This window comes from Streptomyces sp. NPDC048275 (genome assembly GCF_040652275.1).
Lineage (GTDB): Bacteria > Actinomycetota > Actinomycetes > Streptomycetales > Streptomycetaceae > Streptomyces.
The window spans coordinates 115,344-161,025 of record NZ_JBEZLR010000008.1 but is presented as its reverse complement, the minus strand read 5'-3'; the positions used below and the strand labels follow the sequence as shown (position 1 = coordinate 161,025).

Genomic DNA, 45,682 nt, shown 5'->3' with positions numbered 1-45,682 from the left:
ACCCGGGGGCGCCCCTGGCCCGGCCCCCCCCGGGCCCCCCCGGCTCGACCCGGTGCGCGGCCGGTGCAAGCGTTGCATCCGGCCCGCGCACCGGGCCGGATCGCCACGCCCCCTGCTGCCCTGGCGGCGTGCTCGACGGCGCTGTGTTCGTTGTCTCGGGCGTGCACGGAACAGTGGGCAACCCCTTCGAGGCATCGACATCGGTTCACCCCCTGCGACCGCACGACACAGCAGCGGCTCGCAAGGACCATCCGGTCAACACGCAGATCCCTAGAGGGAGATGAGCAAGAGAGTCCCCCTGTTATGGTGCGCCGATGTCATCGATCAAGCAGTTCCAAGTCACCTTCGACTGCGCAGAACCTGAGCGCGTCGCTCGCTTTTGGTGCGAGGTGTTGGGGTACGTCGTATCGCCGCCACCGGCGGGGTTCGCCTCGTGGGACGATTTCGACCGCTCCCGGTCTCCTGAGGATCAGGGTTCATGGTTCGCATGCAGTGATCCCTCAGGTGCCGGCCCGCGACTGTTCTTTCAGCGCGTTCCCGAAGGCAAGGTCGTCAAGAATCGGGTGCATCTTTGCGTGCGGGTCGGCACCGGGCTCGTGGGTGAAGAGCGCCTGGCCACGCTCGAAGCCGAGTGCGCACGACTGGTCCCGCTCGGCGCGGTACGCGTGCGACTACTGTACGACGGCAACGATTCGTGCATCGTGATGCAGGACATCGAGGGCAACGAGTTCTGTCTCGACTGAGCATCCTCCGAGCCGGCGAGGTGGGGAGCCGTCTCTCTAGGTAGGAAGAGGACCGCCCAGAATGACGCCCTACTCCATGGCACTGCATGTACGCAGTGCCATCAACGTGCACATCGTGTGAGCAGTGTGTTCCCCGCCGACGTGGGGGCGATCCGGCATGGCGGGGCGCCCGTGTTGCATGGTTGTGCGACTTTCGGTCACCAGGCCGCTACCGTGAGTGGTCTGACGGCAGGGGGTGAGCCATGTCGGAGTCCGGGGGGACACCGTTCGTCGGGCGGGGTGGGGAGCGGGCCGCGTTGCGGGAGCGGCTGGTGCGGGTGGGGCGAGGTGATCCGCAGCTGGTTCTTGTCGCCGGGGAGGCGGGCATCGGGAAGACCGCCCTCGTGCGGGATTTCGTACAGGATGGGGGTGGCTGTGGCACGGTGCTGTGGGCCAGCGGCGAGGAGAACGAGCAGTCGCTGACGTACGGGGTTCTCGATCAGCTGCTGGGTGACGGTCAACGGGACGGCGATCCGCTGGCCGCTGGAGCGGTGCTCCTCGACGCACTGGGGCACCACCAGGAGGGAAGTCCGGTGGTGACCGTGGTGGTCGACGACGCGCACTGGGCGGACACCCCGTCGCTGCACGCTCTGACCTTCACGCTGCGGCGGCTGCGGGTGGACCGGGTCCTTGCGGTGGTGGTCGTACGGGAGGAGGCAGATCCTCGGCTGCCGGACGGGCTGCGGCGGCTGTTCGGAGACGACCGGACGCTGCGGCTTCTCCTTGACGGTCTCGCCCCGGCACAGATCAGGGATCTGAGCGGGGCGCTCGGCAGTGGGCCGATGGCGGAGCGGACGGCGTCCCGGCTGCATGCGCACACCGGCGGGAACCCGCTGCATCTACGGGCGCTGCTGCGGCAGTTCCCGGCCGAGGTCCTGGCGTCCTGGGCACCTCTGCCCGTACCGCGCGGGCATGAGCTGCTCGTCGGCGGGCTCCTGGAAGGGTGCGGGGCACAGGCGCGGGGACTGGTGGAGGCCGGGAGTGTTCTCGGGCCGGTGTTCTCGGTGCACGACGCGGCACAGGTGGCGGGTCGGGTAAGGCCAGAGGCGGCACTTCACGAGGCGGTGCGGGCAGGGCTGCTCACCGAGCGGACGGTGGGCGGGAATCCGCAGGCCGGCTTCGCGCACCCGTTGCTGCGGGCCGCCGTGTACCAGCGGCTGGGGCCACGGCTGCGGGCGGCGCTGCATCGGCGAGCCGCCGGACAGGTGTCGGGAAGGGCGGCCGTACTCCATCACCGTGCCTGTGCGGCGACCGGACCGGACAGAGAGCTGACCGATGAACTGGCTGTGTTCGCAGGTGAGTTGTCGCGGCGCGGTGCCTGGGCGGCGGCCTCTGAGCAGTTACGGACCGCGGCGCGGCTCTCGCCGGGCATTGCGGACCGGGAGCGCCGACTGCTCGAGTGCGCGGAGTGTCTGCTGCTCGCCGGGGACGTGGCGCAGGCGCAGGCGATGGAGGAGGAGCTGCGGGAGTTGTCGCGGACCGCGACCCAGAGTTACGTACTGGGCAGGCTCGCGCTGGTCGCGGGGCGGCAGCAGGAGGCGACCCGGCTGCTTTCGGCCGCCTGGTACCGGCGGGCCCCGGACGATCCGCCGCAGATCGCGGCGCGGGCCGCGGAGCAGCTGGCGTGGCTCAGCCTGGTCCAGGGGGACGGCAGGGAGGCGGTGGTTTGGGCGCGGCGCGGTGCGGGCACCGGGACGGCGGGCGGACGAGACGCGCTCGCTCTGGGGCTCGGCCTGTCGGGGCGGCCGGCGGAAGGGCTGCGGTGCACGGCGGCCGCGCACCGTGGCGACGGGCTCGACGGCTTGCTCGCCCACGGGGTGCTCCTGATGTGGAGCGGGGCGCTCGGGGCGGCGCGGCGGGAGCTGGACGCGGCACGGGAGGCGCATCTGCGGGGCGGGCTGCCGGGGCTCGGGCTTCTCGCGCTGGCGTTTCTCGCGGAGGCGGAGTTCCGGGCGGGCGACTGGGACGCGTCGCTGGCCCATGCCGATCAGGCGGTGTCACTGGCGGCCGACACCGATCAGCGGTGGCTGCTCGTCCTGGTGCACGCGATGGCCGCCGGGCCGCTGGCCGGACGGGGTGAGGAGCGTGCCGCGCTGGAGCATGCGACGGCCGCGGGGGAACACGCGGCGCTGCTCGGTGACGCGAGCGACGCGGCGTACGCGGCGATTGCGCTGGCGCAGGTGCGGCAGGCGGCCGGCGACCACGAGGGTGTGGTCGCGGCACTGTCGCCGCTGGCCGCGCCCGGTGTGCGGTACCGGGACAGCGTCGATGAGCCCGGAGTCTTTCCATGGCCGGGGATGCTCGCGGAGGCACTGGCGAGGACCGGCCGAGTGGCGGAGGCGGCCCCTTTGCTCGCCGCGCACGAGAAACTCGCGGTGAGTCGCGGGCATGTGCCCGTGCTTGCCGCGCTGGCACGGGTGCGGGGGACGGTGGAGACGGTGCGCGGGGATTCCGCGGCGGCAGGGCGGGCGTATGCGACGGCGGTGGAGCTGTTGACAGGGGCGGCGGAGGGCCGGAGCGCGGGCGGAGACTCCGCGGCCGGTGCGGGGGATGTGGCCGGTGGCGACGACCCCTCCCTCGGCATGGACGACGTGCCCTCAGGCAGGGACTTCACCTCGCCCACGGCTGACGGAAGCAGTGGTGGCGACTTCGCCCCGGCCATCGGTGCGAGCAACGGCGGCGCGTTCTGGGAGACCGCGCATGCGCACTGGGCGTACGGCGTGTGGTTGCGCCGTATGGGGCGGCGGGCAGCTGCGGTGAGGCAGTTGGAGGCGGCGCGTGTGTTGTTCGCGGGGATGGGGGCGGTGCCGTATCTGGCGCGCTGCGAGGCGGAGTTGGCGGCCTGCGGGAAGCGGGTGGAGGGCAGTTCGGGGCAGCGTTCGGCGGCGGGGCTGACGCCGCAGGAGTTGGCGGCGGCGCGGCTCGCGGCGGCGGGGCTGACGAACCGGCTGATCGCGCGTGAGCTGCTGCTGAGTACGAAGACGGTGGAGTACCACCTCAGTCATGCGTATGTGAAGCTCGGGATCGCCTCGCGGGTGGGCCTTGCGGGCGCACTTGCCCTGGGTGCGGACGGCGGGGACGCCGCTCAGAGGCGGAAGAGTTCGTAGGCGTGGAGCCGGTGGGTCGGCAACCGCGCGTCGTACAGGATGTATGGGTCGGAAGTTCGCCAGGTCGACCTGTTCGCACGGTGTGGCGCGTTCCAGGACGCCGACCATGAGGGCGCGATTCGCGGCCTTTGACCACGAAGAGGCGGTCGGGGAGTTCGAAGAGCCGGCTGGGGTCGAGTGCTTGGGTCTGGCGGGCTGTCCGAGGACGGCGGTGGGCGCGGGTCGAGCTCCGGAGGCGCCGGAGCGGCACGTACGGCAGGGGTTGCCCGGTCCGGGGCTGCTTGCGCTGACGTTCCTGGCCGAGTCGGCGTGCTGGGACGGGGACTGGGAAGCGGCGATGGCGCACGCCGGTCAGGAGGTGTCGCTCGCCGAGGACACCGACCAGCGCTGGTTGCAGGCCTTCGTCCATGCGATGGCGGCCGCGCCGCCGGCCGGCCGGGGCGAGACGCGAGCCGCGCAGACGCACGCGGATGCGGCGCGCGCCCATGCCGCGTTGCTCGGGGATGCCGGCGATCTCGGCTACACGGCGGTCACCCACGCGCGGATCCGGCACACCGCCGCAGATCCCGCGGCCGTGACGGCCACGCTGGTCCCGCTGACCGCGCCCGGTCTCGCGCACCGGGACTCGATCGACGAGCCGGGCATCTTCCTTTGGCCGGGCCTGCTCGCCGAGCCGTTGGCTCGTACCGTCGACGGCCGCCCGGGAGAAGTCCAGGACGTTTCGCGCCGTGGAGCTTGGCGAGGAGGATCTCGTGCAGCCGGGGCCACACCCCGGCCTCGGTCCACTCGGCCAGAACGTCGCCAGCAGGTCATGCCCGACCCGAAGCCGAGTTCCTGCGGCAGGTGTTCCAGGCGATCCCGGTGCGCAGCACGAACAGGATCCCCTGGAACACCAGCCGGTCCGGATACCGCTTGCGGCCCGGATGCCGGGTCCGATGCTCCACCTTCGGCAGCAGCGGCTCGATCACCGCCCACAGCTCGTCATCGACATCCCACGGCTTCGGCCGAGCCACCCCGCACCCCCGGATCAACGGTCGCGAAGTGATCCGAGCACCTCGAAGATCATTTCGTTGGGATTTCTCAGGGCGTCTTCCGCTGCCAGCTGCGGTCCTTCAGGACCCTGGCCAGTGCCTGGCGGATCGGGTCGGTGCCAAGGGCGACGATGATGCGGACGAACTCCTCACCGTGGGCGTCCTTGGCGAGGTAGGCCTTGAAGCCCGATCCGGCCTGGATGCTCACCTTGCTGTACCGGGCGGCGACCTTGTCACCGGGCCGGAGCAGTAGTTTGGAGACCTCCATGGAGCCTGGTTCGGTGCGGCCGTCCGGATGCACGATCGTGTACGTGATCACGGTGCCGGGGATGTGTGCGACCTCCTGGAGCCTGCTGTCGCGGGACGCGATCTGGTCCGGGATCTCGTCGGCGGCGCCACGGGTCTTGCACTCGACGGTGGCGAACAGGTGCTGGTCATCGGCGTTTGCGAACAGCCGGGCGTGGTCGACGTACTTGACGCCGACCTTCTGGTTCGGCGTCTTGATGCGCAGGTCGCGGATGATGAGGGTGCGGTGGAACTCCTTGGTGACCTTGACCGGCTCGAAGAGGCCGTTGACGAAGCCTTTGCCGCCTTTCCGTACGGCCTCGTTGGCGTAGGCGCGGTAGAGCTGTGTGACGGCGCGGATGACGGCGCGTACCTCCTTCAGGTCGACCCCGATGAGCTCGGTGAACTGGCCGATCCAGGCGGAGACGGTGACTTTCTCGCCCTTCAGGAGGCGGGCGGCCTCGATGACCTTCGCCCGGAAGTCCTTGATCTTGGTGTGGCCGAGCTGCCAGGCCTCGGGTACCTCGCGGGCGATCGCGTCGGCGAGGCTGGCGGCGAAGGCGCGGGTGGCGAGCAGGGGGAGCGGGATCAGGCGGCCTTTGACGCCCTTCCGCGCCGGCTTCGGGGCGCCCGGTGCTGCTGCGGACGCCTTGCCCAGCGTCACGTTCGCGCTCTTGAGGACCTTGGAGGTCTGGCCGAGCGCGGCCGTGACGGGATGCGGTGCGGGGCCGGACGGCGACTTCACCTTGGGGGGCATGACCGCCTCACCCGCTGACGGTGTCGAGAGGTGCGAACGCGGTCCGTACGTCGTCCAGGAAGTCGTCGAGTTCGAGGGCGAAGGCGATGATCCTGACGCGGGCCAGGCCCATCCGTACGAGCATGGTGGCGAGCCCTTCGGCGAACATCCGGCGGATCGCGTGGCTGCGCCCGAGCAGTCTGCTGATGTCCCGGAAGGCTTCGGGGTCCTCCTGGGCGAGCCGGAAGAGCTGGTCGCGGGCGTCCTTGTCGGCCTTCCCCATCGCGACGAGCGTGCCGTAGATCCCGTCGACCAGGAGGACGACGATGCTGAGGACGGCGGCAGTGTGCCCGGCGAAGGCGAGGACCGCGGCGAGTGCGGATCCGGCCGCGGCGGTCCCGAAGGGAAAGACCGCCATCAGTTTGATCAGGGCGAGGACGGCGGCGATCCGTCCGACCCAGCCCCAGAAGGTCCGCCAGGCCTCGTCGCTCTTCTCCCGCCGCTCGATCTCCAGGGACAGGGTGTGCAGGTAGCGGGTGAGGACGATCTGCTCCCAGCTGCCTTCGGGGAAGTGTTCCTTGTCCTCGGTGAGTTCGCTGAGGAGGTACGGGTTGGCGAGCACCCGCTGCTCCTTCTCGCCACGACCGAGGACGTACAGGCAGATCTCCTGCTCGAAGCCGCCCTGTTGAAGTTCGAGTGGGGGGACGCGGGGCTGGTCGAGCCGGGCGAGGCGGTCCGTTCCGGCCGGTGCGCCGAGGGAGGCGAGGAGCGTCCTGAGGTCGGCGATCATGCCGTTGAGGCCGAAGGCGACGGCCTTGGCGAGGGCGGGCCGGGCCTTCCACGGGGCGTAGGCCTTGCGGAATTCGCCGGGCAGGGAGTCGAGGAAGAGTGCGGCGGCCGGGAATTCCTTGATGACTTCGGTGAGCAGGCAGCTCATCTTCTCCAGTTGGACGCGCTGCGGAGCGGCGTAGAGCTCGACCCACTGGTCCCAGCCGCTGCCCCTCTCCCCACGGTGCTGGTACGGGGTCTTGCTCTGCCAGTCGGCGACCTGCTGTCCGAGCCGCGAGGCCTCGTCGGCGGCAAGCGCGTACTGGCGGCAGAGCACGACGACGCGGTCGCCCTTCTTCTGGTCCTTGAACTCCGGGCGGGTGACGGCGACTCCGGCGTCCAGGAACTCGTCGCGGTATCCGGCGAGCTCCTCCGCGCCTTTCTCCCAGGAGGCGCGTGGCCGGCCGATCGCGATCCCTTCGACGAGGATCAGCCCGTACGCCACCATCACCGCGATCGTGTCGCGCGTGCCGGCGAAGAACTCCCGCATCGCGGACAGGTTCTTGGGCTGCTGGTCCATGCGGGCTTCGACGACTTCCAGGGCGTCCCAGCCGAAGGCGGCGTACGCGGCAAGCAGGTCCTCGAGCGTCTCGGCCCCGAACCGCACGGTGAATTGGACCGGTTCCCCGAGGAGTTCGACCGTGTAGGAGTCGGATTCGTACCGCTGGGCGTTCTTCTTCGCCAGATACGGCTCCAGGACCTGCTCGGCCCACCAGCCGGTGAGTTCGGTGAGCCGGGTGCTGCTCGCGCTCGGGGGATCCGGGGCGCGGTGGTCCGTGGTGTCGGAGGCCCCGGGCTCCTGCGTCTCCCCCGTGTCCAGCTCGACGAGGACTTTCATGGCCTGTTCTCCGCACTCAGGTCGGGCAGCGGGTCGCCGCTGTGGTCGAGGTGGACCAGGGCCGTCGGCACGGTGTACGACCACGGCTCACCGTCCGCCACGCCGCCGAGCCGGTCGTCGGTCTGCTTGCGGACCTCCTCGTGCAGCGGCAGGAAGAGCGGGTCACCGATGACCGGGGAGGGTCCGCCGTACCAGGGTTCGCGGGTGGCGAGGTAGTGCAGTACGGCGTCCTCGTAGGCGGGGGAGACCGCGACCAGGACGCGCGCCATGCCCGCTCGTACGAAGGCGGTGAAGTCGGGGTCGGCGTCGTCGGAGCGGTTCATCAGCTCGACCCAGCGGGGCATCTCGGCCCAGAAGTACGGATAGAAGAGGTACGAGATCCGGTGCCATTCGAAGGCCTGCTCCAGGAACTGGACGAGCCTGCCCTTGGTGCGGGACACGTCGATGTCGATCGACGGGTACTTGGCGTCCTTGATGGTCTCCACGACGAATCCGGCGACCAGATGGGGTTCGGGTTCGGTGACCGGCTTGATCTCGAAGCGGGTGCGGTCCACATCGGTGGTGCGGGGTTCGATGCCCTTGCCCGTGGTCAGCAGGTCGTCCGTGGTGTCCTTGTCGAACTCGCGGCTGATCAGGGTGAGGCAGTGCTTCTTGATCTCCTCGTCCATGACCTCCTTGTTGGCGGCGCTGGAGGCACCCTGGAGGACCTCGGCGACACTGGTGGCCTTCAACTGGTCGACCCGGTCCTCGTAGGCGGCGACCCTGGAGCGGTGCGCGGCCCGTTCCTGCTCGTTGAGGGCGTCGACGCGTTTCTGCTCGGCAGCGTGCACCACGTCGTACACGGAGTGCTGCCACAGCTGGTGGAGTTCGGTGGAGCGCTCGAGCTGCAGCTCGATCCGCAGGTGGTACTTCCACACCTCGAGCCGGAAGCGGAACTGCAGCGAGGTGTCGTCCGAGGCGAGGACGATCTCCTCGGCGGGCGCGCGGTCCCATATCTCGCCCTGCCAGAACTTCTCCCTCTTCGGGACGTGGAGCAGGAGCCGCTGGTCGAGCAAAAGGGAGAGTTCGTTGGGCTTCGCGTCGGAGGCCTCGTCGTGGAAGTCGATCTCGGCGGAGATCACATGGCGGGTGACGCGGTAGCCCTTCGCGCCTTCGAGGGTGCAGTTGTACGCGAAGAACGGGTGCTTGGGATCCCTCGGAATGTCCTTCCTGGTGAACTCGGTGGCCCGCGTCTCGGCATCCCGCAGCACGTACTTGCGGACCGGTTCGGGATACGGCAGATGGTCCAGGTCGTAGCGGGTGCGCAGCTCGGCGTAACGCACCGCGTCGATGTCGGACCAGCCGAAGCCGAGATCCACCGTGTGTGCCGGAGGTTCCTTGCCGGGCGGCAGCGGCAGGACGAGACCGTCCCCGTGGGCGCGCAGCCGGGACCGTACCCAGAACTCCGCGGGCTGCGGCACCAGGAACTCGAACATCAGGCGCTTGCCGTACGTGAAGACCTGCGCCGTGTACTCCTTGTCGACCCAGCGGTACATCCCGGAGACGTGCTTTTGCCCGGTGACGTTGCTGAAGACCTGGAGGTTCTTCTCCTCGGTCTCGGACTGGCGGGCGGAGGCCCGCTGCGCGACGGTCTGCTCCTGGACACGTTCGACGGCCTTGGAGATGGTTTCGCGGGCGAAGGTGAGGGCCGATTTGGTGGTGTCGTCGGCGGAGCGGCTGTAGCTGAAACCGGCGCCGAGGGAGGCGACGACGGTGCCGCCGTTGTAGCTGAGGTTCGCGTTGGCGGTGACACCGAGGGCGGTCTTGACGACCTGTTCGGCCTCCTGTTTGACCTCGTTGCGCAGCGTGGTCTGGGTGTCCTTGGTGGTCTCGGTGGAGCCGGTGGTGGAAAAGGAGTACGTCTCCTCGGTCTTCTCCAGGCGGCGGTGGACGCGGGTCTTGCGTTCGCCCTTGAGGATGTTGTGGATATGGGAGATCTCGCCGGGACGGTAGGCGGTGAGCCATTGCCGTACGACCTTCAGGTCGCCGACACCGATCGGCCGGATGTCGTTGAACGGCCGGGTGTAGCGGAAGAGCCGGGCGAAGAGCAGGTGGACGACGGGCGAGGCGGACAGGTAGGCAGCCAGTTCGTTGGCGTCGTCGAGGAGCGGGAAGCCGGACAGGACGGCGGTGAGGTCCCAGCCACGCAGGGCGGGATGGAGGTCGGCGAGCGCGGTGAGCAGGGCCCGCTCCCCTGCGGTGGGCCCTGATGCGCCGCGGGCGCGGTGGATGAGCTGGTCGATGGCGAGCGCTTCGAGGAGGTGAAGGATACGCAGGCCGGTGATGAGGTGTTCGAGGCTGAGTGCGGGGTTGAGGCGGCGCAGGATGTAGCAGCGGTACAGGGCGTCGAACAGGCCGCGCTTGGTCTGGCGGTAGCGGCCGGTGTGGGCGCCTTCGGGGGTGAAGACGGCGGTCAGGAGACTGCTGCCGAGGAGCGTCTCGAGCTCACGGACGAGCCTGCTGAGCTGGAACTTCGGGCGGGTGCGCTCGCGTTCGAGGAGGGCGGGGGCCGCGCGGAGGACGGCGGCGAGCGGCAGGTCGGGGATCAGCCAGGGCCGGTCGGGGACGATGTACTGCCTGCCGCCGTGGATGACCCGGCCCAGGTCCTCGATGTCCTCGAAGGGGTACGGGACGAGGTACGGACCGTTGGTCGACATGCCGCCGGGGGCGCAGGGCGGGGCGTATTTCGGTACGGACTCGAGGAGTTCGGAGTAGAGGTCACGGAGGCGTTCGAGCTCGCCGCGGGTGTCGTCCGAGCCGGCGGTCTCTGCGGTGTCGGCATCGGCAGCGGCCTCTACGGAGCCGGTTTCGACGAGACCCGTCTCGCCGGTACGGGCTTCGACGGGGCCCGATCCCTCGGTGGGCCCGGACCCTTCGGTGCCGGCTTCGGCAGGGCAGCAGTACACCGACCGGTAGACGAGCCGGCCGACGCACGACACCGCCTTGGCGGTGTGCAGATCGCACAGGACACGGCGGACGGTGTAGCCCCCGTTCTCGCCGAGGGCGGTGGAAACGAAGGTGTCGTCGTGGACGTACCGCCGGTGCAGGACATCTGGCGGGACGGTGGCGGGCGGGCGGACCACCACGAAGTCGAGTACGGGTTCCTGGCCGCTGGTCATGTGTGCCTCACCGCTCGGGGGACAGCGGCAACGGCGCACGGCTGGCGGTGCCGGTGGCCGGGGCGAGGGCTCCGAGCGCCGCGCCCCACGTGTAAGAGCGGGTGATCAGCGCCGTGAGCTGCTCCTCCGAGCCGTCGTCGGTGAAGTCCAGGACGGCGATGAGGGCTTCGGCTCCCCGCAGGGCGGCGCGCTGGCGGTTGCTGATGGCCTCGCGGGTGAGGACGGGGTGGGCGGTGGGGCCGGTGCCGGCGAGCTGTTTGGTGATCTCCTCGACGAGTTTGTCGGCGTTGGAGTCCGGGAGGTAGGGCCAGTCGGCGACGGGCGGGGTGGAGATGCCGAAAACGGCGCAGATGCCGGGGTTGCGGAGGATCGGGTAGGCGCGGTCGCGGGCGATGGAGGCGAGGGCTTCGCCGGCCGCCCAGTCCAGGGAGTCCCCAGAAAGGCCGGTGAGGTAGTCGCGCAACGGGCGGTGAGAGGTGCGGACACGCTCACGGAGCATGGCCTCGCCGCTGTCGAAGACGCGCTCGGCGTAGGCACTCACGGCGGCGATCAGGTCGGTGGACAGACGCTGGAAGTCGCCCTGTACGGGTGCGGCGTCAGCCTCCTCGGCGGCCGAACGGCCGAAGACGGCCCGGTAGATGGCGTCACGCTGGGCCTGGGAGGGGATCCGCTCGTCGCTGCCGGCTCGGGCGTGCAGCTCGGCGAGGCGGGGCGCGAGGCGCTGTTCGCCGAGGTCGGTGTAGAGCTGGGGGCGGGCGAAGAAGTCGGCGGCCACTTGGTGGGCGCAGCAGACCAGTGAGTCGAGTTGCAGGTAGAAGTAGACGGCGGCGACCTGGCGGGCGTCCCCGACCACCTTGTCGAAGGAGGCGGCGTCGGCCAGGCGGCGATGGGGGGCCACGGAGGCCCGCGGGGCGGGATCGGCCGGGGAAGAGGCCATGCGGGCTGCGTTCATGGAAGGCTCCTTGCCGGTGGACAGGGACCGGTCGGTCCGGTGGCCGGAGCCTAGGGAGAGCGGAGGCGGGGCGCCTCGGGGTGCGGCACGGGGATTTCCCTGGGGTGACCCGGATCCCGCGCGGCAGGGCGGCGTGGCAGGAGTAGCTGCTGAACGTGACACGACGGGTCGGCGCGTAAAGGCAGGGGCCCAAGGGCGCAAAAGCTGAAACTTACTCTGGAGTCAGAGGTGTTGACGCCTCCTGGTGCAGCCGCGACTGTTGTGAACATGTCGAAGTTGCGTGCGCGTCTGCTCGGCGTCCTCGTACTCCTCACCGGTTTCCTCTCGGCGGCGGGCACACAGCCCGCCGCCGCGGACGGACTCCTCGACTCCCTGTGGTTCGACGCACAGGCGGCGGCCACCCTCACGGTCGACGGCGGCCGCTTCACCGACGGCCTCGGCCGCGAGGTCGTCCTGCGCGGCTACAACGTCTCAGGCGAAACGAAGCTGGCGGAGAACAAGGGACTGCCCTTCGCCTCGGTCGCCGACGCCAAGAAGTCCGCGTCGGCCCTGCGCGCCCTCGGCGGGGGCAACTCCGTACGCTTCCTGCTTTCGTGGGCCTACGCCGAACCCGTACGCGGACAGGTCGACACCACCTACCTCGCCGCGGCCACCGACCAGATGCGCGCCTTCCTCGACGTAGGAATCCGCGTGTACCCCGACTTCCACCAGGACCTCTACTCCCGCTACCTCTTCAACACGGGCAGCTGGTACACCGGCGACGGCGCCCCCAAATGGGCCGTGGACGCCGGTAATTACCCCAGCGAGTCCTGCGGGATCTGCATCTTCTGGGGCCAGAACATCACCCAGAACGGGGCCGTGACAAAGGCGTCGTACGACTTCTGGCACAACGCGTACGGCCTCCAGGACGCCTTCCTCACCACCGCCCAGGCCACCATGACCTACGTCAGACAGCACCTCACCACCGCCCAGTTCGCGGGTCTTGTCGGCTTCGACCCGTTCAACGAGCCGCACGCGGGCACCTACTCCTCCGGGCAGACCAGCCGCACGTGGGAACGGGACGTGCTCTGGCCGTTCTATGTGAAGTTCCGGGCCCGGATGGACGCGGCCGGCTGGCAGGACAAGCCCGCCTTCGTCGAACCGAACCTCTTCTGGAACGCCAACATCGACACCCAGAAGCAGGAGGGCGGCCTGCTGGACGCGGGCACACTGGGCCCGCGCTATGTGTTCAACACGCACTTCTACGACCAGAAGGCCATCTCAGGCATCCTGATGTGGGGCAACGCGCAGGACGGCCAGTACGCCACCGACTTCGGGACGGTGCGCGACCGCGCCTCGGCCGCCGGTACGACAGCGATCGTGAGCGAGTTCGGCCATCCGCTGGCGGGAACGGTCGCGGGCAAGGCCCCGACCGTCCTGAAGGCGATGTACCAGGCTCTCGACTCCCGGGTACCGGGCGCGAGTTGGTGGTCCAAGTCGGCGTCCTCCGGCCCGGTGCTCTCCGGCACCCAGTGGCAGTGGGACATCTACAACGGCCGTCACCACGAGCTGATGAACAACAACCCCGACAAGGTCCTGACCTCCGGAGACGCCTGGAACGACGAAGACCTGTCCGCCGTACGCCTCGACGACTCCGGTACGGCCGTACTGCGCCAGGACGCCCGCCTCCTGGACCGCGTCTACCCGAGCGCGACCTCGGGCAGCACCGTCGCCTTCACCTACGAGGACCGCTCCCGTGACGGCTCCACCACTCTGACCTGGAACCCGGTTCCGTCGTCCCTGCCGCGCGTCTCCCAGCTCGTCGGATCGGGCCAGTACAGCCTGCTGCTCTGGCGCTCCGACGGCACCAGCGCGCCCACCGAACTCCATCTGCCGGCGTCCTTCCCGACCTCGGCCACGACCGTGGTGTCCGACCTCGGGACCACGTTCTCCCCGCCCGCCTACACCACGACCACACCGATCGCCGTGGCCCCCGAGCCGGGCGGCACCGGCAGCCGCCGCCTCCTGCTCACCGCACCGGACTCGGGAACCCTGCACTACGCGCTGGTCACGAACGGGGCGAGCGCTCCGTCCGCCGAACTGCTGAGCGCGGCCCGGTCCGAACTGACCTCGTGGGCCGCGACGGCGGCCGACTAGGCCGCCCTGTCGTCACCGCTGACGGTCGCTCTCCGTCCGGTCCGGAGCTCGACCGTCCTGTTCGGTGTCGAGGAATCCCGTGACAGCCCTGCGGTAGAGCTCGGGCTGCTCGGCGTCGATGATGTGACCGGCGTCGGCGATGGTGCGGAGCGTGGAGTTCGGCAGTACCTCGTCGTACTCCCGGGCGATGCCGGGGTTCTTGTAGTCGCAGGCCCCGCGCAGGACCAGGACCGGGACCCGCGTGCGGCGCAGGGCGGGGCGCGGGTCGGGGACCGTGAGCTGGTCCTCAGTGGTGAACTGGTTGGAGTAGAAGCCGGGCAGCGAGGCTGGGAGGTTCTTCAGCGGGCGCTCGGGATGACAGGTCGCGGCCGGGGCGGCGATGGCCAGGAGCTTGGCGAAGACCGGGTCGAACTCGGAGTCGGGCACCAGCGCGTGGGCGGCCTTCGGATTCGCGTCCATCAGCAGCGACCAGGCCGCCAGCCGCGGGCTCGCCTCGAGCGCGTCGATCCGGCGCTCCTGCGCCGGCGTGAGCCGGTCCCAGATGTCGCCCTCGTCGCGGCCCTGCCAGGCGGGGGCCCACAGCACACCGGGCGAGGTGAGCACCATCCGGGCCACCCGGCCGGGGTGGGCGGCCAGATACTCGGCCGCCAGCGTCGCGCCCCAGGACGCGCCGAGGAGTACAACACGGTCGGCGCCGATCCGTCGGCGTACGGCTTCCAGGTCGGCGACCTGCCGGGCCACCGTGTACCCGGTGGGATCGGCCAGCCGGTTCGAGCGGCCGGAACCGAGCTGGTCGTAGGAGTACACGTCGTAGCCGCGCGCGGCGAGGGCGCGCTCGACCGGATCGGGCCCGTCACCGGGCGTGCCGGGGCCGCCGTGCAGCACGATCACCGGCGTGGCACGCGGTGTGCCGTGTGCGCGCTGGAGGCTGTAGGCCAGGCGCGAGCCCGTCGGGAGGTTCCAGTACCCGGTCGGTCGGGAGTGCGGCTGCGGGACGGTTTCGTCAACGGGCTGAAAGACCGTCAAGAAGGCTGCCGACGAGGCGAGAAGTGTCACGACGGCGGTCACCAGCACGGTGACACTCCGGCGGCGCACCCCCGCGTACACCGGCAGCGCGCAGCCCACGATCAGTGCCGCCAGCGCGGCCGCGACGAGCAGCGGGATGCGGTCGGTGACCGTGGCGGTGGCGAGGAAGGCCGCGATGGCCGAAACCGGTCCCAGTGCGATGCCGAGCGGGGTCAGGAGGATCGCGCGCAGCAGGTGCCGCCCGGGAGCCACCTGTTCGGTCGTGGAGGGGAGCTGAGTTGTCGCCATACGGCGATGCTCGGCTCCGAGCGGTGGTCGCGGCGTCCGCCGGGGCGGGTGGACCGATCCCCGTCCGGGTGGACTCGATGTCCACCGTCAGGGGGACGGCCACGGACGGCCGTGCCCCGTAGCGTGACACCCGTGGGGGACGGACCTGTGGTGGAGATACGTACGAGATGGCGGCCCGACCGCGGTGTCGAGCGCGGCCCGTTGTGGGTGCTGCTCGACGTGGTGGTCGCGTACCTCTCGGCGGCCATCGCCGTCGGGCCGTCCGATCACACCGCCTCGGTGTGGAGCGGCTCCGTCGTCGAACGCGGTTCGGCGGTGGTGTGGTTCATGGCCATTGCCGGGCGCCGGTACGCCCCCGGCTGCGCCCTGTGGGCCGGCGCCGCGGCCACCGTCGCGGCGAGCGCCTCGGGCGCCCCGATCACCAACGTCTCACTGGCCACCGCCCTCGCGCTTACTTCGGTCGTGCAGAGCCGCCCACCCCGACGCGCCCTGGAAATAGCCGCGTTGCCGCTGGTGGCGGTGGCGGCGGTGCTGGTCGGCGAGTCGGACGCCTTCGTCCCGGCGGTCGCCCTGCACACCATGGCGTGGCTCGTCGGCCGCGCCGGACGCTCGCGCCGGGAGACGGAGGAGGCGCTGCGCGCCCGCGACAGCGAGCGGGCCGTGGCCGCCGAACGGACGTGGATGGCAAGGGAGTTGCACGACGCGGTCGGTCACGCGGTGACCGTGATGGTGACCCACGCCGGAGCGGCCCGTCTCACCCTCGGCGACGACCGGTCGCCGGTACGGGAGGCGCTGTCCCGGATCGAGGAGGTCGGCCGGGGTGCCATGACCGACCTCGACAGGGTGCTGGGGCTGCTCACCGACACCTACAACTGCGAGGCAGCCCTGCGCGCTCTGGTCGCCCAGTTGCCCCCGGGGGTGACGGCCGAGCTGCGGCTGCCGGCCCCGGCCGTGCTGGGGGACCTGGCTCCGGCCGTCGCGGAGGCGGTGCGGCGGGTGGTCCAGGAGTCGTTGACCAATGTCGTACGGCATGCGCGGCCGGCTCACGCGGTGGTGCGGGTCGAAGTCGTCGCTGGTGACGTACGGGTGACCGTGACCGACGACGGTACGGGCACCGAGCCCGCGCCGTTTTCCGGCGGGCGTGGCCTGACCGGCATGCGGGAGCGCGTCGGCCGCCTCGGCGGGACCCTCGAGGCCGGTCCCGCCGAGGACGGCGGCTGGTGTGTGAGAGCCCTCATTCCCCTGAAGGAGCTGGTGTGATCCGCGTTCTGCTGGCCGACGACGAAGACCTCATGCGGGCCGGGCTGCGGATGATGCTGGGTACCCAGCCCGACACCACGGTGGTCGGCGAGGCGACCGACGGGCGGGAGGCGGTGCGGCTGGCGGGCGCCACCGCACCCGACGTCGTCCTCATGGACATCCGTATGCCGCTCCTGGACGGAGTCTCCGCCACCCGGGCCATCGTCGACGCGTCGGTGAACGGCATGCCCAAGGTGCTGGTCCTGACGACGTTCGAGCTGGACGAGTACGTCTTCGCGGCCGTCCGCGCGGGCGCCGGCGGCTTTCTGCTCAAGCGCAGCGCGCCCGAGACCCTGATCGAGGGCATCCGCACCCTCGCCGCGGGCGAGGCCCTGCTCGGCCCCTCGGTCACCCGCCGCCTGCTCGCCGAGTTCGCCCGCACCACGCCCGCCGCACCCCCACCCGAGGTCACTCGCCGTCTGTCCCGTCTGACCGACCGCGAACGCGAGGTGCTGCTCCTGCTGGGCCGCGGACTGTCGAACGCGGAGATCGCCGCCCGACTCCACGTCGGCGAAGCCACCGTGAAGACCCACGTGGGCCGTGTCCTCGACAAGCTGAGCCTGCGCGACCGTGTGCACGCGGTCGTGTTCGCCTTCGACCACGGTCTGGTGCGGCCAGGAGGGTAGTCGTCGGGAATCGCCACCGCCACTGGCCAGCCCTGGCCGAAAGTCGCTCTGGCTGCCCGGCATCCGGAGTGATCGAATCGGTGCTCGATCCAATCTCGGTGGTGGGGAGTCGGCACGTGCGTTCCATGTCGTACCTGGATCTACATCGGCAGTTCTCGGCGGCCATCGACGCGGAGATGCGGGCCACGCTCGAGGGACTCACCCCGGAGGCCGACGCGGTGCGGGACGCGGTCGCGGAACTTGTGCGGAATCGGGAGTTCAAGTACCCCCTGTCCGTGCTGCCGATGATTGTGCACGCCGTCGAGACCGGCGCGCCCGAACCCGCTGTTCCGCTGGCTGTCGTGCATGAGCTGTGGTGGACTTCCGCGTGCTATCTCGACGACCTGGCCGACGGACAGGGCGCCTTCCTCGCCGGTGAACTCAGCGAGAGCGAGGCACTGCTCGCGACGTTCGTCAGTGGAATTCCCCTCCCACATCTCGTCGTTCAGTCGCCGCGCATTCCGGCATCGGCGTGCCGCGCCCTGTCGGACGAGATCACGCGGTGCTGGATCGTCGCGACCCAGGGGCAGCTGAGAGACCTTCGCGGAGATACGCGCGCCGCCACGCGAGACTCGGTGACCACGGCGTACAGAGGAAAGTCCGGAGCCCCCTTCAGCATGGTCACGGCGATGGCAGCACAACTGGCGGGCGTCGAGAAGGAGAGGGTGGAGCTCTGGCGCGAGTTCGGCAATGTCTTCGGCATCCTGTGGCAGATATTCAACGACCAGGAAGACATCCTGTCCGGCCGTGACGAAGACCTCCTGAACGGCACGGCGACGTATCTCCTGGCCTGCGCCCTTGAGGAGCCGGAGCCCCATTCCACGGAACGTGTCCTGGGGCTGAGCGCCGCCGCGAGGAGCTCCTCGCACGCCCGGGCGGAACTCACCGACATACTTCTCTCGCCCGTGGTTCTTCGTCGGTACGAGGACGACATCAACGAGTTCCGGGCCGCATGCCACCGCATTCTGGATGAACTGGGCGGCGACGAAACCTACGTGTCCGTCCTGCGACACCTGGTGGACGAGTCGTCCAGGATGCTGCTGCGCGCCGAACTCGCCCCAAGGGTCAACGTCGGCTGACCGCAAAGAGCGTCACCAGGGTGAGGGCCAGGACGAGCAGGAACCCGGTGCACAGATGTCGCCGCAGCGCCCGGTACGTCGCCTCGTATTCGGCCCGCAGTTCCCGGCTGCGCCGTGCCGTCCGCTCCCAGGAACGGCGGGTGAGTGCCAGGTAGTCCTCCGTATAGAGTTCCTCCACCTCGACCCGCTGGGTCTCCGTCAGCCAGGCCAGGGAGTGGGCGAAACGAGCGGCCTCGGCCCGCCCCTCGGCGCGCGCGGCCTCGATGAGCAGATGGCCTTCCAGTTCGTTGATGAGTGACCGCGGGTCCAGTGGGCGGTCGTCCATGGCCGTCATCGCAGTTCCTTCCTGGACATCTCCAACTGCGCTTCCGCGGCGACGATTTCGGGGTGGTGCAGGTCGAAGGCGGGCGATTCGCTGCGGATGCGCGGCAGGGCGAGGAAGTTGTGGCGCGGCGGCGGGCACGACGTCGCCCATTCCAGCGAGCGGCCGTAACCCCAGGGGTCGTCGACCTCGATCTTCTTCCCGTATGTGGCGGTCTTCCAGATGTTGTAGAAGAACGGCAGAAGCGAACCGCCGAGGAGGAAGGAGAAGACGGTCGACACGGTATTGAGGGTGGTGAGGCCTTCCACCGCCAGATAGTCGGGGATGCGACGCTGCATGCCGTTCGCGCCCAGCCAGTGCTGGACGAGGAAGGTGCCGTGGAAGCCGATGAACAGCGTCCAGAAGGTGATCTTTCCGAGGCGCTCGTCGAGCATTTTGCCGGTGAACTTCGGCCACCAGAAGTGGAATCCGGAGAACATCGCGAACACGACCGTCCCGAAGATCACGTAATGGAAGTGCGCCACCACGAAGTAGGTGTCCGAGACGGGGAAGTCCATCGGCGGCGAGGCGAGTATCACGCCGGTCAGACCGCCGAAGACGAAGGTGACCAGGAATCCGGTGGCCCACAGCATCGGAGTCTCGAAGCTCAGTGAGCCCTTCCACATCGTGCCGATCCAGTTGAAGAACTTCACCCCTGTCGGCACCGCGATCAGGAACGTCATGAAGGAGAAGAACGGGAGCAGTACACCGCCCGTGACATACATGTGGTGCGCCCACACGGTCACGGACAGCCCCGCGATCGCGATCGTCGCGCCGATCAGGCCCATGTAACCGAACATGGGCTTGCGCGAGAAGACCGGGATCACCTCACTGATGATTCCGAAGAACGGCAGCGCGATGATGTACACCTCCGGATGGCCGAAGAACCAGAAGAGGTGTTGCCAGAGCAATGCTCCGCCATTTGCGGCGTCGAAGACATGGGCACCGAATTTACGGTCCGCCTCCAGCGCGAACAGCGCGGCGGCCAGCACCGGGAACGCCAGCAGCGCCAGCACCGCGGTCAGCAGCACGTTCCACACGAAGATCGGCATGCGGAACATCGTCATCCCGGGGGCGCGCATACAGATGATGGTGGTGATGAAGTTGACCGCGCCGAGGATCGTGCCGAAGCCGGAGAGGGCCAGCCCCATGATCCACATATCGGCGCCGACACCTGGTGAGTGAACCGCGTCCGACAGCGGGCTGTAGGCGAACCAGCCGAAATCGGCTGCGCCTTGCGGGGTCAGGAACCCGCCGACGGCAATCAGTGAGCCGAAGAGATAGAGCCAGTAGGCGAACATGTTCAGCCGGGGGAACGCCACGTCGGGCGCGCCGATCTGCAACGGCATGATCCAGTTGGCGAAACCGGCGAACAGCGGTGTCGCGAACATCAGCAGCATGATCGTGCCGTGCATCGTGAACGCCTGGTTGAACTGCTCGTTCGACATGATCTGCAGACCCGGCCGGGCCAGTTCGGCACGCATGAACAGCGCCATGACCCCACCGACGCAGAAGAACGCGAACGACGTGACCAGATACAGCGTGCCGATCGTCTTGTGGTCGGTGGTGGTCAGCCACTTCACCGTGGCGAATCCAGGACGCCGCGCACGCACTTCAAGGGGTACGGGCGGCATCGTCACAGAGGTGCTTTCCATGACCCGCCTGTGTCCGGCGCCGGGCCCGCCGTCACACTGGAGCGAAGCGACGAGCGTCACATCGACAGGTGTATCGGCAGGTGTGACGATCGCGGATCTGCCGGACACCTACGGATCATGAGCGACGACGAGACCTTCGCCGCTGCCTATCGCACGCACTACTGGGCGGTCAGCCGCTACGTTGCGCGGCGACTGGACGGCCGGAGCAGCGACGTGGAGGAGGTGGTGGCTGACGTCTTCACCGTCGCCTGGCGGCGCCGGTCCGACCTCCCGCCGTCCCCGCTCCCTTGGCTGTACGGGGTGGCACGGCTCTGTCTGGCCAACGCCGTACGCGGCTACGGGCGCCGCCGCAGGCTCGTCGACCGGCTCGGCAACGACGAGAGTGCGCACGGCAGACAGGTCGTCGACAGCCCCGACTCCGCGTCGCCGGGCGACTGGGTGCATGAGGCTCTGGCCCGGCTCTCCCCGGCCGACCAGGAGGTACTGCGCCTCACGGCCTGGGAGGAACTCGGCGTCGACGAGGTCGCCGTCGCCCTCGGCTGCGGCAGCCGCGCCGCGGCGATGCGCCTGCACCGAGCGCGCCGCAGGCTCAAGGCCGAGATCGACCGTATGCAGATCACCGTGGGCAGCGGGACGCACCACCCGAAGGAGCACGGCCATGGCTGACGAACTCGAACTCCTGCGCCGCGCCAACCCGGTGCCGTCCGACGACCACCGCTTCCAGGACCGTCCGCTGGACCAGCACGCGGAGCGCCGCCTCAACCAACTGCTGCACCGTGGGCGTTCCCGCCATCTGCGCCGCTGGACCTGGACCCTCGGGACCGCGGCGGCCGTCGGCGTGATCGTCCTCACCCTCATGCTGTCGGGATCGACCACCACCCCCGCCGTGGCCGCACCCCGCCCGCTGCTCATCGAGGCCGGCTCCACCCCCGTACCCCTGGACCGTCTCGCCGACCGGGCGGCGGCATCCGACAACGTGCCGCGGTTGCGCCAGGGCACCCATGTCCAGACCTGGAGCCTGAGCCTGACCTCGGGGCCAGGAGCCCGGCCGCCGATCACCCTCCCCGAGGAACGCGTGGTCCGCTGGGAGGCCGACGGCAGCCACACGGAACTCGTCGTGGCGACCGACCCGCGCCGTCCGGGCAGGCCGGTCATCACCGACGCCGACCCCGTCCCGCGCACGGTCGAGGACGGCCATGTCCTCAGCAGGCTGACATATCCGCCGAGTTGGAGCGACGCCCCACCGCAGGCACAACCGCCGCACGACGCCAAGCGGCTGCGCGCCTACCTCGAGGAGATCGACCCCGTCGAAACGCTGAACACCTCCCGACTCCTGGACGCCGCAGCTCAGTTGCTGGACAACTGGACCCTCGGTCCCCGCGAGAACGCCGCGCTGGCCCGCATCCTCGCCGACGCGCAGGGACTGCGCCCGGCCGGAGCCGTCACCGACCGGCTGGGCCGCCAGGGGCAGGCGTACGTGTACGACGACAAGGCCCACTTCCAGCGCCGGATGCTGATCCTGGATCCGGCGACCGGCGCCGTACTCGGCCTCGAGGACACCGTCACGAAAGACGATCCCGAGTACGGCCTCAAGGCCGGCGACGTGATGTCGTACCGCGCGTGGATGCGCTGATCAGGCCCCGGCCTGGCGCTCGGCCCCGGTCACCGTCTGCTCCAGCAGGACCGCGATCGTCATCGGGCCGACACCACCCGGCACCGGCGTGATCAGTCCGGCCCGCTCGCGGGCGGTGTCGAAGTCGACGTCACCGACGTTCCCCGCGTTGTAGCCCGCGTCGATCACGACGGCTCCCGGCTTGATGTCCGCACCGCGGATCAGCCGGGGCCGTCCCACCGCGGCCACCACGATGTCCGCCTCGCGGACGACCGAGGACAGATCGGTCGTCCGCGAGTGGCAGTACGTCACCGTCGCGTCGCGGCCGAGCAGCAGCATGCCGACCGGCTTGCCGAGAATCGCGCTGCGCCCCACCACGACGGCGCGCTTGCCCGCCGGGTCCACGTCGTACTCGTCGAGCAGCCGCATGATGCCGCCGGGAGTGCAGGACACGAAGCCCGGCAGCCCGAAGCTCATCGCCGAGTACGAGCTCAGCGTCACCCCGTCCACGTCCTTCTCCGGCGCGATGGCCTCGAACGCCGCCCGCTCGTCGATGTGCGGCCCGACCGGGTGCTGCAGCAGGATGCCGTGCACGGTGGGGTCGCCGGACAGCGCCGTCAGCGTCTCGACCAGCGCGGCCGTCGTGGTGTCGGCGGGCAGGGCCACGTGCCGCGACTCGATACCGGCCTTGCGGCTGCGGTTCTGCTTCATCCGGACGTAGGTGACCGAGGCGGGATCCTCGCCGACCAGCACCGTCGCGAGACACGGCGCCACCCCTGTGCGCCCGGTGAGATCCGCCGCACGCTTGGCGGTCTCCTCGACGATGCGGCGCGCGAGACCCGCGCCGTCCATGAGCTGGGCCTGGGACATGGGCTACTCCTGAGCGTCGTTGACACAATCGCCCAGGCGCGCGGCAAAGACCCTTTCGTCGGACCGCTCCCCGGTGGTACTCCACCTCAGCGCCAGTCACGGCCCGCGACCAGAGTATCTCGTACGATCAACGGCTCAGGCGTCGGAAGCGCCGCGTTCGAACGGCACGTGGTGTCGGAGGATGACGGTGAGAACGCGCTGCTCTGAGTGCCGACCGCACAAGAGAGAGGGAGACGAGCCTGCCCGCCGCGGAAACCGGTCGTGGCCGCCGGGCCCGGCGCGACCGCCCCATCGCGGCCTTCGCCGAGAAGGTCCAGGTCAGACGAGACGTGATCTGGACCTTCGGCCAGTTCCTCTCTACTCGTCCCATGCCTGGAGCAACGTATGGTCGACGATCTTGCCGTCGCGCAGCGAGACCATCGAGCTGGCCAGCACCCGCACGCCGTCGGGATACTCGCAGGACTCGGTGAAAGCGACGTGGTTGCCCTCGATGACACACTGTTCCAGTTTGTGTGTCATGTCCCGGCTGTAGACCTCGTTGAGCATGTCGGCGATCTCGCCGCGACCGTGTTTGACCATCGGATGGCTCGGCTGGGTGTTGCGGTCGACGATGCGCATCTCCGCGTCGTCCGCGTAGAGCGACAGCAGAGCTGCCGCACTGTGTCCTTCAATGCCCCGGCGAAGCGCTTCGGTGTCGAAGGCGGGGCCTAGCGCGGTGCCCATGATGACCTCCTCGGAAGGCCGCGGCCCGCTAAGGAGCGGGCCGCGAAGGGCCTCTCCTTCGAGACTCCTCCCGCGCAGGGCCCGCGGCAAGCGCAGCCGGCACGACGCGCCTCTCGGGTGAGGAGCGTGGCCGGGGCCGGTGCTGACAGCACGGTCGCGCTTCGTGTGGTGGACGGGCCTCCACCACACGAAGTCACCGGTCGTCAGCCGGCGGTGGCGAGGAACTGCGTGGCGGCCAGTTCCGCGTAGAGCGGGTCCCCGGCCACGAGTTCCCGGTGGGTGCCCACGGCGCGTACCCGGCCCGCGTCCATGACGACGATGCGGTCGGCCATGGTGACGGTGGACAGCCGGTGCGCGACGACGAGGACCGTGGTCGTACGGGCCACATCGGCGACCGTGTCGCGCAGCGCGGCCTCGTTGACCGCGTCGAGCTGCGACGTCGCCTCGTCCAGGAGCAGCAGCCGCGGACGGCGCAGCAGGGCGCGGGCGATCGCGACGCGCTGGCGCTCACCGCCGGACAGCTTGGTGCCGCGATGTCCGACCAGCGTGTCGAGACCGCGCGGCAGCCGCGCGACCAGTCCGTCGAGCCGCGTCGTCTTCAGCACGTGGGTGATGTCGGTGTCGTCGGCCTCCGGGTTGCCGAGCAGCAGATTGTCGCGCAGGGAACCCGACAGGACCGGGGCGTCCTGCTCCACATAGCCGATGGACGACCGGAGCCGGGGCAGATCCCAGTCCTCCAGCGGACGCCCGTCGAGTGTGATGACGCCCGCTTCGGGCTCGTAGAACCGCTCGATCAGCGAGAAGACGGTGGTCTTGCCCGCCCCGGAGGGACCGACGAACGCGGTCATGCCGCGGGCCGGGACGGCGAAGGTCACACCGTGATGGACGTACGCCAGATCGTCGGCGTACCGGAAGCGGACGTCGTCGAAGGTGAGCGCCGCCGGTTCGGCGCCCGGCGTGGGCAACGGCGCGGGCAGGGCGGCCGGTTCCGCGGGCAGCCGCAGCGCCTCCTGGATGCGGGCGAGCGCCGCGGCGCCGGTCTGGTACTGCGTGATCGCGCCGACGACCTGCTGGATGGGCGACATCAGATAGAAGACGTAGAGAAGGAAGGCGACCAGCGTGCCCACGTCGATGGCGCCGGTAGCGACCCGCGCGCCGCCCACCGCGAGGACCGTGATGAAGGCGATCTGCATCGCCAGACCGGCCGTATTGCCCGCGGCCGCCGACCACTTGGCGGCCCGCACGCTCTGCCGCCAGGACTCCTCGGCCGCGGCGTGGATGGTCTGCTCCTCGCGGTGCTCGGCACCGGACGCCTTGATCGTGCGCAGGGCGCCGAGGATCCGCTCCAGCGAGGCGCCCATCACGCCGACGGCGTCCTGCGCCCGCTTGCTGGCCCGGTTGATACGCGGGACGATCACGCCGAGCACCGTACCCGCGCACAGGATCACTCCCAGGGTGACGCCGAGCAGCACCACGTCGACCAGGCCCATCATCACCACCGTCGCGGCGAGCGTGAGGCCGCCGGTGCCGAGGCCCACCAGCGAGTCGGTCGTGACCTCGCGCAGCAGTGTCGTGTCGGAGGTGATGCGGGCCATCAGGTCGCCCGGCTCGCTGCGGTCCACCGCCGGTATGCGCAGCCGCAGCAGATACGACGACAGGGCACGCCGCGCACCGAGCACCACCGACTCGGCGGTGCGCCGCAGCACGTACGAACCGAGCGCCCCCACCGCCGCGTTGGTGACGACCAGCGCCGCCATGCCGAGCAGCGCCCGCCCGATGGGCCGGTCGTGCGACAGGTCGTCGATGAGCCCCCGCGCCACGAGCGGCAGCACCAGGCCGGTGGCGCCGGTCGTCAGGGCCAGCAAGGCGCCCACCAGCAGCGCCCATCGATGCGGTCGTACATAGCCGAGAAGCAGCCGCCAGGCGGGCGGTCCGGCTTGCTTACCTGCGATGCTCACGGCGCTCCTAGAGGGAATGGACGCGGAACGCTCAGGCTACGTCGGCGCGGACGCGGGCCGAAAACTCGCCGACGGGTGGGACTCGAGACGGTCGTCATTCCCCACGACGCGGCCCACGTGCGGGCCGGGCGGCACACCTGGACCGAGGTGGCTGGACGGCACCTGGCCTGCTACCGGTCGGTCACGCCGTAGGGTCGTTCGACGGAACGTCGATCTACGGAAGGGTTCACCACCATGGCGCAGGAAGTACGTGGCGTGATCGCCCCGGGCAAGAACCAGCCCGTGCGCGTCGAGACCATTGTCGTGCCGGATCCGGGGCCGGGAGAGGCCGTGGTGAAGATTCAGGCATGCGGGGTCTGCCACACCGACCTGCACTACAAGCAGGGCGGCATCAACGACGAATTCCCGTTCCTGCTCGGCCACGAGGCCTCCGGGATCGTGGAGTCGGTCGGTGACGGGGTCACCGACGTCGCGCCCGGCGACTTCGTGATCCTCAACTGGCGTGCGGTGTGCGGGCAGTGCCGGGCCTGTCTGCGCGGGCGGCCCTGGTACTGCTTCAACACGCACAACGCGAAGCAGAAGATGACCCTCAAGGACGGCACCGAGCTGTCCCCGGCGCTGGGCATCGGCGCCTTCGCCGAAAAGACCCTCGTCGCCGCCGGGCAGTGCACCAAGGTCGACCCGGCGGTCGCACCGGCGGTGGCAGGGCTGCTCGGCTGCGGTGTGATGGCGGGCATCGGCGCCGCCATCAACACCGGGAACGTGGGCCGGGGCGACTCCGTCGCCGTCATCGGATGCGGCGGCGTGGGCAACGCGGCGATCGCCGGGGCCCGGCTCGCGGGCGCGGCGAAGATCATCGCCGTCGACATCGACGACCGGAAGCTGACCACCGCGTCGAAGATCGGCGCGACACACACCGTCAACTCCGCCTCGACCGACCCCGTCGAGGCGATTCAGCAGCTCACCGGCGGCTTCGGCGCCGACGTCGTCATCGAGGCGGTCGGCCGCCCGGAAACGTACAAGCAGGCCTTCTACGCCCGCGACCTGGCGGGCACGGTCGTCCTCGTCGGCGTACCGACCCCGGAGATGAAGCTCGAACTGCCACTGCTCGACGTGTTCGGGCGCGGTGGAGCCCTCAAGTCGTCCTGGTACGGCGACTGCCTGCCGTCCCGCGACTTCCCGATGCTGATCGACCTGCACCTCCAGGGACGACTTGACCTGGATGCGTTCGTGACCGAGACGATCGCCCTGGACGAGATCGAGCCCGCCTTCGAGCGGATGCACCACGGCGACGTGCTGCGCTCGGTGGTGGTGCTGTGATGAGCGCGCGCGTCGAGCACATCGTCACCTCGGGCACCTTCTCCCTCGACGGCGGCACCTGGGAAGTCGAGAACAACGTGTGGATCGTCGGCGACGACCACGAGGCGATCGTCATCGACGCCGCCCACGACGCCGACGCCATCGCCGAGGCGGTGGGCGACCGGCGGCTGCGGGCCATCGTGTGCACCCACGCCCACAACGACCACATCGACGCCGCGCCCGCCCTCGCGGAGCGCACCGGCGCCACGATCTGGCTGCACCCCGACGATCTGCCGCTGTGGAAGCAGACCCACCCGGACCGCCTGCCCGACGCCTGGCTCCAGGACGGCCAGGTCATCGAGGCCGCCGGCGCCGACCTCACCGTCCTGCACACCCCGGGCCACGCCCCGGGCGCGGTCTGCCTCTACGACCCGGGCCTGGGCACCGTCTTCACCGGCGACACGCTCTTCCAGGGCGGCCCGGGAGCCACCGGCCGCTCCTTCTCCCACTTCCCGACGATCGTCGAGTCGATCCGCGAACGGCTGCTCGGCCTTCCCGCCGACACGGTCGTCCGTACGGGACACGGGGAGTCGACCACGATCGGCGCGGAGGCCCCGCACCTGGAGGAGTGGATCGCGCGCGGCCACTGACGTGACACGACGGCCGGAAGAAACCTGACAGGAGATGTCCGGCTTCCGCGGCACCCTCGTAGGGACACAGGCGCGAAGGCAGCCCGTGAGCACTACGAGCACGGAGGTCGGACATGTCGGGACCGCTGCAAGGGTCGCTGGAAGGCAAGGTCGCGCTGGTCGCCGGAGCGACGCGGGGTGCGGGGCGCGGGATCGCCGTGGAACTCGGCGCGGCCGGGGCCACCGTCTATGTGACCGGGCGCAGTACGCGCGAAAGACGTTCGGAGTACGACCGCCCCGAGACCCTCGAGGACACCGCGGACCTGGTCACCGCGGCGGGCGGCGTCGGCCTCGCGGTGCCCACCGACCACCTGGTCCCCGCCGAGGTCGAGGCCCTGATCGCACGCGTCGCCGACGAACAAGGGCGCCTCGACATCCTGGTGAACGACATCTGGGGCGGCGAAAAACTCTTCGCGTGGGACACCCCGGTCTGGGAACACGACCTCGACAACGGTCTGCGGCTGCTGCGCCTCGCCGTCGAGACGCACGCGATCACCAACCACCACGCGCTGCCCCTGCTGCTGCGCCACCCCGGCGGCCTCGTCGTCGAGATGACCGACGGCACCGCGGAATACAACCGGGACACCTACCGGGTCTCCTTCTTCTACGACCTCGCCAAGTCGTCCGTCCTGCGCATGGCGTTCGCGCTGGGACACGAACTCGGCCCGCGCGGCGCCACCGCCGTCGCGCTCACCCCCGGCTGGCTGCGCTCGGAGATGATGCTCGACAACTTCGGCGTGAGGGAGGAGAACTGGCGCGACGCTCTGGAGCGCGTCCCGCACTTCGCCATCTCCGAGACGCCTTCCTACGTCGGTCGCGCCGTCGTCGCACTGGCCGCCGACCCGGACGTCGCCCGCTGGAACGGCGACTCGCTCTCCAGCGGCCGGCTCGCCCAGGTGTACGGCTTCACCGACCGCGACGGCAGCCGGCCGGACGCCTGGCGCTACCTCGTCGAGGTCCAGGACGCGGGCAGGCCGGCGGATGTGACGGGGTATCGCTGAGGTCAGACGCGCAGGTGGGGCTCCCAGCGGGCGCCATGACCGGGCGGGAGCGCCAGATCGCCGCGGACGGCCGTGTAGTACGCCTCGCGGCGGGCGCGTTGCCGTTCGAGCAGAGCCTGCCATGCCTCCGACGAGAGGGCCGGCTCCTGCACGACACGCTCCATGTCGATGGCCACCACGACCCAGGCGCGGGCCGCTTCCACCACCTCCGGAGCACCCAGGAGCAGCAGCGCCTCCCAGGCCGGATCCCGGGCGTCGAGGGCCTCCGCCATCTGGGGCGCCGCCTCCTGGGGCGTCAGTGGGTGCGGATGCGGATCGATTTCCAGATGGGCGGCCACCCGGTAGGTCAGCGTGACGGTCTTCTTCAGACACCGGGCATAGTCGGAGTACGCCGCGAGCCGCCGCTCCTCCCAGCGGACCGCCTGCTCCCGACGGAAGCGGGCCCGATCGCCCCGAACGATCGCCAGATACGAACCGAGGGCGCCGATGACCACGCCGATCAGCGCCGGGAGTTGTTGTATGAACGCGGACATGGGCGCACGGTATCTGTACCCGTGACGATCATGGCAGTACCTTCCGTGCCATGACTGAGATGAGGCGCTTCGAGGGACATGGAGTTCTGATCAGCGGCGCCGCCCGCGGCATCGGCGCGGCCACCGCCCGTCGGCTGGCGGAGGAGGGTGCCCAGGTACTCGTCACCGATGTGGACCTGGCCGAGGCGGAGCGGACGGCGGCCTCGATCCGCGAACGCATCGGCGCGTGTGCCGAGGCGTTCGTGTGCGACGTGGGGGACCGGGCGAGCGTGGAGGCGGCCGTCGCGTACGCCGTGGACGCCTTTGGTTCGCTGGACGTCCTGGTCAACAACGCGTGCGGGTGTACGCCCGACGCCCCGCTCTTCGAGGACGAGCCGGACGAGGTGTGGGCCCGCGATCTCGACCTCACCCTGACCGGCGCGTACCGCTGCTGCCGCGCGGCACTCCCGCACCTGGTGGCCTCCGGCCGCGGCGCCATCGTCAGCATCGGCTCCGTCAACGGCATCCAGGACTTCGGCAACCACGCCTACAGCGCGGCCAAGGCGGGTCTCACCTCACTGACGCGCACCCTCGCGGGGCATGCCGCCGCACGTGGTGTGCGCGTCAATTTGGTCGCGCCGGGCACGGTCCGTACCTCGGCGTGGGAGGGACGCGACGCCGATCTCGCGGCGGTGAGGGAGGTGTATCCGCTGGGCCGGGTCGGCGAGCCGGAGGACATCGCGGCCGCCGTCGCCTTCCTGGCTTCCCGGGACGCGGCCTGGATCACCGGGACGACGTTGTGCGTGGACGGGGGCCTGCTGGCGGTCAACACCGGTTTCCGGCAGGCGGTTCGGGGCCACGGGGACGCGTGAGGGTGTGGCGCTCGGAGTCGCCCCCCGTTACGGCTCCGCCGCGCGCAATGTCACTGTTTGGTCGCAGCCCGATCGGCCGTACAACGCATACCCCGAAACGAGGGTCTAGCAGGCGGAAACCGCGAAAAGAACACGAAGGAAAGGCCTGACCATGGGAGACATACGCAGACGGGGAGCCGTCGCACTGGGGATCACCGGACTCGTCGCGCCGCTCACGCTCGCGCTGGGAACGGCGCCCGCGCAGGCCGCGAGCTGCACGACACAGACCGGCCCCTATCAGAAGCAGGTGGAGAAGTTCCTCGGCCGACCGGTCGACGGCAGGCAGTCCGCCGCCGACTGCAAGGCGATCCAGGCCTTCCAGACCAAGCACGGCATCGCCCCGAACGCCGGCTACGCGGGATCCATCACCTGGGGCGTGATGGATCTGATGAACAAGCAGAAGGCCGTCGGAAGCAACCCCAACAAGGACGGCAAGTGCCCCGTCAACAAGGGGCGTATCGCCTGCGTCAACCTGACGCTCCAGCTCAGCTGGATCCAGGACGGCAGCAAGCTTGTGTACGGGCCGGTGCCGGTCCGTACCGGACGCGACGGCTACGAGACCCGCACCGGGCTGAAGAAGATCTACTGGCGGCACATCGACCACGTCTCCAGCATCTACGACGTCCCCATGCCCTACAGCCAGTTCTTCGACGGCGGCCAGGCCTTCCACTCGGTCGGCGTCAGCATGTGGAACCCGCCCGGCTCACACGGCTGCGTCAACATGACCACGGCCACCGCCAAGAAGTACTGGTCGCTGTTGAAAACCGGCGACGACGTCTTTGTGTACGGCCGCAAGCCGGGCACCTGACGGGGCCGGGTGTTGCGGCGATCGAGGTGATCAGGTTCACGGTCCGCTATGTCGTGAGGCGCACCTTTACTCACATTGCCTTCACGTCAAGCCTCGTATGCTTCACACCATGTCCACCACCACTCCTGAAGCCGACTCCGAGCGTTCCGCAGCCGAGGTCAACGAGGAGATCCGGGCCCTCTGGTTCCGGGCCGGCGGGACGCTGAGTATGGAGGAGCGGCGGGAGTACCAGCGGCTCGTCCTGGAGTGGGCGGAAGCCGCCCCGCAGTCTCCCACGCGAGCGGCCTGACGAGCCGGGGACTTGGCCCCGGCTCCGCGAGCGTGACCGCGACCTCAGCCCCAACTCTGTGAGTACTGCCTGCGATAGCGGTTGCGGTCCTGTTCCGTGCGGATGAAGCGGGTGGCGACCAGGGCGATGATGCTTCCGGCGATGACCAGCAGACCCGGGCCGATGTTCTTGGTGTCGGTGAGCCGGGAGAGGATCGTGTCGGACTCGCCGACCGCCTGGACCGAGCCCGGCGTCGTGGAACCCGGCGCGATGGCCGCTCCCTGCGAGGCCGCCGACGAAGGCGCGGGGGAGGCCTGCGCGGCCGCACCGGCCGCACCCTGGCCCTGCGCGCCCGGGCCGGTCAGCTTCACGTTGAGCGCGGTCATCGCCTTGGTGATCGGCTGGAAGAACGTCGTACCGCCCGTCTTGCAGTCCCCGTTGCCCCCCGACGTCACACCGAGCGCGATGCCCTCCGAGAACATGGGTCCGCCGCTGTCGCCCGGCTCGGCGCACACGGTGGTCTCGATGAGGCCGGTGACGGTGCCCTCGGGATAGTTGACCGTCGCGTTGAGCGCGGTCACCTTCCCGTCGCGCAGCCCGCTGGTGCTGCCGCTGCGGAAGATCCGCTGGCCGACGGTCGGATCGGCGGACCCGATGATCTCCACGCCCTTGCCGCCGCCGATCGAGACGACGTTGTTCGTGGTGTCGTTCTGGCCGTTGGTGTACTGGATGAGGGAGAAGTCGCCGCCGGGGAACGATTTGCTGACGGTCTGTCCCAGCTGCTGGGCGCCCTGGTTGTCGCCGAACCAGACCGAGCCGGCCGGCCCGCAGTGCCCGGCCGTCAGGATGAACTCGTTGCGCCCGTTGGTCACGTTGAAGCCCGCCGAACAGCGCCCCGCCGTCGAGAACATGGGCTGGGCGGCGTTCAGCCGGGTGGTGAACGTGCCCTCGGTGCGCTCCATCCGCACCGAGCCCCCGAGGCTGTCGGCCAACTTCGTCAAACGGGACCAGTCGGAGGCGGAGACGGTGCTGTCGGCCTGCACCACCACCTCGTTGTTCGTGTAGTCCATCGCCCAGGCGGTACCGGCCACCCGAGGCGCCGAACTGAGGCTCTTCGTCGCGGACTTGAGCTCCTGCATGCTGTGGTCCACGACCTTGGGGCGGGCCCCCGCATCCTTCACCTCGGCCGCCGCGTCCGAGTCGGTCACCGCGACGACGGGGCTGCCGTCGGCGGCGATCCAACTGCCCGCCGTACGGGAGGCGCCGAGGGTCGACACCAAGCCGGCCCCCTTCTTGGCGGCGGCCTGCACGGCACTCTCCGGGGCACGCGACGCGGCGGACGGCTCACTCGCCATGGCCTGCGTGACCATCAGCCCTCCGCAGAGGAGTCCGCCGACGGCCGCGATCCGCGCCCCCCGTTGGACGATCCGTCGTCGTGCGTGCCTCATGCATGGGCTCCCGAAGCCGAACGGCGCGGCGTCACCGCCGCCGGGGCCCCGGTCGTGAGCCCTCCTTCCATACGTGCGCCCGCGCCACCGCGTTCACCGTGTGCCCGGGCTCGGCCTGACGACTCGCGTTCGAGCGGTATGCACCGCTGCTTTCCTTCACCGTGATCGCCAGGGCCTGTCGTTTGGATCACGCCGCGGACGCGGGGTCCGGCACGCGCGTCTGCGGCGTTGTCGTCGGTTGCCGATGCTCCGTATCGACGCCCTCCTCCGTCTTGCAGCCGCACGCACCAGACCCCGCTCACCGGCGCCGACAAGGCATCGTCGATTCCCCGCGACCTGATCCGAACGACAGGCCCTAGCCGCGAGTGCGGAGGGTGACCTGCTCCGGTGTCAGGTAGGCGTCGGTGTGCTCGAAGTCCCGCAGGGTTCCCTTGCGGCCGGCGAGGAAGCCGGTGCGCACGAAGTCGTCGCCCGCGACGGCGTTGAGGAACCAGTTGGCGCCGGTACGGAAACGGGCCGTACCCGTGCGCAGCGCGAGCAGGTGGTATCCACGGGCGACGACCTGCGCGGGCACCCCCTTGAGGCTGATGCCGAGCGGTTTGGAGACCGCGTCATGACCCCCGAGGTCGACGACCAGGCCGAGATCCTTGTGCCGGTACGGCGTGGTGGGCTGCCCGTTCAGCAGCGCGGCCAGGTTCTTCGCCGCGTGCCGGCCCTGCCGGGCGGCGTGCTGGGCGGTCGGCACACAGTACGAACCGTCCGCCTTGGCCAGGTCGGGCACGGCGGCCGCGTCGCCCAGCGCGAACACCCCGTCCAGGCCCGGCACCTTGAAGTCCGGGTCGGCGGCGATCCGGCCGCGTACGGTCTCGGCGCCCAGCGAATCGACCAGCGGGCTCGCCGCGACTCCGGCCGTCCATACCAGCGTTCGTGACGGCAGCGTCCGGCCGTCCGTGAGGGTGACCTTGTCCTCGGTGACGGAGGCGACGGACGTCTTGAGGGAGATCTGCACTCCGCGCGCGCTCAGCAGGCGCATCGCGCTCGCCCCCAGTTTGTCGCCGAGCTCCGGCAGCAGTTTGGGGGCCACGTCCACGAGGTGCCACTTGATGAGGCGGGGATCGAGGCGTGGGTGATAGCGCTTCGTCGCGGCCGTGGTGAGGCGCTGCAGACAGGCCGCGGTCTCGGTGCCCGCGTAACCGCCGCCCACCACCACGAACTGCAGCCGTGCCTCCCGCTCTTCCTCGTCCATGGTGGCTGCGGCCAGGTCGAGTTGGGCGATCACATGGTCGCGCAGATACACGGCCTGGGCGAGCGTCTTCATACCGCGTGCCTCGTCGGCGAGGCCGGGGATGTCGAAGGTGCGGGTCACGCTGCCCGGGGTGAGGACCAGGTAGTCGTACGACAGATTGACGACCTCCCCGGTGATCTTGCGTACGACGCACATCTTGGCCCCGGGATCGACACCGATCACTCCGCCCGGCACCAGTGCCGTGCGGTGCAGGAGCCGGCGCAGCGAGGGTGCCACGGACTGCGGAGTGAGGACACCGGAGGCGACGTGCGGCAGCAGCGGCAGATAGAGCTGGTAGACGGTGGGGCTGATCAGGGTGATCCGGGCTTCGCCCGGCTCGAGCGCGCGCTCGAGCCCCCGCGCGCACTCGACGCCGGCGAAACCGCCGCCGACGATCACGATGCTCGGTGCGTTCATCCCCACTGCCTCTCTTCCTGTGCCGACACCGCGGCTCGCCGACCGCGAGCCCAGGCTCACACGGGAAGTCCCCGCCTGCCACCCCGCGATGGGGCCGGAGCGGCGGCCGCGAGACTTTCTACTAAGCGGTAACTTAATCTTCCTCCTTCGTACATCCTCAAGCCCGATCATGTGTGCAGCGGCGATGGTCGAGGCACCCTCGCCGCTCCGACGTGAGAAGGGGAAAGGCATGACAGGACGCGGTATGGGGCGCCGGATTGGCGCGGTCTCGGTGGTCGTGGCGCTGGGCATCGGGGGGACGGTCACCGCCGCGGGGTCCGCCGCCGCGGCTCCGGCCCAGGCGGCGGTGAGCGCGACGACGGCGACGGCCGACGTCGACTACGTCACTTGGCAGACTGACGTGAAGGCCGTCATCGCCCAGGCGACGCCCTATGTCGAGCAGCGCACCGCGAACGCCGCCGGGCAGAAGCTGGCCATCGTCTTCGACATCGACAACACCACGCTGGAGACGGACTTCCACCCCTGGTACGCGCTGCCCACCCCGGCGCTCAAGCCCTCGCTGGCACTCGCGAAGTACGCGAAGTCGCGCGGTGTCGACATCTTCTTCGTCACCGCACGCCCGGGCATCATCTACAGCCTGACGGAGTGGAACCTGACGTCCGTGGGCTACCCGGTCGACGGCCTCTACGTACGCGACCTCCCGGACCTGTTCGGCGAGGTCAGCGCCTACAAGACCGCCCAGCGTGCGGAGATCGAGTCGAAGGGCTACACGATCATCGCCAATGTCGGCAACAACGACACCGACCTCGTCGGGGGCCACGCCGAGCGCACCTTCAAGCTGCCGGACTACGACGGTCAGCTTTCCTGAGCACTACTAGACTGCCGGCATGGATGAGGCCACGCTGGACAGGCTCGGTTCGGGCAAGTACCTGCTGATCACCAGCTACCGCAAGAACGGGACGGGAGTCGCGACGCCGGTGTGGGTGGTCCGGGACGGTGCCGCGCTCGGCGCATGGACCTTTGCCGACAGTTGGAAGGTGAAGCGGATCCGCAACCGGGCCGATGTCCTGGTGGGCTCCTGCGACATGCGCGGCAATCCGACCGGTGACCAGGTCCCCGCCACGGCGGAGATCCTCGACCCGGCCGCGACCGAGCAGTACCGCCGACTGATCGCCCGCAAGTACGGCGTCGTCGGCCGCCTCACCCTTTTGGGCAGCCGCCTGCGCCGCGGCAAGCAGGGCACGGTCGGGATCCGCATCTCCCCGACCTCCTGACAGGCGTACGAGGGCCCGGCGTCGGCCGGACCCTCGTACGCACTCGGCGCCGCCGCTATCCGTAGAACGGACCCGGAGTGCTCCAGGTCGTCGTGCCGAAAACGTTCGGGTCGTCGATGCTGATGTTGATGTCGGAGACCTTGAGGCCGTACTGGGTCGGCGTCATGCCCTCGGGGCAACTCACCTGCACGGCGGGGAAGTTCATGTAGAACGCCGGGCCCGCGTCCGAGGGGTAGTGCTGGTTCCAGTACAGGACCCAGTTGCTGTCCGGATAGTAATAGTTGTCCAGGAGTTGCTGCTGCTCGGTGCGGACGACGAAACTCGTGTCGTGGTCGAAGGTTCCGTCCGCGCGCAGACAACCGAAGGTGCGCGCGGTGTCGGCATACGCGGCGAATCTGCCGCCCAGGCTGCTGAGTCCGGCCAGATAGCCGGGCTGGTTGCGCACGTTGTGCAGGGTCACGTCGAGCTTGAAGCCGCCGCAGCCCGGGGTCGGCTCGTAGTCGTGGTAGACGACCAGGCACTTGCGGTCGCCGAAGTGGGCGGTGGGGTCCGGGTTGTAGGGCTGTGGCACCGTCTGCTTGTACAACCTGACGGTCGCCGAGACGCCGCCGTCGGTCGGTGCCGGGATCTCGACGGTGGTCGTGGCCTGGGCGGCCCCCGAACCGGCCAGGACCAGCGCGACCCCCGCGAGTAACGCGAGGGCCGACCGTCCCAGCACTCTGGGCATGCGCATCTTCCCCATGAGCAATTTCCCCCCTCGTGCATCTGGTGCACACACATATGAACAGTGGCAGGTGCACGCTAACGCCGCTCGGGTCACTCTTCCGGCAAACGCCCCAATCCTCACAAGCGGAACGTGCAACTGTCCCGCCGCGTAAGACCGACCGGCAATTGGAGGGTGGCGTCGTGACCAAGAGTCGTCGGGTCCATCGGCCCGGCCGGGCGCAGCAGTTGACCGGATGTGTTCTGCGCGAAGCGTTGACTAGAAAGCGCTTGCCCCCTACGTTTCCCGTTCAGAAGCGTGACCCGCGCGTGGCATCTCGTATACGAGACATCAGATCTCCGGGCCGCACCACCTGGGAGACCCCCCGTCCCGGAGTCGATGAGGCGTCCAAGATATGTCATGCACGCCTCATGCCGTTCAGCATGGCGATCGTCGTTTGCGAACATGACCCACGGGCATTCTCGAAGGGACACACCCGCATGCGTACAGGCCCCCCACCGACGCGTCCTCGCAGACTGGCCTTGGCGACCGCCACGGCGGCTGCCCTGGCCGTCACCACCGCTCTCGTTCTCCCGCAGTCCGCCGCAGGTGCCGAAACCTCAGCGATCGGCTACGGCGCCGGAACCACCGGCGGCGGGAGCGCCGCCGCCGTCACCGTCTCGACTCTCGACGCCTTCAAGACGGCCGTCACGGGCAACACGGCCAAGGTGGTGCGCGTCAGCGGCCTGATCTCACTCAGCGGGCAGGTCGACATCGGCTCCAACACCACGGTCCTGGGCGTGGGTTCGGCGTCCGGGTTCACCGGCGGCGGGCTGCGCCTGAAGAAGGTGACCAACGTGGTCGTCCGCAACCTGAACATCAGCAAGCCGCTCAAGCCCTCCGACGGCATCACGGTCCAGGCGTCGACGAAGGTGTGGATCGACCACAACTCCTTCTCGGCGGACCGCGACCACGACAAGGACTACTACGACGGTCTGCTCGACATCAATCACGCCTCCGACTCGGTCACCGTGTCCTGGAACACCTTCAAGGATCACTTCAAGGGCTCCCTCGTCGGCCACAGCGACAACAACGCCTCCGAGGACACCGGGCACCTGCATGTGACGTACCACCACAACTACTTCAGCAACATCTACTCGCGCATCCCCAGCCTGCGCTTCGGCACCGGTCACTTCTACGACAACTACGTCGTCGGGGCCGAGACCGCCGTGCACTCCAGGATGGGCGCCCAGATGCTCGTCGAGAACAACGTCTTCCGTTCCACACCGGTCGCCGTCACCACGAACCGCGACAGTGACGTGGACGGTTTCGCCAACCTGCGCGGCAACGACCTCGGCGGAGCCGCTACCGAGATCTCGCAGGTGGGCACCTTCACCACCCCGCCCTACAGCTACACCGCCGAGCCCGCCTCGACCGTCGTCGCCTCGGTGACCGGCGGCGCGGGCGCCGGAAAGCTCTGACACCCCCAACCGCAACAGACGACAGAAGGAATCGGGACATGACTTCTGCAGCACGTCCGCGCGCCCGCACGCGCGCACTGACCGGCGCCCTGGCCGCACTCGGCCTATCGGTTGCCATGATCATGACAGAAGGTGCCCTGTCTCCGGCGAGCGCCGCCACCTGGCCCACCGCGACCGGCAGCCAGGCGGTCTCCTCCACCATCTCGCTCTCCGGCACCAAGGACTACGGGATGGTCCGCCTCTACGGCACCGGAGACCTGGGCAGCGGCAGCCAGGACGAGGACCAGGGGCCGATCCTGCAACTGGCCGCCGGCACGGTTTTGAAGAACGTCATCATCGGTGCCCCCGCCGCGGACGGCATCCACTGTCTCGGCAGCTGCACGCTGCAGAACGTCTGGTGGGAGGACGTCGGCGAGGACGCGGCGACGTTCCGGGGTTCCTCGTCGTCGAGCGTCTACACCATCTCCGGTGGTGGCGCCAAGGAAGCCAGCGACAAGGTGTTCCAGTTCAACGGCGCCGGAACGCTGAACGTCTCGAACTTCGCGGTGAAGAACTTCGGTACCTTCATCCGGTCATGCGGCAACTGCTCCACGCAGTACAAGCGCACGATCAACCTCAACAACATCGAGGTGTCCTGGAAGGGCAGCCGAATCGTCGGCATCAACACCAACTACGGCGACAGTGCGACCCTGAAGGGCATCAAGATCGTCGGAGACACCAGCAAGAAGATCATTCCTTGCCAGAAGTACATCGGCAACAACTCGGGTGCGGAGCCGCCCACGAACGGCAGCGGCCCTGACAGCATGTACTGCAAGTACGCGACGTCCGACATCACCTACAGCTGACGGCCTGCCCCGGCCATCCCTGGCGGCTGAACGAACCGTCCCCGCACGGCGGTTCGTTCAGCCACCGCAGACACGGGGTGTCAGCTCCAGCTCCGGTAGGGACCGTCGACGAGCTGGAACACCGGCTGCCGGCGCACCGGGTCCGCCGCGGTGCTGAGGTGGACCCGGTCTCCGCTGTGGACGTCGGTCGGCGGGCCCGTGACCCTGCCGCGGACGGTGAATCCCTCCGCCATCTCGATGAGGGAGACATTCCGCGCCGCCGGGGTGTTGCGGTGGACGACGGTGGAGTGGCGCACGACGCCGGTCCCCGCACTGGCTTCCGTCCGCAGGTCGCTGCCCGCGCAGACAGGGCAGAGGAGGCGCTGGAACATCGCGGTGCCGCACCAGTGGCACCGCTGGAAGAGCAGGGCATCCGCGGACGGCGTGCCGCTCGGCGCGGAGCGGGTACCGGGGGCGGTGAGATTCGGCCCCGTATGCCCTGCCGGGTCGTTTTCGAGTACGTCCGTCGCGGGTCCGAGGCCCGGATGAAGGGCGATTCCTGGGTAGTACACGATGTCATCTCCCTGCGCTCGGCCGGAGTCTGATGTCCGCGGATCGCCGCGCACGAGCCACAGGGTATGGCACTGAGTGCCACCAGTAAAGGCACTCGGTACCCTCAGATCGTGGAAAAGGCGCCCTTCAGTCCCGCCCGAACGTGGACTCGATCTCCTGGACGACGCGCCACATCGGCGCTCCACGCCGGGAGATGACGACGACCACGTCCTCCTGTTCCGTGGCCGGAGCGCCGCCGGGGGAGTCGCCGAACGAGGCCTGTGCGTATCCGAGCGCGTGGTCCACGGCGGTGTCCGCATCGCCCTGCCCGTCCGAACGCAGCCAGGAGCGCAGAGCGTTGTTGTGCGCGGCGACCACCGCCGCGGCGACGACATCCGCCCGCAGGGTGCCGTCGGGTCGGCCGGCGTAGCGCCCGCGCAGATACTCCGCGAGGGCACGCTCGTAACGCCAGACCACCGACAACTCGTAGGCGCGCAGGCCCGGGACCTTCTTGGTGAGGCGGTAGCGCTGTACGGAGAAGGTCGGGTTCTCGGCGTACATGCGCAGCACGAGGCGGGCGGCGTCGCAGACGCGCTGCACCGGTTCGTCCTCGTCGCCGCCGGCGCTCAGGAATGCCGTCATGTCCGCCAGGCAGCGCTCGTGGTCCGGGAAGACCACGTCCTCCTTGGACGGGAAGTAGCGGAAGAACGAACGGCGGCCGACCCCGGCGAGTGCCACGATGTCGTCGACCGTGGTCTGCTCGTAGCCGCGCTCCAGGAAGAGCTGGAAGGCCGCCGCGACCAGCGCGTCCCGCATGGGCGGCTTCGCCGTCGTCGTGTCGGCGCAGGCGCTGCGCCGGGGTCCCTCGCTCATGGACGGGAACCTAGCATCGCGCGTGACGGATGGCACTCAGTGCACAAGATCGAGGGAACTGAGTGCCTCGCTGGTGCGTCGCCGGTCACGCGTCCCGTCGGCCGTCGATGTCGCTGATCAGGGCCCCGATACGGGTCTTGATCGCGTCGCGGATCGGCCGCACGGACTCGACGCCCTTGCCCGCGGGGTCTTCGAGGGCCCAGTCGAGGTAGTGCTTGCTGGGGAAGCTCGGGCAGGCGTCGCCGCAGCCCATGGTGATGACGTAGTCGTAGGCCTGGACGGCCTCCGTGGTCAGCACCTTCGGCTGCTGGCCGACGATGTCGACGCCGACCTCCTTCATGGCCTCGACCGCGGCCGGATTGACCTGGTCGGCGAGGAGCGAGCCGGCGGAGCGGACCTCGATCCGGTCGCCTGCGAGGTGGTTCAGGAATCCGGCGGTCATCTGCGAGCGGCCGGCGTTGTGCACGCAGGTGAACAGGACGGAGGTGGGCGGAGTGGCGGACATCGGTTCTTCCTTCGCGGTCAACAGCTGCGTGGCGGCCGACGGTCGACAGCTGCACGGTGCGAAGCATCAGCCTGCGACCCATCCACCGAACCTTGCCGGAATGGCTCGTTCCTGATGTGGTTTAAATGTGATCCAGCGTCAAGTCCTTGTGGATAAAGCGAGGTTGACAGTCTCCTTCTGGTGATCGACTATGTGGTCGAGCTGTGGCCCATGTGACCAATGGGCCCAGTGTTTCTTCGACCACTCACCCCCGGTGCGGCCCCCGGCTGTTTCGTGCTGCCCTGCTGCCGTCGACCGGGTCATGGATCACCAAGATGGGATCTGCATGTCCAAAGCGAGACGTGTCACCCTTCGCTGCCTGCTGGGGGCGGGCGCGGCGACGCTCGCCCTCTCGGCGGCCACCAGTAGCGCTTGGGCCACCGGTACCCCCGGCGGCGACGGCTGGGACAACAACGGGGGCGGCTACAAGCCCGGCCAGGGCGCCGGCACGGTGACCGCGGCCGATCGCTGCGAGTTCTCCCTGGACGGGACGAACTTCTACGACTGGGTCCGCGTCGACGACCAGAACCTCAAGCCCACCGACGACGGCAAGGTGCACATCAAGGTGCGCGCGGCGAGCGACGCCGGCTCCTGCACCGCCTCCCTCGCCGCGTACCGCACCCACGGTGCCACCTTCAAGACCTCCGGTGAGCAGGTCTTCCACGATTTCGACACCGTCAAGGTCAAGCCGGGCGAGACCGACTCCCTCGACATCGCCGTGCCCGACGTCGGCTGCTACGCGCAGATCGACCTCTACCGCGGCGCCGTGAAGTTCGACGGAAAGTTCGACGCCAACGACGGCTTTGAACACGGCGACCTGCCCAAGGGGCCGGACCGCGCGGTGATCAAGGACAAGCTGATCATGGCGTGGAACGGCGGCAAGAAGGACTGCACGGCGCAGCCGCCCAGCACGCCCGAGACGACGCCTCCGGCCTCGACTCCGCCCGCCTCGACGCCCCCGGCTTCGACTCCACCGGCGGAGACCCCGGGCACTCCGACTCCGACGACGCCCACCGAGTCGACGCCGTCCGAGACGCCGAGCGGCCCGTCGGCCTCCGAGTCGACCACGCCGCCGGCTCCCACGCCGAACGGCGGGCAGTCGACCCCGCCCGGTGACCTCGCGGAGACGGGCGGCGGCAACGCCCTGCCGATCGCCGGCGGCGCCGCGGCTCTTCTCGTGGCCGGCGGTGCGATCACCGTCGCCACCCGCCGCCGACGCTCCACGCGCACCAGCTCCTGACCCCGGAGGTCATCGAGCTTCGATGACCCCTCGAAGGGCCCCGGCACTCACCGAGTACGTGAGTGCCGGGGCCTCTTGCGTTGCTGTAGAGGACGGCACCGTGGGCCTCGGTGAGTCACCCTGAGGCGACGCCCGGCTCGAACGACTGCTGGCCGCCGCGAAGGTGGTGGTCGGCATGGACGTCTTCGACACCACGGCTGTCGCCGCCGCGATCGGCTCCGCTCTGTTGCCCACCGTGGCCGGCTCCCACGAGTGTGGCTGGACCACCTCCGCCGTGGAGGTGACCTGCCTCGACGCCCAGGGCAAGCTCACCGGTCGCTCCGTCAGCGACCCGCTGGGCGGCAGGGTCTGCGACTCCGCGCCCTTCGCGGCGTACCTCTTCTACAAGCGGGGCGAGCACCCGGTGCTCGACGGCCGCGAGGCGATCGGCGACGACTGGGGCGAGGCGCTCGACCCGGCGGCCATGGTCGATCAGGCCCGGCTGATGCAACAGCGGTACGGATTCCGGTCGTTCAGGCTCAAGGGCGGCGTCTTTCCGCCGGAGGAGGAGATGGCCGCGACCAAGGCCCTCGCCGAGGCCTTCCCCGGCCGACCGCTCCGGCTGGATCCCACCACCGCCTGGACGGTGGAAACCTCGCAGCACGTGGCACGCGAACTGGACGACGTGATCGTCCCCGGCGCCCTGGAACTGAGCGACGGCGCCGTCAGGGTCCCCACCGCCCCGGGCCTCGGCGTCGAACTCGACCAGGACGGACGCCCTGGACCGCCGCCGCGCCGACCGCCGTGGTGGCGGTGAACGGCGACGACACCGCCGCGGGCACGCTCGTCGACCCCTTACGCACCATCCAGAAGGCCGTGGACAAGGCGAAGCCCGTGCGGTGGCCGCCTTCAGGCGGAAACGCTCCTTCAGCCTCCGGTGAGAATGTCGCGTGACAGCGTCACTCTGCGGTGGTCGTTGCAGCCCGCCGGTGGTGCGTCGCGGGGAACCGGCCACGCCTGGTGGGACTGGAGAGCCACGCTCACCAGAGTCAGGAGCAGGTCGATGTCGGCGTCGACCTCTAGACGTATGGTCACCCACCGCGAACCGGGCACCATCCGGACCACGGTGGCGCCCTTGAGGTGATCCTCGAAGCGGTGAATGGCACGGGCTGTGAGGTGCAGGTCCACCTCGCGGTCCGAATGGAAGTGGACGATCTCGCCATGGGCCGAGCGCAGCGCGCGCCCGGTGCCGCAGCTCGGCCGGGCCTCTGTGAGGTCCGGCCAGCTCGCCAGTCGCGCCATGGCGCGCGAGGCCAACGTCATGCGTCCATCATGACCAGCTCACCGTCCGGACACCAGGACTTGAGAAAGCTGTAACTCGGCCGTATCGCGCTCTTGTCCGGAAATAACCGCACAAGAATGCGATGCGAATCTCCTCAGGGGTAACTGAGCCCTCATGCCATCCAGAAGAAGACCGCGTTCATCCGCATGTCCTGGATGGTGCTGCCCCAGTAACCGGTGGCGCTGTGCGGCAGGTTGGCGTTGTGCAGGGGGAGCAGCCGGTTGTAGCGGTGCGGGACGTGGATGCTCGCGACGAAGGAGTCCGGCGGCACGAAGCGACGTCACATCGCCGGCTCCGTGAGGGACTGCTCGGCCCAGATGATTTTCCCCTCGGAGGTGTAACGGGTGCCCCAGCGCTGAGTGAACTGGGAGATCAGGAACAGCCCGCGACCGCCCTCGTCGGTCGTCTTGGGATGGCGCAGATGCGGAGCGGTGGCGCCGCCGTCGAAGACCTCGCAGACCAGGGCATGCTCGGTGATCAGCCGCAGCCGGATCGGGCCCGAGGCGTGCCGGATGGCGTTGGTGACGAGTTCGCTCACGACCAGCTCGGTGGTGAAGGCCAGCTCGTCCAGGCCCCAGACGCCGAGCTGTTGCGTGGTCGCCTTGCGGGCCTCGGCGACCACCGCCGGATCGAGGGGCAGGTCCCAGGTCGCGACCTGTTCGGCACCCAGGCGCCGGGTGCGGGCCATCAGCAGTGCCACGTCGTCGTACGGCCGTGTCGGCACCAGGTCGTCCACGATGGTGCGGCAGAGGCCGTCGAGTGGTTGGTGGTGTGCCTCCAGAGCCCGCTGCAGTCGCTCCCGGCCCGCATCCGGGTCCCGACCGGTACGGGGCGTGGCGATGAGCCCGTCGGTGTGGAGGGCGAGCACGCTGCCTTCCGCGAGGGTGAACTCGACCGCTTCGAAGGGCAGTCCGCCCACGCCCAGTGCGGGACCGTGGGGGAGCTCCGCGAACGAGACCGTTCCGTCCGGGGCGACGATGGCGGGTGTGGGATGACCCGCGCCCGCCATGGCGCACTGCCCGCTCACCGGGTCGTACACCGCGTACAGACAACTGGCGCCCACGGCCTGCATCCCGCTGGTGCGGGTGTCCGCGCCGCTGCCTTCCTCCCGGGCGGCCCGGCTGACCAGGTCGTCCAGGTGCGCGAGGACTTCCTCGGGCCGCAGGTCCAGGTCGGCGAGGGTCTGCACGGCGGCCCGCAGCCGTCCCATGGCCGCGGCGCCGTCGATGCCGTGACCGGCCACTTCGCCCACGACCAGCGCGACCCGGGCCCCGGACAGCGGAATGACGTCGAACCAGTCGCCGGCCAGTCCGGTCAGCTCGTCGGCGGGCCGGTAGCAGGCGGCGACTTCCACCGCGTCCTGCTCGGGGAAGCGGTGCGGGAGCAGATTGCGCTGCAGGACGAGGGCGGCGTCGCGCTCGCGGGTGTAACGGCGGGCGTTGTCGACGCACAGGGCCGCCCGGCCGACGAATTCCTCGGCCAGGCTCAGATCGTCCTCGGCGAAGGGTTCCTTGTTGTGACGCCGGTAGAAGGTGGTGATCCCCAGGGTGATGCCGCGGGCACGGAGCGGCACGATCATCACGCTGTGCAGTCCGAGCTCGAGGAACGAGGCGGCGGGGCCCCCGGGGATTCCCGTGGCCCATTCCCTGGCGGACGGGTCCAGCTGTTCCTCGCGCCAGGACTCGCCCTCGGCCAGACACCGGATCGGCGGGGAGTCCGCCGTGTACGTCGCCGCCGCACCGATCGCCACGGCGGTCTCGGGGATCTGGGCCCCGGCCGACTGCTGTCCGGCCCGCCGCAGCGGCGGCACCGCGTCCGTGCCGCTCAGCGGACCGGGCGTCGGCTCGGCGCCTTTGAGCACGGATTCCAGCAGGTCCACGACGACGAGGTCGGCCAGACCCGGCACGGCGACGTCGGCCAGTTCCTGCGTCGTCTGCAGGACGTCCAGGCTGCGGCCGATGTGCTCGCCGGCCCGGTCGAGGAGCGCGAAGCGCTGCCGAGCGCGGTAGCGCTCGGTGACATCGACGACGGTGTAGTACACGCCGATCGGATGGCCGTGGTCGTCCTCCAGCCGGATGAACGACAAGGAGTGGGCCGTCTCGCGGTGCGGCGTCGACCGTACGCGGCCCACATGCTCGTACGCGACCACCGGCTCGCCGCTCTGCAGCACCTGGCGCATCTGCGCCTCGAGCCGCTCGGTGTCCAGGCCCGGCTGGATATCCGCGAGTCTTCGACCCAGCCGCTGATGGGGCGGGCCGCCGCCGAACTGCTCCAGCGCGGCGTTCGACCACACGTACCGCAGGTCCGTGTCGACGATCGCGATGCCCACCGGCGAGCTGGCGTTCATCCGCTCCAGTACGGACCGGCTCATGTCCCAGCCGGGGCCACCGGCCAGGTCGGCGAGCAGCACCACCCACCGCGGCGGCGGCCTGCCCCCCTGCCGTACGGGGACGACCCGCACCATCAGCCGGACCGCGTGTCCGTCGCGGTGCAGCGCAGAGAGCAGTCCGGCCCAGCCGCCGCCGTTGCGGCACCGTTCGGCCAGGTCGGGGACGCGGGCCGCGTCCTCCGGGAGCAGCAGGTCGGCGGCGCTCCTGCCGAGTACCTCGGCGGGCCTGTACCCCAGCAGCCGCTCGGCGTCCGCGGTCCAGCTGGTCACCGTCATCCGGGCGTCGAGCAGCAGCGGCGCGGCGTCCGCCATGTCGAAGCGCCGCTGGGCCGCTCCGTCTCGTTCCTCGCTCGCACCCACTGCGACCCTCTCCGCTCCCCCGAAGGTGGTCTTACCCCTTTCTGTCCATTCTTCACGTTGTACGGCCGGAGTGCGGGCCGTACGCCCAGCGCAT

At 69.7% G+C, this 45,682-nt stretch carries 40 protein-coding genes, 1 pseudogene and 1 riboswitch; of the genes and pseudogenes, 20 read left to right on the top strand and 21 right to left on the bottom strand.

Annotated elements, in window-relative coordinates:
- Positions 1 to 314 precede the first annotated feature (314 nt).
- Positions 315 to 743, top strand: a complete 429-nt coding sequence (locus AB0D57_RS08045) for a VOC family protein (protein WP_362068502.1) — start codon at positions 315 to 317, stop codon at positions 741 to 743.
- A 242-nt stretch (positions 744 to 985) separates the two neighbouring features.
- Positions 986 to 3,889, top strand: a complete 2,904-nt coding sequence (locus tag AB0D57_RS08040) for an AAA family ATPase (RefSeq protein WP_362068499.1) — start codon at positions 986 to 988, stop codon at positions 3,887 to 3,889.
- A 716-nt stretch (positions 3,890 to 4,605) separates the two neighbouring features.
- On the opposite strand, the pseudogene AB0D57_RS08035 reads toward AB0D57_RS08040, so the two are convergent.
- The 5 genes and pseudogenes from AB0D57_RS08035 to AB0D57_RS08015 form a co-directional block, all read right to left on the bottom strand.
- A pseudogene (locus tag AB0D57_RS08035) lies at positions 4,606 to 4,902 on the bottom strand (transposase); the annotation flags it as partial.
- Positions 4,903 to 4,969: 67 nt separating this feature from the next.
- A complete protein-coding gene (locus AB0D57_RS08030; RefSeq protein ID WP_362068496.1) occupies positions 4,970 to 5,962 on the bottom strand; it encodes a hypothetical protein in 993 nt (330 codons plus the stop codon).
- 7 nt (positions 5,963 to 5,969) lie between these two features.
- Positions 5,970 to 7,607, bottom strand: coding sequence for a hypothetical protein (locus tag AB0D57_RS08025; RefSeq protein WP_362068493.1), 1,638 nt, complete (start codon positions 7,605 to 7,607; stop codon positions 5,970 to 5,972).
- Complete coding sequence (locus tag AB0D57_RS08020) at positions 7,604 to 10,765, bottom strand: hypothetical protein (RefSeq protein ID WP_362068490.1); 3,162 nt, start codon at positions 10,763 to 10,765, stop codon at positions 7,604 to 7,606. The genes AB0D57_RS08025 and AB0D57_RS08020 overlap by 4 nt, the downstream gene beginning before the upstream one ends.
- A gap of 7 nt (positions 10,766 to 10,772) precedes the next feature.
- Positions 10,773 to 11,717, bottom strand: coding sequence for a hypothetical protein (locus AB0D57_RS08015; RefSeq protein WP_362068487.1), 945 nt, complete (start codon positions 11,715 to 11,717; stop codon positions 10,773 to 10,775).
- Between the two features lie 267 nt (positions 11,718 to 11,984).
- Between AB0D57_RS08015 and AB0D57_RS08010 the strand changes: the two genes are divergently transcribed.
- Positions 11,985 to 13,853, top strand: a complete 1,869-nt coding sequence (locus AB0D57_RS08010; RefSeq protein ID WP_362068484.1) for an endoglycosylceramidase — start codon at positions 11,985 to 11,987, stop codon at positions 13,851 to 13,853.
- A 12-nt stretch (positions 13,854 to 13,865) separates the two neighbouring features.
- On the opposite strand, the gene AB0D57_RS08005 is transcribed toward AB0D57_RS08010, so the two are convergent.
- A complete protein-coding gene (locus AB0D57_RS08005) occupies positions 13,866 to 15,167 on the bottom strand; it encodes an alpha/beta hydrolase (protein WP_362068481.1) in 1,302 nt (433 codons plus the stop codon).
- 132 nt (positions 15,168 to 15,299) lie between these two features.
- Between AB0D57_RS08005 and AB0D57_RS08000 the strand changes: the two genes are divergently transcribed.
- The 3 genes from AB0D57_RS08000 (at position 15,300) to AB0D57_RS07990 (ending at position 18,210) form a co-directional block, all read left to right on the top strand.
- Positions 15,300 to 16,427, top strand: coding sequence for a sensor histidine kinase (locus AB0D57_RS08000; protein WP_362068478.1), 1,128 nt, complete (start codon positions 15,300 to 15,302; stop codon positions 16,425 to 16,427).
- Positions 16,424 to 17,092, top strand: a complete 669-nt coding sequence (locus AB0D57_RS07995; RefSeq protein ID WP_362068475.1) for a response regulator transcription factor — start codon at positions 16,424 to 16,426, stop codon at positions 17,090 to 17,092. Before AB0D57_RS08000 ends, AB0D57_RS07995 begins: the two co-directional genes overlap by 4 nt.
- A 125-nt stretch (positions 17,093 to 17,217) precedes the next feature.
- A complete protein-coding gene (locus AB0D57_RS07990) occupies positions 17,218 to 18,210 on the top strand; it encodes a polyprenyl synthetase family protein (protein WP_362068529.1) in 993 nt (330 codons plus the stop codon).
- Here AB0D57_RS07990 and AB0D57_RS07985 read toward each other — a convergent pair.
- Both AB0D57_RS07985 and ctaD read right to left on the bottom strand, forming a co-directional pair.
- Positions 18,197 to 18,544 carry a hypothetical protein gene (locus AB0D57_RS07985; protein WP_362068472.1) on the bottom strand — a complete coding sequence of 116 codons (348 nt, stop codon included), beginning with the start codon at positions 18,542 to 18,544 and terminating at the stop codon, positions 18,197 to 18,199. The genes AB0D57_RS07990 and AB0D57_RS07985 overlap by 14 nt on opposite strands.
- Positions 18,541 to 20,205, bottom strand: coding sequence for a cytochrome c oxidase subunit I (gene ctaD, locus AB0D57_RS07980; RefSeq protein WP_362068526.1), 1,665 nt, complete (start codon positions 20,203 to 20,205; stop codon positions 18,541 to 18,543). The genes AB0D57_RS07985 and ctaD overlap by 4 nt, the downstream gene beginning before the upstream one ends.
- A 138-nt stretch (positions 20,206 to 20,343) precedes the next feature.
- Here ctaD and AB0D57_RS07975 point away from each other — a divergent pair, with 138 nt between their 5' ends.
- Positions 20,344 to 20,892: a sigma-70 family RNA polymerase sigma factor gene (locus AB0D57_RS07975; RefSeq protein WP_362068469.1), complete on the top strand. Its 549-nt coding sequence runs from the start codon at positions 20,344 to 20,346 to the stop codon at positions 20,890 to 20,892.
- On the top strand, positions 20,885 to 21,859 hold the full coding sequence (locus AB0D57_RS07970) for a CU044_5270 family protein (protein ID WP_362068466.1): 975 nt from the start codon (positions 20,885 to 20,887) through the stop codon (positions 21,857 to 21,859). The genes AB0D57_RS07975 and AB0D57_RS07970 overlap by 8 nt, the downstream gene beginning before the upstream one ends.
- Here the strand turns inward: AB0D57_RS07970 and AB0D57_RS07965 are convergent, their stop codons facing one another.
- From AB0D57_RS07965 to AB0D57_RS07955, 3 genes are all read right to left on the bottom strand, one after another.
- Entirely contained in the window at positions 21,860 to 22,708 is an 849-nt protein-coding gene (locus AB0D57_RS07965; protein ID WP_362068463.1) for a bifunctional 5,10-methylenetetrahydrofolate dehydrogenase/5,10-methenyltetrahydrofolate cyclohydrolase, read from the bottom strand.
- A gap of 23 nt (positions 22,709 to 22,731) precedes the next feature.
- Positions 22,732 to 22,818: riboswitch (ZMP/ZTP riboswitch) on the bottom strand.
- Between the two features lie 247 nt (positions 22,819 to 23,065).
- Complete coding sequence (locus AB0D57_RS07960) at positions 23,066 to 23,431, bottom strand: nuclear transport factor 2 family protein (RefSeq protein ID WP_362068460.1); 366 nt, start codon at positions 23,429 to 23,431, stop codon at positions 23,066 to 23,068.
- A gap of 203 nt (positions 23,432 to 23,634) precedes the next feature.
- Positions 23,635 to 25,389, bottom strand: a complete 1,755-nt coding sequence (locus AB0D57_RS07955) for an ABC transporter ATP-binding protein (protein WP_362068457.1) — start codon at positions 25,387 to 25,389, stop codon at positions 23,635 to 23,637.
- Positions 25,390 to 25,623: 234 nt separating this feature from the next.
- On the opposite strand from AB0D57_RS07955, the gene AB0D57_RS07950 reads away from it, so the two are divergent.
- From AB0D57_RS07950 to AB0D57_RS07940, 3 genes are all read left to right on the top strand, one after another.
- A complete protein-coding gene (locus AB0D57_RS07950; protein WP_362068454.1) occupies positions 25,624 to 26,709 on the top strand; it encodes an S-(hydroxymethyl)mycothiol dehydrogenase in 1,086 nt (361 codons plus the stop codon).
- Positions 26,709 to 27,338, top strand: a complete 630-nt coding sequence (locus AB0D57_RS07945) for an MBL fold metallo-hydrolase (protein ID WP_362068451.1) — start codon at positions 26,709 to 26,711, stop codon at positions 27,336 to 27,338. Before AB0D57_RS07950 ends, AB0D57_RS07945 begins: the two co-directional genes overlap by 1 nt.
- 113 nt (positions 27,339 to 27,451) lie before the next feature.
- A complete protein-coding gene (locus AB0D57_RS07940) occupies positions 27,452 to 28,378 on the top strand; it encodes an SDR family oxidoreductase (RefSeq protein WP_362068448.1) in 927 nt (308 codons plus the stop codon).
- Positions 28,379 to 28,380: 2 nt separating this feature from the next.
- Here the strand turns inward: AB0D57_RS07940 and AB0D57_RS07935 are convergent, their stop codons facing one another.
- Positions 28,381 to 28,911: a hypothetical protein gene (locus AB0D57_RS07935; RefSeq protein WP_362068445.1), complete on the bottom strand. Its 531-nt coding sequence runs from the start codon at positions 28,909 to 28,911 to the stop codon at positions 28,381 to 28,383.
- Positions 28,912 to 28,961: 50 nt separating this feature from the next.
- Here AB0D57_RS07935 and AB0D57_RS07930 point away from each other — a divergent pair, with 50 nt between their 5' ends.
- The 3 genes from AB0D57_RS07930 to AB0D57_RS07920 all read left to right on the top strand — a co-directional run bounded on the left by AB0D57_RS07930 (position 28,962) and on the right by AB0D57_RS07920 (position 30,898).
- The gene (locus AB0D57_RS07930) at positions 28,962 to 29,762 is read left to right on the top strand and encodes an SDR family NAD(P)-dependent oxidoreductase (protein WP_362068442.1); all 801 of its coding nucleotides are present in this window, start codon (positions 28,962 to 28,964) and stop codon (positions 29,760 to 29,762) included.
- Between the two features lie 151 nt (positions 29,763 to 29,913).
- Positions 29,914 to 30,609 carry a L,D-transpeptidase gene (locus AB0D57_RS07925; protein WP_362068439.1) on the top strand — a complete coding sequence of 232 codons (696 nt, stop codon included), beginning with the start codon at positions 29,914 to 29,916 and terminating at the stop codon, positions 30,607 to 30,609.
- Between the two features lie 97 nt (positions 30,610 to 30,706).
- Positions 30,707 to 30,898, top strand: coding sequence for a hypothetical protein (locus AB0D57_RS07920; protein ID WP_362068436.1), 192 nt, complete (start codon positions 30,707 to 30,709; stop codon positions 30,896 to 30,898).
- 44 nt (positions 30,899 to 30,942) lie between these two features.
- On the opposite strand, the gene AB0D57_RS07915 is transcribed toward AB0D57_RS07920, so the two are convergent.
- Together AB0D57_RS07915 and AB0D57_RS07910 are read right to left on the bottom strand one after the other, a co-directional pair.
- Positions 30,943 to 32,325 (bottom strand): S1 family peptidase, encoded by a 1,383-nt coding sequence (locus AB0D57_RS07915; RefSeq protein ID WP_362068433.1) that lies wholly within the window; start codon positions 32,323 to 32,325, stop codon positions 30,943 to 30,945.
- Positions 32,326 to 32,680: 355 nt separating this feature from the next.
- Positions 32,681 to 34,027 carry an NAD(P)/FAD-dependent oxidoreductase gene (locus AB0D57_RS07910; RefSeq protein WP_362068430.1) on the bottom strand — a complete coding sequence of 449 codons (1,347 nt, stop codon included), beginning with the start codon at positions 34,025 to 34,027 and terminating at the stop codon, positions 32,681 to 32,683.
- Positions 34,028 to 34,256: 229 nt separating this feature from the next.
- Here AB0D57_RS07910 and AB0D57_RS07905 point away from each other — a divergent pair, with 229 nt between their 5' ends.
- Positions 34,257 to 34,895 (top strand): HAD family acid phosphatase, encoded by a 639-nt coding sequence (locus tag AB0D57_RS07905; RefSeq protein ID WP_362068427.1) that lies wholly within the window; start codon positions 34,257 to 34,259, stop codon positions 34,893 to 34,895.
- Positions 34,896 to 34,914: 19 nt separating this feature from the next.
- Positions 34,915 to 35,301, top strand: coding sequence for a PPOX class F420-dependent oxidoreductase (locus tag AB0D57_RS07900; protein WP_362068423.1), 387 nt, complete (start codon positions 34,915 to 34,917; stop codon positions 35,299 to 35,301).
- Between the two features lie 55 nt (positions 35,302 to 35,356).
- On the opposite strand, the gene AB0D57_RS07895 is transcribed toward AB0D57_RS07900, so the two are convergent.
- Positions 35,357 to 36,028, bottom strand: a complete 672-nt coding sequence (locus AB0D57_RS07895; protein ID WP_362068420.1) for a hypothetical protein — start codon at positions 36,026 to 36,028, stop codon at positions 35,357 to 35,359.
- 476 nt (positions 36,029 to 36,504) lie between these two features.
- Here AB0D57_RS07895 and AB0D57_RS07890 point away from each other — a divergent pair, with 476 nt between their 5' ends.
- Both AB0D57_RS07890 and AB0D57_RS07885 read left to right on the top strand, forming a co-directional pair.
- The gene (locus AB0D57_RS07890; protein WP_362068417.1) at positions 36,505 to 37,485 is read left to right on the top strand and encodes a polysaccharide lyase family 1 protein; all 981 of its coding nucleotides are present in this window, start codon (positions 36,505 to 36,507) and stop codon (positions 37,483 to 37,485) included.
- 38 nt (positions 37,486 to 37,523) lie between these two features.
- Positions 37,524 to 38,330, top strand: a complete 807-nt coding sequence (locus AB0D57_RS07885) for a pectate lyase (protein ID WP_362068414.1) — start codon at positions 37,524 to 37,526, stop codon at positions 38,328 to 38,330.
- Between the two features lie 80 nt (positions 38,331 to 38,410).
- On the opposite strand, the gene AB0D57_RS07880 is transcribed toward AB0D57_RS07885, so the two are convergent.
- The 3 genes from AB0D57_RS07880 to AB0D57_RS07870 form a co-directional block, all read right to left on the bottom strand.
- Positions 38,411 to 38,737, bottom strand: coding sequence for an OB-fold domain-containing protein (locus tag AB0D57_RS07880; RefSeq protein ID WP_362068523.1), 327 nt, complete (start codon positions 38,735 to 38,737; stop codon positions 38,411 to 38,413).
- A 271-nt stretch (positions 38,738 to 39,008) separates the two neighbouring features.
- Positions 39,009 to 39,677, bottom strand: a complete 669-nt coding sequence (locus AB0D57_RS07875; RefSeq protein WP_362068520.1) for a TetR family transcriptional regulator — start codon at positions 39,675 to 39,677, stop codon at positions 39,009 to 39,011.
- A 142-nt stretch (positions 39,678 to 39,819) separates the two neighbouring features.
- Positions 39,820 to 40,239 (bottom strand): arsenate reductase ArsC, encoded by a 420-nt coding sequence (locus AB0D57_RS07870; RefSeq protein ID WP_362068411.1) that lies wholly within the window; start codon positions 40,237 to 40,239, stop codon positions 39,820 to 39,822.
- A 325-nt stretch (positions 40,240 to 40,564) separates the two neighbouring features.
- On the opposite strand from AB0D57_RS07870, the gene AB0D57_RS07865 reads away from it, so the two are divergent.
- Positions 40,565 to 41,518: an LAETG motif-containing sortase-dependent surface protein gene (locus AB0D57_RS07865; protein ID WP_362068408.1), complete on the top strand. Its 954-nt coding sequence runs from the start codon at positions 40,565 to 40,567 to the stop codon at positions 41,516 to 41,518.
- A gap of 175 nt (positions 41,519 to 41,693) precedes the next feature.
- Entirely contained in the window at positions 41,694 to 42,314 is a 621-nt protein-coding gene (locus AB0D57_RS07860; protein ID WP_362068405.1) for an enolase C-terminal domain-like protein, read from the top strand.
- 110 nt (positions 42,315 to 42,424) lie between these two features.
- On the opposite strand, the gene AB0D57_RS07855 is transcribed toward AB0D57_RS07860, so the two are convergent.
- The 3 genes from AB0D57_RS07855 to AB0D57_RS07845 form a co-directional block, all read right to left on the bottom strand.
- A complete protein-coding gene (locus AB0D57_RS07855; RefSeq protein ID WP_362068402.1) occupies positions 42,425 to 42,820 on the bottom strand; it encodes a luciferase family protein in 396 nt (131 codons plus the stop codon).
- A 131-nt stretch (positions 42,821 to 42,951) separates the two neighbouring features.
- Positions 42,952 to 43,110 carry a hypothetical protein gene (locus tag AB0D57_RS07850; RefSeq protein ID WP_362068399.1) on the bottom strand — a complete coding sequence of 53 codons (159 nt, stop codon included), beginning with the start codon at positions 43,108 to 43,110 and terminating at the stop codon, positions 42,952 to 42,954.
- Between the two features lie 9 nt (positions 43,111 to 43,119).
- Complete coding sequence (locus AB0D57_RS07845; RefSeq protein WP_362068396.1) at positions 43,120 to 45,588, bottom strand: SpoIIE family protein phosphatase; 2,469 nt, start codon at positions 45,586 to 45,588, stop codon at positions 43,120 to 43,122.
- Between the last annotated feature and the right edge of the window lie 94 nt (positions 45,589 to 45,682).

Bases quoted from the DNA above. Each gene is read 5' to 3' on its own strand.
- AB0D57_RS08045 (WP_362068502.1), top strand. From the start codon at position 315: ATGTCATCGATCAAGCAGTTCCAAGTCACCTTCGACTGCGCAGAACCT.
- AB0D57_RS08040 (WP_362068499.1), top strand. From the start codon at position 986: ATGTCGGAGTCCGGGGGGACACCGTTCGTCGGGCGGGGTGGGGAGCGG.
- AB0D57_RS08030 (WP_362068496.1), bottom strand. From the start codon at position 5,962: ATGCCCCCCAAGGTGAAGTCGCCGTCCGGCCCCGCACCGCATCCCGTC.
- AB0D57_RS08025 (WP_362068493.1), bottom strand. From the start codon at position 7,607: ATGAAAGTCCTCGTCGAGCTGGACACGGGGGAGACGCAGGAGCCCGGG.
- AB0D57_RS08020 (WP_362068490.1), bottom strand. From the start codon at position 10,765: ATGACCAGCGGCCAGGAACCCGTACTCGACTTCGTGGTGGTCCGCCCG.
- AB0D57_RS08015 (WP_362068487.1), bottom strand. From the start codon at position 11,717: ATGAACGCAGCCCGCATGGCCTCTTCCCCGGCCGATCCCGCCCCGCGG.
- AB0D57_RS08010 (WP_362068484.1), top strand. From the start codon at position 11,985: ATGTCGAAGTTGCGTGCGCGTCTGCTCGGCGTCCTCGTACTCCTCACC.
- AB0D57_RS08005 (WP_362068481.1), bottom strand. From the start codon at position 15,167: ATGGCGACAACTCAGCTCCCCTCCACGACCGAACAGGTGGCTCCCGGG.
- AB0D57_RS07990 (WP_362068529.1), top strand. From the start codon at position 17,218: ATGTCGTACCTGGATCTACATCGGCAGTTCTCGGCGGCCATCGACGCG.
- AB0D57_RS07985 (WP_362068472.1), bottom strand. From the start codon at position 18,544: ATGACGGCCATGGACGACCGCCCACTGGACCCGCGGTCACTCATCAAC.
- ctaD (WP_362068526.1), bottom strand. From the start codon at position 20,205: ATGCCGCCCGTACCCCTTGAAGTGCGTGCGCGGCGTCCTGGATTCGCC.
- AB0D57_RS07975 (WP_362068469.1), top strand. From the start codon at position 20,344: ATGAGCGACGACGAGACCTTCGCCGCTGCCTATCGCACGCACTACTGG.
- AB0D57_RS07970 (WP_362068466.1), top strand. From the start codon at position 20,885: ATGGCTGACGAACTCGAACTCCTGCGCCGCGCCAACCCGGTGCCGTCC.
- AB0D57_RS07965 (WP_362068463.1), bottom strand. From the start codon at position 22,708: ATGTCCCAGGCCCAGCTCATGGACGGCGCGGGTCTCGCGCGCCGCATC.
- AB0D57_RS07960 (WP_362068460.1), bottom strand. From the start codon at position 23,431: ATGGGCACCGCGCTAGGCCCCGCCTTCGACACCGAAGCGCTTCGCCGG.
- AB0D57_RS07950 (WP_362068454.1), top strand. From the start codon at position 25,624: ATGGCGCAGGAAGTACGTGGCGTGATCGCCCCGGGCAAGAACCAGCCC.
- AB0D57_RS07945 (WP_362068451.1), top strand. From the start codon at position 26,709: ATGAGCGCGCGCGTCGAGCACATCGTCACCTCGGGCACCTTCTCCCTC.
- AB0D57_RS07940 (WP_362068448.1), top strand. From the start codon at position 27,452: ATGTCGGGACCGCTGCAAGGGTCGCTGGAAGGCAAGGTCGCGCTGGTC.
- AB0D57_RS07935 (WP_362068445.1), bottom strand. From the start codon at position 28,911: ATGTCCGCGTTCATACAACAACTCCCGGCGCTGATCGGCGTGGTCATC.
- AB0D57_RS07930 (WP_362068442.1), top strand. From the start codon at position 28,962: ATGACTGAGATGAGGCGCTTCGAGGGACATGGAGTTCTGATCAGCGGC.
- AB0D57_RS07925 (WP_362068439.1), top strand. From the start codon at position 29,914: ATGGGAGACATACGCAGACGGGGAGCCGTCGCACTGGGGATCACCGGA.
- AB0D57_RS07920 (WP_362068436.1), top strand. From the start codon at position 30,707: ATGCTTCACACCATGTCCACCACCACTCCTGAAGCCGACTCCGAGCGT.
- AB0D57_RS07915 (WP_362068433.1), bottom strand. From the start codon at position 32,325: ATGAGGCACGCACGACGACGGATCGTCCAACGGGGGGCGCGGATCGCG.
- AB0D57_RS07910 (WP_362068430.1), bottom strand. From the start codon at position 34,027: ATGAACGCACCGAGCATCGTGATCGTCGGCGGCGGTTTCGCCGGCGTC.
- AB0D57_RS07905 (WP_362068427.1), top strand. From the start codon at position 34,257: ATGACAGGACGCGGTATGGGGCGCCGGATTGGCGCGGTCTCGGTGGTC.
- AB0D57_RS07900 (WP_362068423.1), top strand. From the start codon at position 34,915: ATGGATGAGGCCACGCTGGACAGGCTCGGTTCGGGCAAGTACCTGCTG.
- AB0D57_RS07895 (WP_362068420.1), bottom strand. From the start codon at position 36,028: ATGCCCAGAGTGCTGGGACGGTCGGCCCTCGCGTTACTCGCGGGGGTC.
- AB0D57_RS07890 (WP_362068417.1), top strand. From the start codon at position 36,505: ATGCGTACAGGCCCCCCACCGACGCGTCCTCGCAGACTGGCCTTGGCG.
- AB0D57_RS07885 (WP_362068414.1), top strand. From the start codon at position 37,524: ATGACTTCTGCAGCACGTCCGCGCGCCCGCACGCGCGCACTGACCGGC.
- AB0D57_RS07875 (WP_362068520.1), bottom strand. From the start codon at position 39,677: ATGCGGGACGCGCTGGTCGCGGCGGCCTTCCAGCTCTTCCTGGAGCGC.
- AB0D57_RS07870 (WP_362068411.1), bottom strand. From the start codon at position 40,239: ATGTCCGCCACTCCGCCCACCTCCGTCCTGTTCACCTGCGTGCACAAC.
- AB0D57_RS07865 (WP_362068408.1), top strand. From the start codon at position 40,565: ATGTCCAAAGCGAGACGTGTCACCCTTCGCTGCCTGCTGGGGGCGGGC.
- AB0D57_RS07860 (WP_362068405.1), top strand. From the start codon at position 41,694: ATGGACGTCTTCGACACCACGGCTGTCGCCGCCGCGATCGGCTCCGCT.
- AB0D57_RS07855 (WP_362068402.1), bottom strand. From the start codon at position 42,820: ATGACGTTGGCCTCGCGCGCCATGGCGCGACTGGCGAGCTGGCCGGAC.